Raw genomic sequence first — 45,056 nt, 5'->3', positions numbered from 1 at the left:
AAGGTGGCGCAGGTCTTCAGGTATCAGGTCAGCGTTGCGGACCCTCATTTGTGGGAGCGCACCCTGTGCGCGACGGCCACGCCGAGGTGTGCCGCTTCGTAGGTTTGTCGCGCACAGGGTGCGCTCCCACAGGGAAGGCGGGTGTCGATATTGGGCGGCGCGGCTTGCTCAACCCACAAAAAAAGCCGGAGCCCCTTGCGGAGCCCCGGCAACGTGTTGCGGGGAGGTGTTACAGGTTTGCGTGGTGCTTAGAACGTCTGGTTGTACTGCAGGTAGATGTAGCGACCCAGGTCCAGCGTCGGGTCGACCGAGCCCGAGGAGTTGTAGCCCAGCACGTAGGCGTTGACGGTGTTCGGTGCGTGCTTGTCGAAGATGTCACGCATACCGAACGCGATCGTGCCCTTCCACGGCAGGGTGTAACGGACCTGCGCATCGTTGAACACCGTGGCGCCCATGCGGTCGGCACCGGTGCCGTAGCCCCAGTTCACGCTGGTGTAGTTGGGCTTGTTGCAGTGGATGGTGTCGCTGAAGCACTGGTCGAGGAACGCGCCGTAGTAGCGGATGCCCCAGGTGGCGCCCCAGTTGCCCAGGTTCCAGTCCAGGCCCAGGTTGGCGCGCCAGTGGTTGTAGCCGTACTGGCCGGCGTAATTGATCACCGGAGCGTCGTTGGTGCTGGCCTGGTTCCAGTCGTCGAGGTAGTTCACGTTCATGTTGAACACGAACTTGCCGAACGAGAACGCGGGCAGGCGATAGTTCACGCCCATGTTGTAGCCGGTGGTTTCGATCCAGCCCAGGTTGGCGTTGCCGCGGTGCAGGTTGATCACCTGGCCGTTGGCATCACGCTGGAACGCCTGGCAGAACTCCTGCACCGAGTACTGGTAGCACTGGTCGAGCACGTAGTTGGCATCGATCGCCGTGATGACGTTGGTGATCTTGATGTCGTAGTAGTCCAGCGTCATGTCCAGGCCGTCCACGTAGTGGGGGCTGTACACGAGGCCGAGCGTACGGGTGGTGCTGTGCTCGGGCTGCAGGAACTCGTTGCCGGCGCCGGTGACGAACGGCGTGGTGCCCTGCTGGTTCGGGCCCTTAACCGCGGCGCCCGCGGTATCCAACTGGTGGAAGTTGGTCGGCGACAGGCCGGCGGCCGCGCAGTTCTTGGCCACGGTCGGGTTGCTGAGGCTGCCGAACTGGACGTCGCAGGGATCGGTGTACTGATCGAAGGTCTGCGAACCGCCGCCGAACAGGTCGCCCAGCGTCGGCGCACGGAAGCCCTTGGCGAACGTGCCGCGCACCATCAGGTCGTCGAACGGCGACCAGGTGAAGCTGTACTTGTTGTTGGTGGTGCTGCCGAAGTTGCTGTAGTGCGAGTAGCGGCTGGCGACGTCCAACGCGAGCGACTTGGCGCCCGGGAGATCCTTCAGCAGCGGCGCATTGAGCTCGAGGTAGGCTTCGTTGGTGGTGTACGAGCCCGTGGTCGGACCGGCGGCAAGGTCGGTGGTGTAACCGGCGCTGGCCATTTCATCGGGCTGGTCGTAACCGCTGACGCCGCGATGTTCGATACCGGCTGCAATGCTGAAGGTACCGGCCGGCAGCTCGAACAAACCGCCGGTGATGTTGGCGGTGAAGTCCTTGTTGATGCTCTGGTCGGTGGCGTGCTCGCGCGCCATGATGTAGTTCAGCGCTTCCTTGGTCGACGCGCTCGGGCCGCCGAGGATGTTGAACGGCGTGCACTGGTTCAGCGCGATCGGGTTGGCGGCGGTACCGCACTGCACGATGCCGCTGGCATTGAGGAACGACGGGCCCAGCGCCTGCTGCAGGTTGAGCAGGTTGATGTTGCCGGTGTTGGTGGTGTCGACGTCGTACTTGTTGTAGCCGAAGCCAGCGTCCCAGTTCCATGCGTGGCTGAGGAAGTCGAAGCTGCCTTCAAAGCCTGCATCGAAATGCAGCGACTTGGCGCTTTCGCTGCTCACGCGCGGCAGCTCGGTGATGCGGCGGGCGAACGACAGGTCGTTGCCCGGCAGCGGGTTGTAGTAGCTCTCGCCGCTCAGGTACACCGGGAAGTTCGGCTGGCTGGTGCTGGTGAGCGGATAGCCGGCGACCTGGGTCGACGAGTTGCGCTCGGCGTACATGCCGGTCGCCTTGAACGTCACGTTGTCGCTGAGGTTGTAGCTGCCTTCAGTGAAGATGGACTTCAGCTCGGTCGGCAGCTGCTCCATCATCTGGTTGGTGGCGTTGAAGTAATCGTTGTCCTGCACGCCATCGTGGTAGTTGTTGATGTTGCGCGAGTCGGCGCCCACGCCGATGTGGTTCGGATCACCCGTGTGGTTCAGCACATAGGTGTCGCCGTCATTGGGGTTGGTGAAACGACCCCACGGGCCCGTGCCGCTGTAACCGGCCGTACGATCGAAATCACCGTAGGTGTACTTGGTGAAGTCGCGATCCTTCGCCCAGATGGCGCTGGTCTTGTTGTACGTCGCGGCGAACACGATCGAGGACTTGTCCGTGGTGCTGCCCACGGTGAACGAGTAGGCCTGCTGCGTGCCGTCGTTGTTGCCACCTTCGTTCTGGCCGACCGAACCGCTCACGGCAACGCCGTTGAAGCGATCCTTGAGGATGATGTTGACCACACCGGCGATGGCGTCGGAGCCGTAGATCGAAGAGGCACCGTCCTTGAGGATTTCGATGCGGTCGATCAGCGCCACCGGGATGGTGGACACGTCGGTGTAGCCGTTGAGGCTGGTCATCCAGCGCTTGCCGTTCACCAGCACCAGGGTGCGGTTCTCGCCGAGGTTGTAGAGGTTGACGTACTGGCCGCCTTCCTCGGTGTTGCTGGTCAGCACGGCCGCCTTGGAGAAGGTCGGCTGGCCGGTGATCGTGAGGTTCTGCAGGATGTCACCGACGTTGGTCAGGCCGGTCTTCTGGATGTCGGCCTGCGAGAGGGTGATGACGGGCTGTGCGGTTTCCACGTCCACGCTGCGAATGCGCGAACCGGTGACCGTGATGGTTTCGAGCTTCTTGGCCGAATCCGGCGTGGCGTTGCTGCTGCCGGTGTCCTGCGCGAATGCGCTACCTGCGGCGGCCAGGGCACCTACGGCCAGGCCCAGCCGGATAGCGGATGCCAGCTTGCTGTTTCCAAAATGCTTCACGTTTTGACTCCCCTAACGACGTGATCAAAGAAGGTGGCAAGCCAGGCGTCGTCCTGGCTTTGCTTAGGCGTGCAGGTCCCCGCGGCACTGTCGTTACGACAGTTCCGTCAGCCTCAGAACCGAGCTCTATTCGCAGGTCCCCCCTGCCGCCCTTCATCGAACTTAGACAACTGGATCACAAAAAGTCAACGTTTTTTGTCAGCCATGTGTAGGTTTCAAGAAAAACAAATGCTTGGACAGCTGCTGTGACGGCTTGTAGCTGAACAGGAATGGGTAAATGCGGCTTTCCAGCCATTTGCTGACTGATAACTTACAAAACAGACGCTGGCGTATGGGTGTCTGGCTGGCTAGCGCATGGCGATAGCTGACGACAAGCCTTCGTTGCATGAACTTACGATGACTTGAGTGGTTACTTTTTGACCAGTGCAGGGGGCGGTGGGTTGGCGCTCCGTCGGGTGGTCGCGCACAGGGTGCGCCCCTACAAATGGCAGCGCCGTGGGCATGGCGGCGCCGTGGTCATCTGGCTCCAAGGTGTGAGCCGCGCCAGGTCCAAAGAACGGTCGTCGCGCCTCTATGCGCGGCTCGAATCCACCATCGGGCCGCGAAGGCCCGGTAGATCATCGTCGCGATGAAGTCGAGCCAACGCATGGCGCTGGCGATACCGCGCGCTGGTGATGCTAAGTTGCGCCATCTTCCATTCGCCCATCGGAGCTTTCATGTCCCGCGCCCCTTCTGCCGCGTCTGCGGCTGCTATGCGTCGCAGGTTCTCGCGGCTTGCCCTGGCCGTGGCCTGCGCGCTGGGTGCGAGCGTTGCGCTTGCCGAACAGACGCGGACCGATGACGTGCCCGCGCCGCAGGACAGCAAGTACCCAGGCACGGTGACGCTGCACGTGGATGCGAGCGACACCACGCAGGGCATCTTCCGCGTGCACGAGAGCATGCCGGTGAAGGCGGGCGCATTGACCCTGCTGTATCCGCAATGGATTCCCGGCGACCACTCGCCGACCGGTCCGATCAACATGCTCGCCGGCCTCAAGCTCAGCGCCAACGGCAAGCCGATCATGTGGAAGCGCGACAAGTACAACGTCTACGCCTTCCATCTGGACGTGCCCGAGGGCGTGTCGTCGCTGGATGTGGATTTCCAGTACCTCTCCGGCCGCACCGACAGCGAAGGCTTCGAGATCACCGACCGCATGATGGACATGGAATGGAGCAAGGTGTCGCTCTATCCGGCCGGCTATTACACGCGCGGCATCACCTATGCGCCCAGCGTGACGCTGCCGCACGAATGGCAACTGGGCACCGCGCTGGAAACCGCATCCAAATCCGGCGACACCGTCACCTTCAAGCCGGTGACCTTCAACAACCTGGTCGATTCACCGATCTATGCGGGCAAGTACTTCAAGCGCGTCGACCTCACCCAGGCCGGCGATGCGCCGGTGTATCTGGATGTGTTCGCCGATGCGCCGAAATACCTTGAGATGAGCAAGGAACAAGTGCAGGTGCACCGGGCGCTGGTCACCCAGGCGCTGAAGCTGTTTGGTTCGCATCACTACGACCACTACGACTTCCTGTTCTCGCTGTCGGACACCTTGGGCGGCAACGGCACCGAACACCACCAGTCCAGCGAGGACGGCCTGGGCGCTGACTACTTCACCGCATGGAACGACGCCGCCCCCGATCGCGACCTGCTCGCGCACGAATACGTGCATTCGTGGAACGGCAAGTTCCGCCGCCCTGACGATCTGTGGACGCCGAACTTCAACGTGCCCATGGGCGACTCGCTGCTGTGGGTTTACGAAGGCCAGACCCAATACTGGGGCTACGTGCTGACCGCGCGTTCGGGCATGTGGTCGGCGCAGCAATTCCGCGACGCGCTGGCCATGACCGCTGCCAACTACGAGCGCAACCGCGTCGGCTTCCAGTGGCGCACGCTGGAAGACACCACCAACGATCCCACCGCCGCGCGTCGCTCCGGCCTGCCGTTCCGCAGCTGGCAGATGAGCGAGGAGTACTACAGCGGCGGCCAGATGATGTGGCTGGAAGTGGACGCTAAATTGCGCGCGCTCACCCAGGACCGCAAATCGCTGGATGACTTCGCGCGCGCCTTCTTCGGCGTCGACAACGGCAGCTACGTCACCAAGACCTATACCTTTGACGACGTGGTCGCCGCGCTCAACGGCGTGGCCCCGTATGACTGGGCGACCTTCCTGCGCGCGCACGTGGACACGCTCAATCCCCCGCTGCAGGACGGCCTGGCCGCCACCGGCTGGGAGCTTGTCTACACCGACAAGGAGAGCGACTACGAGGCGCAATACAACAGCCGCTCGCAGCCCTCGCGCCACCTCTACAACTTCGCCTGGTCGATCGGCCTGACCATCAACGACAAGGGCGAGGTCAACGACGTGCGCTGGAACGGCCCCGCCTTCAAGGCCGGGATCAGCACCGGCTCCACCGTCGTCGCGGTGAACGGGCAGGACTATTCGAAGGACGGGCTGAAAGACGCCATCACCGCCGCCAAGGGCAGCAAGTCACCGATCCAACTGCTGCTGAAATACCAGGGCGGCTATCGCAACGTCTCGCTCGACTACCACGATGGCCTGCAGTACCCGCACCTCGTGCGCATCGAAGGCAAGCCTGACTATCTCAGCGAGATCATCGCGCCGCGCAAGTAGGCGTCGGCAGGGCGTCTGGACGGCCAGACGCCCTGGGCCTGTATCGAATCGCCATGAGGAGGTGCCTGTTGGCCCGCATCAAGCTTGTCTGCGAGCGTGGACGATCGATCGAACTGGATACGACGCGCACGGCGCTGGCCTGTATCGATTTCCAGGCGGATTTCGTCTTGCCCGAAGGCCGCGCAGGAGCCTTGGGCTCGCCTATCGAGCCGCTGGTGGCGGCGATACCGGCTGCGCAGCGAGCGCTCTCCGCGGCGCGTGAAGCCGGCATGCTCGTGTTCTTCACCCGCGAGTGCTACGCGCCCGACCTGTCCGACCTCAATCAGTTCCGCCGTCAAAACGACCTAGCCATCGGATCACAAGGGCCGCTAGGCCGCTTTCTGGTGAAGGGTGAGCGCGGGACGGAAATCATTTCCGATGTGTGCCCCAGGGATGGCGAGCCGGTGATCGACAAGGCAGGCTTCAGCGCCTTCCACCAGACCACGCTCGATACCGTATTGCGCGTACGCGGCATCGATACGATGCTGCTCATGGGTTACACCACCCAATGCTGCGTGGCTTCGACGCTGCGCCACGCCGTCGACCTGGGCTATGCCTGCGTTCTCCTGCAGGACGCCTGCGCGGCGTATGACCCTGCGGACCATGAGGCTACCGTGCGCGTCATGTACAGCGAGGGCGACAACTTTGGCTGGGTCAGCGATAGCGAGCGCTTGGCTGTCGCTGTGTGCTCAATCTAGTACGGCACGGGCTTTGGCTTTTGGGGTGAATATTCAGCTGTGATGGGGCGGCGAGGATAGGGGCGGTCCATGCATTCGTCTAACGACTGGAGATGGCATCATGCAGAAGCGCGTAAGAATGGCATTGAGCTTTCTGGCTGCCATCGCCATTGCCGCGGTGAGCGCAGCTGCCGGCTTCTATTTCGGTTTCTACCAAGGCATCGATATTGGCGGAAAGACGATGGGAGACATGGCGGGAATACACGAAGCTCATCGTGCGTTGTCCGAAGTCGACTCTTCCATGGCAGCGCTTGGCCAGAGCGATCTGAGCCTTTCGCAGCGTCAACTGGCACTACACATGCGAACATCTCTGACTCAATTGGGGACCTTGTCGAGAATCGGCGCATACCTTCAGTGCTCGGACAAGGACAGGCGGGCTCTCGCCGCGGCGGCCAACTACGTGGCTGCACATCCTGATCCAGCTCTGATTGGCCCCGATCCTTCCGTTGAAAAGGGCGTGAAATTCTGCGAGTCCTATCAAGGCGGCCGAGGTGTCACCATCACCTATGTGGCTACTGGCCAAGAGTAGAACGGCAGGAGCATCGCACAGACATCCGCCACATATCGCGCCCTCCTAGGCCCGTATCGGCGAGCATCTTCGACTTCATCATGCTTGATCACCAACAGGGGAACGTATGGCCAGCAGCACACAGGACTTGGAACGGTTCGTGCGGAGTTCGCTCTTGCGTGGATGCTCGCGGCAGAGCATCGACAAGGCACTCATGGATGCGGGCTGGACGTCTGAACAGGTGCGTGGCGCGATCTCTAACTTCGCAGACGTCGAATTTGCAGTGCCCGTGCCTCGGCCGCGTCCCTACCTGTCGGCCAGAGACGCGTTTGTCTATCTGGTGTTGTTCACTACGCTCTACTTGAGCGTCTATCACTTTGGAAGCCTGCTGTTCGAGTTGATCAATCGCAATTTCCCGGATGCCGCCTCGCCTTACAACAATGGTGTGGCACGAAGCATCCGCTGGTCCGTGGCCTCGATCATCATCGCCTTCCCGATTTTCCTCTGGCTCACGGCAAGGATTCGCCGGGAGGTCAGCCGGCAACCCGTGAAGCGGCAGTCGGCGGTTCGCCGTTGGCTGACCTATCTGACGCTCTTTGCCGCCGCCGTAGTACTTATCTGCGACCTGATCACCCTGGTAGATGGCGTGCTCGGGGGAGAAATCACCGTTCGATTCATGCTCAAGATCGCCGTTGCCGCCGTAATCGCCTGCACGGTCTTTGGCTACTACCTGTGGGACCTGCGCGCTGACGAGCGTGTCGCATGATGCCGCGCCATGGCGTGCGGCTGCTGGCGATCGTGGCGTCCCTGGGCATGGCTGCAGCCATTGTCGCGGGCCTGGGCGTGCTCGGTTCACCCATGCATCAACGAGCGCTGCAGCTGGACTCGCGCAGGGTGTCCGATCTCACCGTTATTTCCATGCAGGTCAGCGCGTACTGGTCCCTGCATAAGTCGCTGCCGCCCGATCTCGCATCGCTCAAGCTTGCACAATCGATGACGAGTGACCCGGTCAGTGGCGCGGCCTTCGAGTACGCCACAACCGGCAAGGAAACCTACCGGCTGTGCGCCAATTTCGATGCGGCCTCCGAGTCGGATGGGCGGTCGTACGGCGCCTTTAATGTCCGCTGGAACCACCCCGCCGGACGGTACTGTTTCGACATTGGCACGAAGTACGGTGTCGAAGTGGGGGAGCCAATGCGATAAGACGCCGCATCCAGGTTGATGTCGAGCAATAGAGGCATCCGTAACGGGGCCAGGTTCATGACATGTATCTTGGCCTCTGGTTCGGGAAGTGATCCGGGCCCCGTTATGGCCGGCGCAAGTTGATCCATCGAAAAGGAGCTACGTGTGCGACTACGGATGCTGATCGCTGCGATCGTCTTGGGGATGACGCTTCAAGGATGTGCCAGGGCGCCGACCGTCCTTGGCGCGAGTGAACAACAGTCACTGAAGTCGATGGCGCTGTTTGGTGATGATGGCAGCCCTCGCTTCGCGGCCTATATGGCCTGCACCAGTGAGGATCAAAGCTGCGCTCTGGTCGACAAGGCTTTTTCGACGTGGGCCGATGAGCGTCGCATTGCCATTCATCTGGTGGAAGACGATGACGCTGCGTTCAGGAGTGGCGTGCTTTCTTCAGGCAAGGCACCGGTATTGCCCTATCGATTGGCCTTGCAGGTCAGTCCACTTCTGGTCCCGAGCTTCTTTCAGTTTCGCGGTGGCATGCATGCCCAAGGCGGCTACAAGCCGCCGCGAGTCGGGTACAAAGCCAGAATCTACGTCTTCGATGCCAAGACGGGAGCGCTCCTCAAGGACATGCCAGTGCATCAAGAGGTCACGGCCAACCCGGATGCCACGGCAAACAGCTATATCCAGTCGGAAATGGGCATCTTGATCAGCTCAGTTGACCCGTATTACCACGTGGCGAGGAAGTGACTGAAGTGAGGTCAGAAGGCGATGCGCCGCGCCGAGAAGTCCCCGCACCTCAGTGTGAGGACACATAGTCCGTCAGCGCTTGCGCGGGAGGTATCGCAAAGTCCCTGCGCATGCGCCTCACCTCCGCCGCCGGGGGAAGGCCAAAAAGTCGCTTGAATTCGCGATTGAATTGGGACGCGCTGGCGTAGCCGACGGCATGGCTGGCTAATTCCGCGGACATGTCTTGACGCACCATCAGGAGGCGAGCCTGATGCAGTCGTGTCGATTTCAGGTATTGCATCGGCGATGTTCGAGTGACGGACCTGAAATGGCTGTGGAAGGTGGGGACGCTCATGTCGGCCTCCCTGGCCAATTGAGCCAGATGGATCGGCTGGGCATAGGCGGCGTGTATGTGACGAAGTGCTCTTCCTATCTTGCCGAACTGCCCTTGCATCCCCAGCGCAGAACGCAACGCCGCTCCCTGCGCTCCGGTGAGTACGCGGAAATAGAGTTCACGCAACAAGCCCGGCCCAAGCACCGCCGCGTCCAGCGGTTGGGTCAACGCCTCGAGAAAGCGTAGAACGGACGTGCGCAGCGCCGGATCCATGGGGCTGGACATCATGCTTAGTGGCATGTCGTGCGCAACAGGTGTGGTTCGAGAGGCGATCTGAAGCATCAGATCAGCAGCCATCTGGAAGTCCAGATGCAGATAGATGGCCAGCAGCGGTCGATCGGGCGTGCCCGTGGATTCCATCGTGAACGGGACCGGCACCGCGACCGCCAGGTAATGCTGCTCATCGTAGACATAAACCTGATCACCAAAATAGCCCCGCTTGCAGCCCTGGCAGACGATCACGATGCCAGGGTCGTACAGGACCGGCGTCCCTGACAGCTCACGATCCGAGCGCAGAATGCGCACGCCAGGCAAGGCCGTGAGGTTATAGCCCTCCTGTGGTGCCAACTGCCGGGCCAGCGCTTGCAGGCGGCGGCTTTCGCTGGTCGGCTCAAGCTTGTTCGTGGCAGCAGGGCGACTCATAGAAATAGGCAATACAGTCAGAATTTCAGGCCTTATGGGCGAGTCATCTTACGCCTATTGTGCAAGTCATCGTTACCAACCACAGGAGCAGCCGTCATGTCGGCAGCGAAAATCTTGCTTATTACCGGGGTCAGCAGCGGGTTCGGCAGAGCGCTCGCTCAGGAGGCTTTGGCCGCAGGTCATCGCGTGGTTGGCACCGTGAGAGGTGAGCAGGCGCGTGATGAATTCGAGGCGCTCGCCCCCGGCAATGCCGTGGCGCGGATGCTCGATGTCACGGACTTCGATGCGATCGATGGTGTCGTTGCCGACATCGAGGAGAAGGTCGGTCCCGTCGACGTGCTGGTCAACAACGCCGGCTATGGCCACGAAGGCATCCTGGAAGAATCGCCGCTGGCGGATATGCGGCGACAGTTCGATGTGAACGTGTTCGGTGCGGTCGCGATGATGAAGGCCGTGCTGCCTTATATGCGCGGTCGACGCAAAGGGCACATCCTCAACATCACCTCGATGGGCGGCCATATCACGCTACCGGGCATCTCCTACTACTGCGGCAGCAAGTTCGCGCTCGAAGGCATTTCCGAAACGGTCGGCAAGGAAGTGAAACCCCTCGGCATTTCGGTCACGGCCGTCGCGCCAGGCTCGTTCCGTACCGACTGGGCAGGGCGCTCGATGGTCCGATCACCCCGATCCATTCCGGATTACGACGGGCTGTTTGATCCGATTCGGGAGGCCCGTCAACAAAAGAGCGGAAGGCAGCTCGGTGATCCCGCAAAAGCAGCGAGGGCCATGCTTGAAGTGATTGCCCATGATTCGCCTCCCGCGCATCTGTTGCTCGGTAGCGATGCCATCGACCTGGTGCGCCAGAAGTTGTCGTCGCTGGCGCAAGAGATCGATCAATGGGAAGCCCTCACGCGCTCGACGGACGGATGATGCGGCGGCTTGATCTCGATCGATGTCCATCAGGGCCGGCGGCAGCTTTGCCTGGTCCCTTGGCTACTTCCTTCGCGCGTAGCCGACTGACCGTATAAGGATCAGTACAAACAACAGCGCGATGAACAAGGCGTAGGCATATTGGCTCCTCGACACGCCTGTGCCATACGGAAACCAGATGCCTGGAACGCCCAGAGCGCTGAGCTCCGTCGCGAACAGGCCTATGCCCACCAGGATCGCGGCAAGAGCTGCGAGCCAGGTCGAAGGCTTGGGCGATCGCGTCACGCCAAGGGCAATAACCCAGAGGTAAAGCGCCGCGAATACGACGCGCAGACTCTGGATGACCACGTCGCCAGATGCCTTGATGCCATGGGTAGCCTCGGGCGCAAACCAGGGGCGCCCCAGGCATGCAAAAACCACATAGATCACGGTGAGTGCGCCGACGGCGCGTCCAAGCCACGGGCGCTTGTCCAGCCGAAACCAGTCGCGCCATGCCAGCGTCCATGCGGCCAGGACGAGGGGCCTCAGTAGCACGGTGACGGCGATGTCGTAGCCGCGCAAGCTCAGATAAGGCGTCCAGAAAAACAGGACCTGGTTGACGCGAAGCAGCGCCAGCAATATCAGGGCAGCGACCAGCCAGCGATAGCTGTCGGCTGTCCCGCCAGCCGTCAACGCCACCACCATGATCGCAAGCAGCACAAATGCCAGCGGCTCGGCCGCATCGACCACGTAACCCTTGAACGTCTGCAGCCACTGCGTCTGATGCAGCTGCTGTATGGCATCGGCAGCGCCGATCACGGGCGCAACATGCATGCCTCCGCTTTCCCCGCTCGCCTCCAGCGGATCCAGCCAGACTCGAAATGCAATGACGTAGGTCTGCGTTGGAGCCGACGGTGACGTGGGCAACGCGAAAACACTCGGCTTGGCCGCGAACACCGTGGGCGGCGTCTGCGAGAAATCGCCCGGGCCGCCGACCAGTTTCCCGTCGACATAGAGCTGATACGTCGAATCAACCAAGGTCGGGCCCGCCAAGGCAAGTGCGGTAGCTTTATCGCCGTCGACGGCGATCCTGATTCGATACCAGGCATAGCCGGTGTAGTGAGCGTGGCCGCGTTGACTCCAGCCGGTGACGTAACCCGGCAGTCCGACATCGCCATCATGCGCACCGGCGGCAGGCGTGAGATCGACGGTTTCCCACGCGCTGTCGTCAAAGTCCGGCGATGACCAGCGCTGATCGTCGCCAATATGAAATCGCCATGGACCGTTCAGCGGCACTGTCGAATGCCCAAGGACGATCCTTGCATCGGGTGCCGGGTCGGCCACCGCATGTGCGCTGGGAATCACGCATGCCGCGAATAGGCAAAGCGAAACGAGGTGAGCAGACCATCGCATTGCTTCGCTCCGTGGCGATTCCTGGCGGCAGTCTAAGTGCCCCTTTGGGAAAACGCACGGGAGTGGGTCGTCTGGGGCAACGCTGGCCACTTAGGCTTGAACGAGCCGCCCACAATCTACCGATGGACGTGGGATGACGCTGCTTGGAACTTGCTTCTCGGGCCCGTCAGCTTGACGTCGCAAAATACCTGACCTAAGTTAGGTATATGGATGACGCCATCAAACGCGTTCGTCGTTTCAACCGGGCCGTGACGGCAGCGGTGGGTGCGCTGGACGAATCTTTTCTTGGGCGCGGCCGGCCGCTGGGGTCTGCCCGCGTCATCAATGCCATCGGGCACGGGCGGACAGATGTCGCGGTGCTCAGGGAATACCTGGGTGTCGAAACCAGTCTGATGAGCCGTCTGTTGCGCGGCCTTGAGGATGATGGGCTGGTCGAAACGGTGGTCAGTACGCAGGACGCGCGTCGCCGCGTCGTGCACCTGACCAAGGCCGGGGCAGCGGAATTTCGGGCGTACGAAAGGCTATCCAACACGCAGGCCAAGGCCATGCTGGCCGGCCACGCAAAGCCAGAGGAACTGCTGGCGGCGATGGACTTGGTGGCCTCCGTGCTCGGCCGCGACCGCGTCACCATCGAAGAAGCGGACCCTAGAGGGGATGCGGCCCGCTACTGCCTCGACGCCTACTATGAGGAACTCAGCCACCGCTTCGAGCATGGCTTTGACGTATCGCGTTCGCGCGATCCGGTCGCCGCGCAGATGGTTCGGCCGCGCGGCGTGTTCCTGGTCGCCCGCTCCGACGATCTGCCTGTGGGTTGCGTGGGCTTGAAGGGAGGCGGGCAGGGCGTCGCGGAGATCAAACGGCTTTGGGTGGCGCCGTCGGCGCGTGGCATTGGACTGTCCAAGCGACTGATGGCCGACGCCGAGCGAATCGCGCGGGAACTGTCCATCAAGACGCTGCGGCTGGATACCAACCGCGCCTTGCCTGAGGCAAAACAGCTCTACCTCAAGACGGGTTGGAAAGAGATTGATCGCTTCAACGACGATCCCTATGCCGACAGCTTTTTTGAGAAGCGGCTGTGACTTGGCAAGCGTGCATCACCCACCGTCGGCGTCCGGTCCTGTGCGCTCTACAGGTTCGTCGCTGAACAAGGCGAGTCGCTAGCCTGCATGGCATGAAATTCGATGGATAGGCCTAGGTCATCCTGAGTTGGAGCGAGGATGGACGCGCCAGACAGGCCGCGGTAACTCGTCAGCTTGTGTTCGTAGCCACGTTCGACCCAGCGTTGCGCGCGTTCAAGATCGGTCACGCCGAAACTCACACCGAGAATGCGCGGGCCGCCATTCGCCATGGTCTGTTGGGCTAGGCCCGCACCGTCGGGTTGCAGAGTGAGTAGAGCGGTCGGGCCGATCGGCACGCAAAAGCCTTTGGCGCCGACTGCGGCTAGCTTCACTGGCACCGCGTGGCCGTAACCCATTTTCTCCAGCTGCCGGCGATCGGCATCGGCGTCACCCGATACCAGCCAGATCGAAGAGAGCTCGCGCGCTCCGTTGGGGTGTTCGCGCGTCACGCGGTAGTCGTCGGCATTGGCGGGGTCGAATTGATCGGGCGCGTAGCCGGCTGCGTAGTCGATGAAGAAGGTGTTGCTCGACAAGGGCGCACGGTCAAACGCGAACAAGCGCCAGCCGGGCTTGGCGCTGTCGGGGCCGGAAAAGAACGGCGTGACGGCGTAGTGCAGCGCCTGCAGCGACTGATGGATGGCGTCGAGCGACGACGAGCGAAAGCCGAACGTGCGCGAACCGGGCCCGCCCTTCAAGGCCTGCTGGTCCTCTTTCATGCCGGGATCAAATGTGGGATTGGGCCGCGTAATACCCAGCAACTCGATGAAGCTTGTGTCCGAGAAGCGGATATAGCGGTTGGCTACGCCATCGGGATCGCGACCGGGGCGCACCTGAAAGCCCAGCTTGACCGCCATGACCGACGTGACCTGGTCGATCCCGCGTCCCCACAGCAGGATGTGATCGAGTCGCGTGGCGGGAGTGGACGGGGCCGGCGCGGCGGTGGCGGCTTGCGCGGCAGCGAAACACAGAAGACATGCTGAAACCAAGGGGAGCAAGCGCATGTGGTTCCTCACATGAAAGACGTTGATGGTTCGTTCGGACTAGCCGCGGTCGTCATGACGAGTGCGGTCGCGATCTCACGGCGATCTTTTATGAGTGTTCCGACCGGCACCGACAAGGACAATTTCCGGGCAAAAACGGCCAACGCGTATCGGGGTCGCGGGTAACGGCAGCCCGCTGCCTTCACACGCCAGCGCTCCGGCGCAGCGACAGCGGCGACGTGCCGAACGCGCGGACAAAGGCACGGCGCATGCGGCTTGCGTCGCCGAACCCGGTGGACGCCGCGATATGGTCGAGGGTGAGATGGCTGGTCTCGACCGCGATGCGGGCCGCCTCCAGCCGCAGACCCTCCACCACTTTTGCCGGCGTTGCGCCGATCTCGGCCGTGAAGGCGCGGGCAAAATTGCGGGGGCTCATGGCGGCGCGCTCGGCCAAGCGCTCCACCGTCATCGGTTCGGCGATGCGCGTACGCATCCAGCCGATCAGGTCGCCGAAGCGACCGGTCTTGCCGCCCTGGTCCACCAGCACGGAGTACTGCGACTGCCCGCCATGCCGGCGCTGGTGCACCACCAGCTGTTGTGCCGCGCGTCGCGCAAGGCCGGGGCCGAGGTCGTCCTCGACCAGGGCCAGCGCAAGATCGATCCCCGCCGATATGCCTGCCGAGGTCCAGACCTTGCCGTCCCGCACGAACATCCGGTCGGCATCGAGCCGCACCTGCGGATAGAGCACGCGGAAGCGTTCGGCGACGGCCCAATGGGTGGTCGCGCGTCGGCCATCGAGCAAGCCGGCCTGTGCCAGGAAGAACGCGCCGGAGCAGACTCCCGCCGCTCGCCGCCATGCATCGTCGCCGAGCCACTGCACGATGTCGCCCTGGCTCTCTTCGATCTGCGCAAGATTGCCGCCCGAGACGATCACCGTGTCATAGCGCTTCGCTTCGATCGGCGAAGCGGCCAGGCTCACACCCGAGGAGCTGCGCACGACGCCGCCGCCCGGGGCCAGCACGCTGATCGCATAGCTGTCCGGCCGAAAGCGCTCGGCCATCTCGAACACGGCAACCGGGCCGGCCGCATCCAGCAGCTGAAATCCCGGAAAAACGATGATGGCGATGTCGCGTCGCATGGTGGCAGTCGCATGACCCGGTCCAGTGCCCAGAAAGTGGCGTAACTGCAAGGCGGGCGTCAAGGCCGTAGTGCAGACCCAAGCAAGCGGTTGTGCAGGAGCCCTGGAACATGATCACGTACCATCGATGGCGCACAGAGGGCGCTGTCACTTGTTGAGTCAGGTCGGACAGAGGAAGCTGGGCGCGGGGCTGGTCCGCGTGGCGCGATCCACGTCGGCACGGGACTGTCATCTCGGCGCGGGAGGCGGCAACGGCATGAACACGGTGCGCAGCATAGGTCTCGTCGTTTTCTTCGTATGGCTGATGATCGACGTCATCGTGGTCTTCCGCCTCAAGACGGGCAGCGCGGAGAATCGCGATCAACGTTCCTTGAAGTTGCTGATGATCGGCGGGCCGGTGGTTTACGCCCTGTGCATCGCCTTGTCCTACGGAGCGATGGGCGCGATGCATTCGGCGGCACTGCCATGGCTTGGCCTGGTCATCATGGTGATCGGCATCGCGGTGCGTTCGCTCGCGATCGCCCAATTGGGCCGTTTCCACACGCCCAACGTGGCGATTCGCAGCGATCATCAACTCAAGGCAGAAGGCTTGTACGCCCATGTGCGCCACCCGAGTTATCTGGGCGCGATGATTGCGTTCCTCGGCTTTGCCATGAGCTTGGGCAACTGGCTAAGCGTGATCGTGATGATGAGCCTGACCACCTGCCTCTATCTCTATCGCATCAAGGAGGAGGAGGCAGCGCTTGCCGATGCGTTCGGCGATGCCTTTCGCCAGTACGCGGCGCGGACCAAGCGGCTGATACCATGGATCTATTGAAGGCCTGATTAGTCGGCGTAGCAATTCAGCGGACATCCTCCTGGCCGGGCCATTCTTCGAATGCTCCGACCGGCACTTCCGACGAGGCCAGGCCTTCCAGCTGCTGGTCCAGCGCCTGGTACTCCCCGGCGAAGCTGCTCTTGAAGTTCTCGAACGCAGCGGCGGATTGCCAGCGGTCGATGGTGAAGTAGCGGCCCGCCTGTTCGCGGCTACGCAACAGCCGTACTTCGAGAAAACCCGGCGCTTGTGCAAACAGCCGTGCCCAGGGGCCGTCGGGGCCATAGGCAGCTTCAAAGGCCGCCTGCTGATCTTCGGGTACCAGGAACTCCCAGATGGTGGCGTAGTTCATGCTGTATCCCTCCGTTTCCGGCGCGGCGTGACTGCCTCCTGGCGAAACTCAGACCACGCCAACGGCCAACGTGAAGCTCTGCAGGAAATGGAAATCGTCGCGACGCAGCGCGTAGTCGGCATGACTGGGGTCGCACAGGCGCATCACTTCTTCGTAGTCGTCGCTCGACAAATACGGCTGCAACCGAGTGCCCCAGGTGCCGCGAAAAATCGCCGACAGCAGATAGCTTTCGTCCTCCCGCCGCAGGGGCGCGAGGCGTTCGATCATGAAGGTGCGCACGTGGACATCCCGCAGTCCGGCCTGGCGCAGCAGGCCTGCGATGGCGCGGATGGAGGCGAGGTCGCGTTCGTCCAGCTGATAGCGGTCGCGGTAGTACTGCCGCACGGCCTCGTTGACCAGGCGCTCCAGACGGGAATCCCAGGCGAAGTACATATCGGGCAACAGCGAACTCTGGCCGAGCGCCACGCGCCCGCCATCGCGAACCAGCGCCATCAAGGTTTGCAGGCCATCGACAGGCGAGCGGAGATGGTTGATCACATTGACCGACCAGACCAGGTCGACACTGGCAGGCGCCATCGGCGGCGCGAGGATGTTCCCTTGCAGCAGCAGTGAACGACTCTCGGCAGCCGTGCCGTGTGCTGCCCTGACATGTGGTGTCGCCAGGTCCATGCCGATCACCGTGCCCGTCGGTCCGACCTCGTCGGCCAGCCATCCCAGCGCCTCGCCCGTGCCGCAGCCGGCATCGAGTACGCGCATGCCAGGCGTCAACGCCAGGCTCGCCACGGCCTGGCGTAGCTCCGGCGCGGCGAAGGCGTTGAACAGCCGGAGCTTGTCCGCGTAGTCGCGCGTCGCGGTATCGCCAAGCAATCCAAACGTGGTGGTCGGACGAGTCATGGGTTCACGCTAGCGGCAAGTCTGGCCAGGAAATACTACCGTGGCAGGTGGGCAGCCGGCGGTGGCCTCTTGAAGATGATCATGGAGAGCATCAGCGATAGGTATAAATACTTGGCAAGACGCCGTACGTTTGCTGAGGAAATGACCGGGCCGGAAAGTGCACGCTGTTACTGGTGCCTACGGAGAGTGGTCATGAAAGCTCATGTGCTGACCCTGAGTTTCGTCCTGTCCGCATTGCTGGCCGCAGCGGCCCATGGGCAGGCCAAAGCACCAGTGCCCAACGACCAGGACGTCAGCGATAGCTATATCTATCTGCTCAGCCGGCTGCTGGTGCTCAACCAGGAGCAGGCGGATTTCAGCAACGGCTTCCAGTGGAACCAGCTCGTCCACCGCAAGGTAGGAGAGGTGGACTGGCCCAACCCCAATCTCGATGTGGCCTACTCCGAAGCCTGGGTGGCGATCGACGAGAAGAGCTGCGCCCTGGTGACCGTTCCGAAGGTGAAGGATCGCTACTACACCGTGCAGTTCCTCAATGGCTGGGGCGAGACCTTGGCGAACATCAACGAGCGCGTCTATCCCAAGCGCCCCGATGGTGAGTTTGCCGTCTGCCTGAAAGGAGCCGTTGTCCAGCTGCCAGCCACGACGCAGCGTGTGGATGTGTCCGCCAAGGTGTTGCGGGTGCTCTCTCGCGTCGAGCTGGGCGCAACGCCGGACGAGGCGGTGGCGCTGCAGAAGAAATTCAGCATCCGCGCCAGCGGTCACCCTGCCGCGCCCGAGGTGCCAAAGACCGTGAGGTTCGACATCGAAAAGCTGCCGGGCGTTGAGGCGTTCGATTCGGCAACGGTGGCGCTGGATAGCGCAGCCGATATCAATCCGGGCATGGAGCGGCTACAGGCGAGTACGCGCGCCGTGGCCGAGGCGATCAAGGATGCGAGCGTGCGTCAGCATGTTGATCAGGTGATCCGCCAGCAAGCGATCCCTGCGATCTACAAAGCCTCGCCAACGCTCGGCGATGGCACGGTGAAAGACGGCTGGGCCTTGCCCACGACGATCGGTGTCTACGGCAGCAACTGGCTGCTGCGGACCTTGGTCAACCTCGGCGGCATCTGGGCCAACAGCTATCAAGAGGTGATCTACTACAAGGCCTTCATCGATCCTGCGGGCAAGCCGCTCAATGGCGATCACTCCTACGCGTTGCGCTTCGAGAAGGAGCAGCTGCCAACGCTCTATGCGACTTATTTCTGGTCGGTCATTGCGGTGGACTCGGTCCATCGCCGCGTGCTGCCCAATCCGCTGAAACGCTATCTGCTGAGTAATTTCTCCAAGCTCAGCTACGGCAAGGATGGCTCGCTGACCTTGTACTTTGGCGCCACCAAGCCAGACGGCGCTCCCGATGGCAACTGGATCCCGACACCCAAGGGAACCGGCTACAGCCTGACCTTCCGCTTCTATCGACCCAAGGGCGCTGTTGCCGACCGCAGCTATTTTCCGCCAGCCTTGAAGGAGCTGTGAGGGTGCCAGCTACGGAGCCTTCACCACGGAGGGCGGCTTCCACGTGCCATCGGTGATGGCGATATCCGGCCAATAAGCACGTATGTAGAGCGAGAAGTCATCGGCCGGGGCTGGCAGCCAGTTGCTCTCTTTGTCCTTGCCGGGGGAGGCGTGCTGGACATAGAAGGTGAGCGATCCGTCGGCATTGGTCTTGAGGTCGCGGCTCTTGGTGCCCAGCGAGTAGCGATTGAGCGCATTGGGCTCAAACAAGTGATGCTTGTTGTACATGGTCAATGACCAGAACCCTTTCACCGGCGGCGTCTGTCCTTTGGGGAACGTGATCGTATAAGCGTTGTTGCCCGCACCATTTAGCCGGACGCCTTTGGAATCGAAGTCGGTGTAGATGTATCGCGTTTCCTGCGGCGCGTTGTCATACATGTTGGACTTCGCCGTCGCGGTGCGCGACAGATAGTCCACGCCCCAGTTCGCGCCATTGGGAGGCGACGTCCAGCCGTTGCCAACCGGACGACCGTTGTTGCGGAATTCGAACAGCGGCGCAATGATTTCCTTCTCCGAAGCCACGGCGGCCTGCACCAGCGCCTGCTTGAGCTGCGGATCCTTGGCAGCGGCATCCAGCACCGATTGAATCGAGGCGTAAAGCGACTCCTCACCCGGTTGCGGCGGAATCTGCTTCATGACGACAGGCAGTTCGTCGAAAAACTTCTCCGGGACCACCCACTGGATTTCGCCTGCTCCGCTACTGGGAGGCGCGGGGTAATCGGGGGTCTTGTGCCAGTCGATGGTTTTCATCTTGCCGTCGAACTTGTCCAGCGGATACACCATGATCTGGCTCAGGGTTTTCTGTATCGCCGCCTTGTCCTCCGGCGTGTCGTCCATGAACGCGCGCGGCAGCACGACAGCCAGATCGGTGGTTGATCGGCAAACGCCGGTGATGCCCTTGGGTACCTGGCCTTTCCAGTTGGGCCCTGCCAGCAGGTAGAAGCCAGGCTTGCTGCCGTATTGCTTGCCAATCGAACAGAACGAGTCAGTTCGCGCATCGGCGATCTGATAGACATAGAAGCGGTCGCCAAAATCGGGCACTTGAACAACCACTGGCAGCGTATCGAGATGCTGATAACCGGAACCGTAGACGGTGTCCTGGTTCGGGCAGGTGATGAATTTCTGATCCGGCTTGATGTAATCGGTCAGCATGCTGATCGCGCCCGGAGGCGACACGGGGAGGATGCCTCCGTTGCGGCCGGGTCCGGGCAGCTTGGCGAGCGCGAGCGACCTGTTGTAGTTGTTCACCAACGGCCAACCCCAGATGTACGCCATGCGACCGATCGCCTGGACGTACTCCTTGGTCATCATCGTGCCGCTGGGCGTGCCTTTGAGTTCACTGGCGTGGGCCGCTGGTGGGACTTGAGGCGATCCCGCCTGGGCGTCCGTCGATGGACAGGCGCGCGCCACACCAGCCACGCCAAACTGAAGTGCCAGCGTCACCGAGAAAAGTCGAAGCACCCTGGACATGACCCTAGCTCCCATCCGGAACGATCGTGCTGCACTGCTCGAGGAGTGCGCCGTGCTGCTATCCAAGCATAGGCAGGTGGACGCCGCCTCTGTGGTACTACCGACGAGCGGTAGGTAAAAACACCTAAACGGCTGGGGTCGCCTTGGGCGCTGGAAACAGTGAGATAGACGTCCGAACTCGGTACGTCGCGCTTCAGAGGCTTCGCTGCGATTTCACGCGCAGAAGTCATCGCAAGTGACGATGCCCGTGAATCGGAATAGCGCTTGGGCCACCTAGCATCCACATTGCGTGGCGTGCAGGCAGTGAGCAACATGGCATGTTGGACCAGGATGTGGTGCTGGCGCAAATGCTATCGGACACCCGTAGTCGCGTCGCCGAGTCCGGCCTCATACTGCGAGGCATCCTTGGTATCCGTCCGGAGTTTTCATGCGTCGTCGCGACTTTCTCACGGGAGCTGTAGCTGCCACCGCTGCCGCCTCCACCGCCTTCATGCTGACCGGTCGTTCGGCGCACGCCGCGCCCGCAGCGCAAGCCTCCCCAGGCGGGCTGGCCGGGTTGACCTCCATGACCACCGGCGCCAAGCCGATTTCCGTGGAGGAGCGCCGCGCGCGTATCGCCAAGCTGCAAAAGCTGATGGTCGAGCAGAAGATCGGCGCCTTGATCCTGGAGTCGGGTTCGAGCCTGGACTACTTCACCGGCATCCAGTGGCATCGCTCGGAGCGTACGACGGCGGCGGTGATCCCGGCCCGTGGCGACATCGTCGTGGTGACCCCGGCCTTCGAAGAGCCGTCGATCCGCGAGACCCTGGCGGTGGGCGACGATGTGCGGCCATGGAATGAGCATGAAAGCCCGTTCGCCCTCCTGGTCGGCGCGCTTCGCGACCGCGGCGTAACCTCCGGCCCGATCGCCTTCGAAGCGACCACGCGCCTGTTCGTCGTCGATGGCGTGCGCGACGCCAGCGCCGGGGCTTACAGCGTGGTTTCCGGCAACGCTCTGGTGAAGGCCGTGCGCCTGATCAAATCCCCGGCCGAACTGGTGCTGATGCAGACCGCCAATGACGTCACCCTGGCCGCGCTGCGCTACGTCCACGGCCACGTCCGCGCGGGCATGCGCCCCGACGAGATCGCCACCATGATGAACGCCGCCACCGAGGCCCTGGGCGGCGCGCCGGAATTCGCCCTGGTGTTGATCAACGAAGCCAGCGCCTACCCGCACGGCTCGCGCCAACCGCAGACCCTGCACGAAGGTTCGGTCATCCTGATGGACGTGGGCTGCGCCGTGCACGGCTATCAATCGGACATCTCGCGCACCTGGGTGATGGGCAAGCCGACCGCGAAACAGCGCAAGGTCTGGGATACCGTCAAGCGTGGCCAGGAAATCGCGCTGGCCACCGCCAAGCTGGGTTCACCGGTAGGCGCCATCGACGACGCCGTGCGCGCCTACTACGAAAAGGAAGGCTGGGGCCCCGGATACAAACTTCCCGGCCTGCCCCATCGCACTGGCCATGGCATCGGTTTGGACGGCCACGAGTCGCCCTACCTCGTGCACGGCGACGCCACCCCGCTGGCGCCCGGCATGTGTTTCTCCGACGAACCGGGCCTCTACATCCCCGGCGAATTCGGCATCCGCCTGGAAGACTGCTGGCATATGACCGAGACCGGGCCGAAGCTGTTTACCGAGCTGGCCAAGTCGATTGATGATCCGATTTGATGGGTTGGACCCTGTTGGACAGCGAGTACTGGACAGCAGGGTTTGCAGCCATGATGGGTGGGTGAGAGTGGGCCTATAGTCGTGCCACTTTCGACCTGAAGCAGACATGTCTCGTCTCAGGTGAAGCCATGGATGTGAAACCTCAAACGACTAGCCAGGTCCGGGCTGCACTCAGGGAACTGGCAGCCAAGCGGCCAGCTAGCGTGGATGAATTGGCCCACGTCCAGCGGGGCTCACTCTTGCTTCGGTTGCACATCCAAAGCCACGGCCTCGGAACGGAAATGCCCGAAATCGCCTGGCACTTTCTTTCAGACGCTGATATTCGATACAGGTCGCCTGACTACGGCCTTGCTCAGACCGAAGGGCTCCTGTCTGCGCTAGATCTGTGGCAACAGCAAGAAGAACGGTAGTGCCCGCATCCGACCTAACCCGGACATCGTAGGTCCACCTCATAGGCAAATTGGAGCCGTCGATGCACCCTGGCTTGGCGCTTTTACTTCTGGCTCTTCAAGGAGTGCCTGAAGCACGTCCAGGTGGAGTGCCATTCGATATCTATTTCAAGCCAGCGTGGACATCCTCATGCTCGATCGCTGGCGGCCCTTCCGAAATTCGCTTTGAATCGGCAAGCGGCGATGCAACCAATGACGATATGCAGGTGATGGCCGCTTGGCCGGATGGGCGATCGGTCGATCTGGGGATGAAGCCTGGGCTCTTTCCCCCGACGGAGGGATCCGCCGGTCTCGATAGAGGCTGCAAGGGCATAGGCGTAACAGTCCCGAACCGGCAACTGGTTGTGCTCTGGCTAAAGCGTGACGATCGCCCTCTCAATGGGCGACTTGCTCTGGTATTGCTGGATATCAATCGTCTTCGCGTACTTGATGTCATCAACAACGTCGGCGAACTGATTGGCGATGGTCCGTGCCTGACCCATGGAGGAGCCGGCCCGTATGAGACGGTACTCTACGACGGAGGCGCGGATGACGATCCGAATCGACGCCCGCGAATCATGCGCATTGATGTGGTCGGCGAGCGGCTGAGGCTGGCCTGGGCTGGCTACGTGTCAAAGACGACCCTGCTAGGCGGCTGCTTTCATCCATAGGGCGCTGACGGCGGGACTCGCGACATGACGAAGCCCGCGACGCAAGGTCTGATTTCGACCCTAAGCGGATACTCAAGGAGTGGGCGATGACAACCTATAGGAAGAAGCTACTGGTCCCCGTCTGAACCATGTGCTTCGGCCTCGCCCTGGGCGTCGCGGGATGTGCATCACTGAACCCGTATGCAGTTGCGGGCGCTCAAATCCTCAATCCGCCAAATGCGAAATTCTGCTGGGTGCCCAAGGGTTCGCCTTTCTTTGGGCATAAGGAGAATTGTGACAACGATCAAGCGTCGCCTAGGTTGAAAAGGTGCTTGGACAAGCTAGAGCGGACTGGCCATTGGTTCAGTCCAACGGACGAGGCCGAGGGGAAAATCATGCAGTGTATGAACAGCGATGGCTGGGACCGAGCTCTTATAGAAGGGGCAATCCTTGGGTGAAATGGACTGTTTAGAGGATGTCCGCTTTCGACCCGAAGCGGATTCAAGCAAAGGAGAGAGTCGCTATGGTAGGAGTGGGTGGCACATCACCAAAATCGAGGGGCGAAAAGATCGCTTGGTGGACGGCTTTCGCTGCATTCTCTGGCTTGATCATCTACGTGCTGGTAAAGAACTTCTTTTGAGACGCGGTTGGCTAGCAATTGCGCCTAATGTCCGCTTTCGACCCAAAGCCTACGCCCTAGACCGGCATTTGCGTGCATTGCTAACATGCCCTCGGCCGCTCGGCCATGGGGATTGCAACAGGGGGAAAAATGAAGAAGTTCTGCTGTGCGGTGGCCATGGCCGCCGTTCTGAGTGGGTGTGTGTCTGCGCCAACCAAATCGATGGATTCAAGTTCGGCTTTGCAGGGCAAGCACGTTGTGGTTACGCAATATGCGAAGCCGGATTTTTCGGCAATGACGCCAGGCAAGGCCGCGTTTGGCCTGTTTGGGGCCATGGCGATGATCAGTGCAGGAAACGAACTGGTTAAGTCCGAGAATATCGAAGACCCGGCCATCGAGATCAGTGAACACCTCGCCAGCGACATGGAGGCAAAGCGGTCGGCTACCTTGCTTCCCTCCTCGCATACGATCGCTACCGACGACAATCCGGCGTCACTGGTGAAGATCTATCCGGGTGCTGATGTCATCCTTGACGTGAAGACGATCAATTGGATGTACAACTACTACCCGTCCCAATGGGGAAAGTATCATGTCAACTATGCGGCACGTGTTCGTCTGATCGACGGAAAGACCGGTGCACTGGTTGCGCAACATTTGTGCAAGATTGATCCGACCGATCCCAACGACCCGCCGACGAACGACGCACTTCGTGCAAATCATGCAGCGCTGCTGAAGGAGTTCCTTCACAAGGCTGCCAGCTCCTGCGTTAGCGATGTAGAGCAACAGGCACTGAGGGTCTAAAGCGCCTTCTTCGCTGTCTTGAACTTCCTGAGGCCGCGCCAAGCCGAACGCTACGACGCAGGAGTGTCGAACTCGTTCGGCTTGGCCATCCGGGTGGCCGCACGTTGATCAGCGACGAAGCTCTTCGGGAGACTCGCAGAAGATATCAACGGAGGATTCGGGCTGAGTTGTCCGCTTCCGACCCTAGGCAGGCCTCGGCCGCCAGCTGTCAAAAGTGCCGACGTGTCCGCAATGCTGCCGCGGCGTTGCGGGCGGCCACTGGTCGACTCATCTGATTGATTCCGTAGGTGAAGCTGGCGCATCACGTGGCCTATCGGGCCGAAGGTTTTTAGCTGCCCGGAGTCGCAGCTTTTCGCGATGGGTTGATGAACGAGGCGGCAGCAGCCGGCTAAGTTGGTACGGCCCTGACTTTCGACCCATGGCAGACGAGGCAAGGTGTGGTTAGGTCGGGGTTTGTCCAGTCCCCGGGGAACTCCTGATGCCACGCCTTCGTACGCTCGTCATAGCCACGTCCATTGCCCTGGCTGCCTGTTCGCAGCAATCGAACGAACAGGCTGCGCCGCCTGCACCCGCTCCTGCCGGCACCGCGCCAGCCAAGGCGTCCACGGCGGCGCCGGCGGCCGAGGTCAGTGCCGTCAACCCGTTCCTCTCGCCCAGCACGCTGCCGTTCGAGGCGCCGCCGTTCGACAAGATCAAGGATGGCGACTACCAGCCGGCACTGGAGGAGGGCATGAAGCAGCATCTGGAGGAGATCAACAAGATCGCCGACAACCCGGATGCGCCGACCTTCGAGAACACCTTCATCCCGATGGAGAAGTCGGGTCAGCTGCTGTCCCGCGTTCGCCGCGCCTTCTTTGCGGTGACGGGGGCCAACACCAACGACGTGCTGCAGAAAGTGCAGCAGGACGAAGCGCCCAAGTTTGCGGAGCATCAGGACGCCATCGTGCTGAACGACAAGCTCTTCAAACGCATCGAGACGATCTACAACCAGCGTGATTCGCTCAAGCTCGATCCAGAATCCAAGCGCCTGGTCGAGGTCACCTACAAGAACTTCGTGCGCGGCGGCGCAAAACTCTCCGACGCCGACAAGACCAAGCTCAAGGACCTCAACAAGGAAGAGTCCGGCCTGCGCGCCCAGTTCACCAAGAAGCTGCTGGCTGGCACCAAGGCCGGTGCGCTGGTGGTGGACGACAAGGCCAAGCTCGACGGCTTGTCCGATGGCGATATCGCCGCCGCGTCGCAGGCTGCGGCCAGTCGCAAGCTGGACGGCAAGTGGGTGATCCCGCTGCAGAACACCACGCAGCAGCCGGCGTTGCAGAACCTCAACGACCGCGCCACACGCGAGCAGCTGTTCAAGGCGTCGTGGAATCGCGCGGAAAAGGGCGACGACAACGACACGCGTGAGCTGATTTCCCGTATTGCGCAGATTCGCGCGGAGCAGGCCAAGCTGCTGGGCTTCTCCAGCTACGCCGCGTGGAAGCTGGAAGACCAGATGGCCAAGACGCCGGAAGCGGCCCTGACCTTCATGGACAAGCTGGCCCCGGCGGCCACGGCGCGCGCCGAACGCGAGGCCAAGGACATCCAGGATGTAATCGACCAGCAGAAGGGCGGCTTCAAGGTCGAGGCGTGGGACTGGAACCACTACTCCGAGCAGGTGCGCAAGGCCAAGTACGATCTGGACGAATCGCAGATCAAGCCGTACTTCGAGCTGGACAACGTGCTGCAGAACGGCGTGTTCTACGCCGCCAACCAGCTCTATGGCCTGACCTTCAGGGAGCGCAAGGACATCCCCGTCTGGCAGCCTGACGTGCGCGTGTTCGAAGTGTTCGACAAGGACGGCACCTCGATGGCGCTGTTCTACTGCGACTACTTCAAGCGCGACAACAAGCAGGGTGGCGCATGGATGAGCAACCTGGTGGCGCAATCCAAGCTGATGGGCACCAAGCCCGTGGTGTTCAACGTCGCCAACTTCACCAAGCCGGCACCGGGCCAGCCGGCGCTGCTGTCGTTCGACGACGTGATCACCATGTTCCATGAGTTTGGCCATGGTCTGCATGGCATGTTCGCCAATTCCGAGTATCCGAGTCTTTCGGGTTCGGCCACGGCGCGCGATTTCGTGGAGTTCCCGTCGCAGTTCAACGAACACTGGGCCACCGATCCGAAGATCTTCGCCAACTATGCGAAGAACTATCAGACTAAGGAGCCGATGCCGGCCGAACTGGTCGAGAAGATCAAGAAGGCCAAGACCTTCAACAAGGGCTACGACATGACCGAGTTGCTCTCGGCTGCGTTGCTCGACATGAGCTGGCATAGCCTGAGCGCCGATGCGCCCAAGCAGGATCCGGACAAGTTCGAGATGGATGCGCTGGCCAAGGCCAAGATCAGCCTGAGCTACGTGCCGCCGCGCTACCGCTCCAGCTACTTCCAGCACATCTGGGGCAATGGCTACGCCGCCGGCTACTACGCCTATCTGTGGACGGAAATGCTGGCCGACGACGCCTTCCAGGGCTTTGTCGACAAGGGTGGCCTGACCCGGGAAAACGGTGACCGCTTCCGCGCAATGATCCTCTCGCAGGGCAACACGCAGGATCTGGCCACGATGTACAAGAACTGGCGCGGCAAGGATCCGAGCATCGAGCCGATGCTGCTCAACCGTGGCCTGAAGGAAGCGCCGCAGAAGAAGTAAAGCGTTCTACCTGTTGAAACAAGAAAGGGTCGGCTACGCCGGCCCTTTTCTTTTGGACTGGACACTCTTGTCCTGGCCTTCACAGGTCAAGGACAACGATGATGAGGTAAGCGGGGGCGCTTTCGAAGGGGCGTGACGCGATCATCCGCGTTGTTGGAGACCGGCGGACATCGATCGGATGATTTGCCGGACGGTCTTGGAAAACTCATAACGAACCGCGCGAGAGGTCAGTATGGGTATCGGTACCGCACGCAACGCGATGTCGCGCATTTTCTATCAACGCTGCTTCTGGTTGTTTGTCGTGATCATCCTGCTGATCATTGCGGTGTCGTTCGCCCCGCAGAGCGATCGCGGCCGCCTGGTTGTCAATGGCATCAACATGTTCCTCCTGATCGCGACGGTCGCGGCGGTCGGACGAACGACGCTGTCCTTCGTGGCTGCCCTGTTGCTTGCCGGAACCGCCGTGTGGTTTCAGTATCTGGGCCTGTGGTACGACAGCGACCTGGAGCTGGCGCGGTCCTGGATGTTCAGCGCATCGCTCTATTTCCTCACCACGGCCTATCTGGTGCGCTACGTTTTCCAGCCCAGGATCATGACGCAGGACAAGCTGTACGGCGCTGCCGCTGCCTACCTGCTGATCGGCGTGCTCTGGGCTTATCTGTACGCGATCATCGGGTACTTTTATCCGCAGTCGTACATGGTCGTCGGGCAACCGGGTCGACTGGTCTATGCGGACGCGCTCTACTTGAGCATCACCGTGCTCACCAGCACGGGCTTTGGAGACATTTCGCCGCTCTCGCGCCAGGCGCGCGGCCTGTGCATGATCGAGCAGATTGCCGGGGTCCTGTTCGTCGCGATACTCATTGCACGCCTGGCAGGGGTATACCCTCCCAAGGAGAGTTACGTCGACGACTAGGCTATCGTCGGTCAAGGCGTGAGTGCGATATCCAAACCATGGGCACCAAGGAGCCTTCCGTGAGCAAACAAGTGTTCATCAACCTCCCGGTCGCCGACCTCGCCAAGTCGATCGCCTTTTTCGAGGCGCTCGGCTTCTCACGCCATCCCCAGTTCACTGACGGCGCTGGCGCCTGCATCGTCGTCAGCGACACGATTTCGGTGATGTTGCTGACCCATGCCAGGTTTCGCGACTTCACGCCCAAGGCCATCTGTGACACGAGCAAGGCGGTCGAGGTGCTGCTCTCCCTCAGCTGCGAGAGTCGCGAGGAAGTGGATAGTCTTGTCGCCAAAGCGATCGCTGCCGGCGGAACGACCTACGACAAGCCGGAGGATTTCGGCTTCATGTATACGCACAGTTTTGTCGATCTGGACGGTCACGGCTGGGGGCTGCTCCACATGAGTGCCATGCCTGGATAAAAGCGTGAAGCCGGACGTCCGTTTCCGATGTCTACAAGGCACAAAGAAGGCGTAGCACGGGTTCATGCGCATCGTGGCGAGCAGAAGCGCTCGCGCAAAGGGATTGCCATGCTGGTGGGCGGACTGGACTACTTTCGACGGACACATCGACGGCGATCTATCCTTGGCCTTCCAATCGCCGCGGCCTTGCTGGCCGGCTTGCATGGCATGGCCTACGCCCAATCGGTACCGACATCGGGCGCTGTTCCAACGCTGGCGCCCGTGGTGGTGACCGGCGTCGTGCCCGGGCCCGCGCTGTGGAAGGTGAGCAAGGGAGATCATGTCATGTGGGTGCTCGGCCTTACCTCGCCGGTGCCCAAGAACATGCAGTGGCAATCGGCCGATGTCGAAAGCCGGATTGCCGCATCGCAGGCGCTATTGAAATTGCCGAGTCTGGAGATCGGCGTACACACGAGTTTCTATCGAAGCTCGATGATGCCGTCAGCCCGCGAGCTTGGGCAAAATCCACATCAACAGAGCCTGCGGGACGTGCTGGCGCCAGAGGTCTATCAGCACTGGCTGGCGCTGAAGGCCAAGTATCTTGGCGACAATCACCGTGTGGAATATATGCGCCCCATCCTGGCGGGCCGCGAGCTCTATGAGGCAGCGCTCAAGCGCTACGGTCTGGTCGACGATGACGGTTTGGAGCATGTTGTTTACAAGGCCGCCAACCACCATGGTGTCGCCAGCATCAACACGTCGTATCAGTTATTGCTGAAAGATCCCGGTCAGGCCGTCCGTTCCTTGAGCGACACATCGATGAACGATCAGCCGTGCCTGGGCCAGGTGTTGGATGCGTTGGATAAGGGATTGGCGCAGACCATGGCGCGAGCGAATGCCTGGGCAACCGGGGACCTCGCCACGCTGCGGTCCATCCTGTCGCAAGCGCAGCAGGATTCCTGCCTGTCGACGCTGGACGGCTCGCAATTCGCCATGGTGCTCGGTATCGGCGATATCGAAGGCCGCGTCCGGAAAAGCTGGATCGACAGCGCCGAGCATGCGCTGGACAAGGACAGGCAGAGCTTTGCGGTACTGCCCATGCATGAGCTGCTCGCGCCGGACGGGTATCTGAGTGCACTGCAGGCGGATGGCTATAGCGTGCAGGCTCCCGACCAATGATGCGCGCGCGTAGACCATATGGCGTCGCCTGGGAATCCAGGCAAACTCTGCCCATGAAGATCACCCGTTGAGCCATCGATCCCGCATGCACGCTCCATCCCGCCCTTGGATCCAGCTGCTGCTGATTCCAGCCATGCTTGCCATGGTCCTGGGAACGATGGCTGCGCGAGCTGCGCCCGAGTCTGGCGATCCGTCGGTGGTCATCACCGATGTGACGATCGTCGATGTTGAAGCCGGCCGTACCGTGGGTCCGCGAACGGTGGTGGTCAAGGATGGCCGCATTGTCTCCATCGATGCGCCCGGCGTTGCGCACATGGGTGACTCGGCCCGGCGTATCGACGGACGTGGACGCTACTTGATGCCTGGTCTGATGGACATGCATGTCCATCTGTTCAATCTCTCCTCGCATCGTCCGCCTAACGACTGGTCGTTTGCCATGTATGTGGCCAACGGCGTTACTGGCGTGCGAGACATGCGCTCGGATGCGGCGTCGATGCTGTTGGTGAAACGTTGGCGCGCAGCGGTGGACAACGGTCAGCTTGTCGCGCCGCACATCGTGGCAGCCGGTATCGCGGTGTACGGCAAATCGCCTGAAGGCGCGGCGGCTGATGTGGATGCTGCCGCTGATGCCGGTGCCGATTTCATCAAGGTCTTCTCCGAAGTGCCTGCCACGCACTGGCGCGCCATCATGGCCGAGGCGAGGGCGCGCTCGCTGCCGGTCGTGGGGCATGTACCTGCCAGCATCACGCTGCTGGAGGCTGCCCGTGCCGGGCAGCGCACCGGTGAGCATCTGACCCAGGTCTACGAGGCCTGCTCATCCGCCGAGGCCAGGACCCTGGCCGAGCGCAAAGGCCTTGAGGGCGACGCGCTGATGTCCGGCGCCAGCGCGCAGGAAGGGGAGATTCTCGAAGCGTTTGATCAAGACGTGTGCAGACGGACGGCCAAGGCGCTCGCTGCCACCGGCCAGGTGCAGGTTCCGACACTCGTGCTTGCCGACGAAGATGCGTTCGCTCAACACAATCAGCCCGGCGATGACTCTCGCTGGCGACTTCTTCGTCCGGATGAGCAACGCCGTTGGCAGAGTTTCCTGGGGCAATACACGAAAGAGGACGCTGGCCTGGCAGCTCGGCGCTGGCCCATTGCGCGCAACATCGTGTCCATTCTGCATCAGGCTGGTGTTCCCATCATGGCGGGCACGGACTCACCCATGCCGGGCGTCTACCCGGGCTATTCCCTGCATGAGGAATTGCAGCTGCTGGTCGCTTCGGGGCTGACGCCGATCGAGGCACTGCGCACGGCCACGCTCGAGCCCGCGAGGTTCCTGCATATCGAGGGCGCGAGCGGATCGGTGGCCGTCGGCAAGCGGGCTGACCTGGTGTTGCTCGACGCCGATCCCACCAAGGACATTGGCAATACGCAGCGCATTCGCGCGGTGGTGCTCGCCGGTCGCCTGCTGGAACGCGCCGAGCTCGACGCCTTGATAAACCCTGCGGCAAAGGCCCCGCCCTAGGCAACCGAGGGAGCAGACATGCCGGTTCGGATCGCAGAAGCTTCGCCGCGTCTCAGGGCCAGGATCACCGGCCTGGTCTATCTGCTCTACTTCCTCACAGCCATCGCCGCCGAGGTGGTGGTCGGCCGGGGGCGGCAGCTTGCCTATGCTGCCGTCACGCTGCTGGCCTACGCGTTCTACGTGGCCCTGACGCTGCTCCTCTACCGCATGTTCAAGCCGGTGCATGCGAGGCTGTCCCTGCTTGCAGCGGTCTTCAGCCTGGTGGGATGTGCCATCGAGGTGCTGGGCGTGTTTCTTCCTGCCTTCCGTGGCGTCCTGCCGCTGGCATTTTTTGGTCCGTATTGTTTGCTGATCGGCTACCTCATCGTCAGGTCGAACTTCCTACCCCGATTTCTTGGCGTGCTCATGATGCTCGCCGGCCTGGGCTGGTTGATCTTTCTCACGCCGCTCGCCAGCCAGTGGTCGTCTTATCTGAAGGGGCTGGGATTTGTCGCCGAGTTGCTACTGTGCTTGTGGCTCATGGTGGTTGGCGTGCGTGTTCCCCATGGGCAGGAAAAGACGCGCGGGCACATTCTGGAATAGGGGAGTCTGAGGTCATGCACACAATTTTGGTGGTGGGTGGCGGGATCGTCCTGCTCGGCTTGTTCCTGCTGTTCGGGCATCTCTGGGGCAGCAGCCCAGCGGCCTTGCCCATGGCTGCGAAGGCCTTTGTTCCGCTCTGGCTTGTGCTGTCCGTCGTCAATCTGTGGGTGGGCGTGGCCCGGGCCGGCTATTCCCTGCGTGACGAGTTGCCGATGCTGCTGGTGGTCTTCGCACTGCCGGCCATCGTTGCCGGCGTAGTGATCTGGCGGCTGACGCGATAAGCCGCCCCAGACGGCCCCAGCCCATCGCGAAAACTTTCGGTGGAGGGCCTGAGGATGTTCGTCACGCCTGTGCTATATCTCCGCGCGGGGAGGGCACGAAGCACGGCTTGGCGCGGGCATGCATGGCGGCGCCGCCAGTCCGCTTTCGCCCGGGTCGCGCAGTCCGCTGGGGAGAGTAGATCTGGCTATGCCTGTTTCGTGGTTCGCTCATGCGCCGCTGCGCCATCGGTGCCTGATCGCGATGGTGGCCTCATCGCTGATCGCCGGCTGCGCCGTGGGGCCCGACTTCAAGCGGCCCGCCGCGCCCGAGGTGAGCGATTACACCCCCCACCCGATCACCAGCACGGTGGCGACCGAACATGTGGCTGGCGGCGAGGCGCAGCGCTTTGCGACGGGCGGCGATATCCCCGGGGATTGGTGGACGCTGTTCCACTCCAAGCCCCTCAACGAACTGATTGAGCAGTCGCTGGCCAACAACCACGACTTGAAGGCGGCGCAGGCGGCCTTGTCGGTGGCCAGGGAAAACGTGCTGGCGCAACGCGGCAGCTACTACCCCAGCGTGGCCGCGAGTTTCTCGGCCAGTCGCCAGCGCCAAGCGGGCACCATCTCGCCGACGCCCAACTCGGACACCTTCCAGTACAACCTGTTCACCCCGCAGGTCAGCGTCTCCTATGCGCCCGATATCTTCGGCCTGAATCGCCGGACGGTGGAATCGGTGCAGGCGCAGGAACAAGCCGTGCGCTTCCAGATGATCGCCACCCAGATCACCTTGAGCACCAACGTGGTGGCTGCCGCCGTGCAGCTCGCTGCGCTGCAGGCGCAGGTGGATGCGACGCGCGAGCTGGTCGACATCAATACGCATATGGTGCAGATCCTGCGCGATCAGTCGGCCAAGGGTTATGCCAGCGGCCTGGATCTGGCTGCGCAGGAATCGCAGCTGGCGCAGACCAATGCCACGCTGCCGCCGCTGCTCAAGCAACTGGCGCAGCAACGCGATCTGCTGGCCGTGCTGGTGGGGCAGTTTCCGGGTCAGGCATCGGAGCAGTCGTTCGATCTGGCCAAGCTGCAGCTACCGCAAGACATCCCGGTAAGCCTGCCGTCGACGTTGGTGGCGCAGCGCCCCGACGTGCTCCAGGCCGAGGCCAATATGCATGCGGCCAGTGCACAGATCGGCGTCGCCATCGCCAATCGCCTGCCCAACATCGTGTTGAGCGCCAACACGGGCAGCACCGCCTTGGCGATGAATCAATTGTTCAAGTCGGGCACGGGTTTCTGGGGCATTGGCGCGGATATCACGGCGCCGATCTTCCAGGGCGGCACCTTGTTGCACCAGGAGCGCGCCGCGAAGGCCGCCTACGTGCAAGCGGCCGAGCAATACCGCAGCACGGTGATGACCGCCTTCCAGAACGTCGCCGACTCGCTGGTGGCGCTGGACCAGGATGCCGCCGGACTGAAGGCCGCGGCGGCCGCCGAAGTCGCCGCCAAGCGCACGCTCGACTTGTCGCAGCGGCAATGGAAGGCCGGCTACGCGGACTATCTGTCGTTGTTGAACGCACAACAGACCTATCAGCAAGCGCGCATCAACCTGGTGCAGGCCCAGGCCAATCGCTATGCCGACACGGCGGCGTTGTTTCAGGCGCTCGGTGGCGGCTGGTGGAATCGCGCGGATCTAGCTCAGGACAAAAATGAAAAATAATGCGTGTCGGGGAACGCCATCCGGGTGGCGTGGGAAAGCGTGCGTTCGGCTGTCCATCATGCTGCTGCTCGTGGCTGGCGGGTCGGTGGCCGGCTGCTCCAGCAAGACCGATGACAGCGCCGCGGCGGCTTCCGTCACGCCCACCAATGTCACGCTGACGGCGGACCAGCGCAAGCACGTCCGCCTGGCCACGGTCGAGCGATCCCAGTACCAGCGAACGATCGACGCCACCGGCTCGGTGGACTTCAACAACGAGCAGGCCACCGCTGTGCTCGCGCCGTTCTCAGGCCCGGTCGCGCGATTGCTGGTCGATATCGGCGATCACGTCAACAAGGGTGATCCGCTCGCCCAGGTGGACTCACCGGATTTCGCCGCGGCGATCACCGCGTATCGCAAGGCGCTGACCACGGCACACACGGCGCGCCGCCTCGCCGATCTGGAAAAGGATCTGGTCGATCACCAAGGCGTCGCCAAGCGCGAAGAGGATCAGGCGCAAGCCGATGCCGCCAACGCGGACGCCGATGCCGACGCCGCCTTGAAAGCGCTGCTCGCGCTCAATGTCGACCCCAAGGTCATCAAGGCCGTCGAGCAAGGCCAGGCGATCGCACCCATCGGCGGCGTGATCCGCTCGCCGATCGCCGGCACCGTGGTCGATCGGCAGATTTCGCCCGGCCAGCTGTTGCAGGCCGGCACCACGCCGTGTTTCACGGTGGCGGATATGTCGCGTGTATGGGTGATGGCGCAGGTGGCCGACACCGACGTCGCGTCGGTGGGCGTGGGTGATACCGCCGACGTGAGCACTGGAGTCGGCGGCAAGCACCTGACCGGCACCGTGACAAAAATCTCCGCGCTGGTGAACTCAGACACGCGGCTGGTGCCGGCGCGGGTGGTGGTGGACAACCCGCAGGGCCTGTTGAAGAAGCAGGCCTATGTCGCCGTGCAGATTCACTCGCGCCAGCCGACCAACGGTTTGCTGGTGCCGGTCTCCGCACTCTTGCGCGACGAGGAGAACCTGCCGTTTGTCTACGTGGCCCAGCCTGATGGCAGTTATGCGCGGCGATCGGTGACCCTGGGGCATCGCACGGGCGACCAGTTCGATATCCCCGCCGGCCTGAAGGCGGGCGAGCAGGTCGTGGTGGATGGCGGCATCTTCGTGCAGTTCATGCAAAACCAATGAGCGATCAACTTCCTCCCGCCGTATCACCGTCGCGAACGGCGTCGATGATGAACCGGATCGTGTCCGCGTCGCTGGGCCAGCCGTTTCTCGTCATCCTGATGACGCTGCTGCTGACCGGAGCGGGCACCCATTCGCTGCGGCGCCTGCCGGTGGATGCGTATCCCGACCTCTCGCCGCCCATCGTGGAAATCATCACGCAGTGGCCCGGGCACACCGCCGAAGAAGTGGAGCGGCTGATCACCGTACCGGTCGAGCTGGGCATGAATGGCGTGCCCAAGACCACCACGATGCGCTCGATTTCGCTCTACGGCTTGTCCGACGTGATCCTCACGTACGAGACGGGCACGGACAACAACTTCGCGCGCCAGGAGGTGTTCAATCGTCTCGGCGACTTGAGCCTGCCCAGCGGCGTGACACCGTCGGTATCGCCGCTGTCGGCGCCGTCGGGCCTGATCTATCGCTACGTCCTGCAGAGTTCCGATCGCTCGCCGATGGAGCTGAAGACCATCGAGGACTGGACGGTCGAGCCGCAGTACAAGTCCGTGCCCGGCGTCGCCGATGACTCGGGCTTCGGTGGCGGCACCATGCAGTACCAGGTGCTGCTCGACCAGACCAAGATCGCCGCGGTGGGCCTCTCCGCCGTGCAGGTCGAGGCCGCGCTGACTGCCAACAACGCCAATGCCGGCGGCGGTTTCTATTCGCAGGGCGGACAGTTCTATTACGTGCGCGGCGCCGGGCGCGTGGAAACGCTGGAGGACATCGGCAACGTAGTGGTCGCGGTGCACGATGGCGTGCCGGTGCTGGTCAAGGATGTGGGGCGCGTCGTCATCGGCATCGCGCCACGCCTGGGCGAATTCGGCTACGAGAAGCAGGACGATGCCGTGGAAGGCGTGATCCTGTTGCGCACCGGCGAAAAGACCCAGGACGTGCTCAAGCGCGTCGAGGCCAAGACCAAACAGCTCAACGACGAGATCCTGCCCAAGGACGTGAAGGTCGTCCCGTTCTACGACCGCACCGACCTGATCACGCTGACCACCAAGATCGTGGAAGAGAACCTGCTGCGCGGCATGCTGCTGGTCGTCGTCATCCTGATCTTCTTTCTCTACGATTTTCGTGCAGGCCTGATCGTCGCCACCACGATTCCGCTGGCGCTCCTGTTCGCCTTCATCTGCCTGGACCTGCAGGGCGCTTCGGCGAACCTGTTGTCGATTGGTGCGGTGGATTTCGGCATCCTGGTCGATGCCGCCGTGGTGATGGTGGAAAACATCTTCCGCCAGATCGCCGAGCGTCGTGGCACGCCGCTCAACGTGAAGGAGATCATCCGCGACGCCGCCGCCGAAGTGGATCGGCCGCTGTTCTACGCTGTGGCGGTGATTGTGGTCAGCTTCCTGCCGATCTACGTGTTGTCCGGCCCGTCAGGCACGCTGTTCAAGCCGATGGCCGATACCATGATCTTCGCCCTGATCGGCTCGCTGGTGATCACGCTGACCCTGCTGCCGGTGCTGTGCGCGGTGTTCATGCGCAAGGGCGTGCAGGAGCGGCGCAATCGCGTGTTCGAAGCGATCAAGTCGGTCTACGTGAAAGGTCTCGACTTCTGCCTCGCCCGCCCATGGGGCACGGCGATCGCATCGACCATCGTGCTGGCGCTGTCGCTGCTGCTGATACCGCGCATCGGCGCGGAGTTCATGCCGCAACTGGACGAAGGCGCGCTATGGGTGCGCGCCACCATGCCTTACACCATCTCCTTCGAGGAGGCGTCGAAGATCACGCCCCAGGTGCGCCAGGTGCTGCGTTCGTTCCCCGAAGTCACCACCGTCGCTTCCGAGCTGGGGCGACCCGATGACGGCACGGACTCGACCGGCTTCTTCAACGTCGAGTTCTACGTGGGCCTGAAGCCCTACTCGCAGTGGACCGGGACTTATCGCAACAAGGCCGCCTTGATCGAGGCCATCAACAAGAAGCTGCAGGCCTTCCCCGGCATCATCTTCAACTACACGCAGCCGGCCGAGGATGCGGTGGACGAAGCGGAGACGGGCCTCAAGAGCGCGCTGGCGGTGAAGGTCTTCGGCTCCGATCTGAACACGCTCGAACAGAAGGGCAAGAGCATCAAGCAGGTGCTGGAGAAGGTCCGCGGCATTCGCGATGTCACGCTGGTGCAGGAACTGGGGCAACCCAGCCTGAGCATCAATGTCGACCGCGCCAAGATTGCCCGCTATGGCCTGAACGTGTCCGACATCAACGGTGTGATTGAAACGGCGATCGGCGGCGACGTGGCCACCCAGGTGGTACAGGGTGAACGGCAGTTCGACCTGGTGGTTCGGCTGGAAGAGCAGTACCGCAACAATCCCGAAGAGATCAAGAACATCCTCGTTACCACGCCGGCCGGGCAGCAGATTCCGCTCAAGGAGTTTGCCGATATCCGCGAAACCAATGGCGCGTCCTTCATCTATCGCGAAAACAACTCGCGCTATATCGGCGTGCAGTTCTCGGTCGAAGGGCGGGACCTGGCCGGCGCCGTGGAAGACGCCATTCAACAGGTCAACGGCAAGGTGAAATTGCCGCAGGGCTATCGGCTGGACTGGGGCGGCGAGTACACCGAGTACACCGCCTCGCGCGCCCAGTTGAATGTCATCCTGCCGCTGACGCTGGCCTTGATCTTCCTGCTGCTGTTCACGCTCTACAGCAATTTCAAGTTCCCGTTCATCACCGTGCTCGGCGTGCTGCTGTCGGCGCCGGTCGGCGGCATCGTCGCGCTGTGGATCACCGGCACGCCGTTCTCGGTGTCCTCGGGTATCGGGTTTCTCGCTTTGTTCGGCGTGTCAGTGCAGACCGCGGTGGTCTATATCTCCTACGTCAACGAACTTCGCCGCGGCGGCACCGGTCTCACCGAAGCGATACGCGAGGGCGCGATCCTGCGTCTTCGTCCGATCATGATGACGGCCCTGGTTGCGGCGCTGGGCCTGCTGCCCGCGGCGCTCGCCACCGGCGTCGGCACGGACACGCAGCGACCGTTCGCCCTGGTCATCGTCAGCGGCCTGTTCACGCGCTTGCTTATCAGCGTCTTCCTGATGCCCGTGCTGTATGCCCTGGTCGCGCGGCCGGATGACCGGCTTGAGGTATGAGATCGCGGCGACGCCGGCAAGCCATTGGATTCGCGTGACTCTGCAGAGGCACGTTCAAAGCATTGTTGATAACCCTTGATGATCGGGAGTACGCACCATGCAGACACGTATACAAGGCACGGTGATGCCGGTGCTGGAAGTCCGGCTTGAGCCGAACGACAGCATCTATGCCGAGAGCGGCGAGCTTTCCTGGATGACCTCATCGATCCAGATGACCACGCATACGCAGATGGGCGGCGGCGGTGGGCTGATGGGGATGTTCAAGCGCGTGGTCGGCGGCGGCAGCTTGTTCATGACCGAATACCGCGCCGTGCAGTCGCCGGGCGAAGTGGCTTTCGCCACCAAGGTGCCGGGGCATATCGTGCCGGTATCGGTGAGCCCGGGTAATGAATACCTGGTGCATCGCCATGGATTTCTCTGCGCCACGCCGGACGTGACCATCGGCGTGGGCTTTCAGCAGTCGCTGGGTGCGGGCATCTTCGGCGGCGACGGCTTCAGGCTGCAAAAGGTCGGCGGCTCAGGGACCGCCTGGCTTGAACTCTCGGGCGAACTCATCCGCAAGGACCTGGCCCCCGGCGAGACGCTGCGCGTTCACCCCGGCCACGTGGGTGCGTTCCAGGCCTCGGTGAGTTTTCAGATCACCACCGTGCCGGGCATCAAGAACGCCATCTTTGGCGGCGACGGCATTTTCCTGGCCGCGCTGACCGGCCCAGGTACGGTGTGGTTGCAGACGCTGCCGATTTCCCGCCTCGCACATCAGGTGGCCGAATATCTACCGAGCAATGAGGGCGGTGGCGGTCGTGCAGCGGTCGGCGGCGGATTGATCGGCGGCATCGTCGGTTCGCTGTTGAGCGGTGACGACAACTGACCGATAAGGACAGCGCTGTGGCGCTCGATGCAGGCTGCATCGAGCGCACACGTTGACTAGACCGATTTCACTTCGCCACCGTCCATGCGCAACATCGAGCCCGTCATCCATCGGGCCGCCGGCGAGACGAGAAACGCCATCAGCTCGGCAATCTCCTCCGGCGTGCCGTAGCGGGCGATGCCGGCTTCGCGCGGAAATCGCTCCATCGCTTCGGCCGCGGTCATGTTGTGCAGCGGAGCCCAGTGTTCCAGGTAGGAACGGCGACGGCCGGTCATCACCGGGCCCGGCAACACGCTGTTCACCTGCACGCCATCGGTGATGCCGCGATCGGAGAACGCCTTGGACAATGCCGCGATGGCGGCATTGATGGTGCCCACCGCTGCGTACGGCGCCTTGGGGAAGATCGCCGAGTTGCCTGAGGTAAACACCACCGCGCCGTTCGATTGCTTGAGCGCGTCCCAGGCTTCGATGGTGAGTCGTCGTGCGCCGTGCAGCTTCAACGCCATGCCGGCGTCCCATTGTTCGTCGGTCATCTCGAACAGATCGATCTGCGGCACGGCACCGGCGATATTGAGCAGGGCGTCGATGCGGCCGAACGCCGACAGCGTCTGCTCGACCACGGCTTTTGCGGACGGCTTCTCCGCGAGGTCAACATCGATGATCAAAGCTTTGGCGCCCAAGGCTTCGACCGTCGCCGCCGTTTCGGCCAGATGCTCGCGGTTCCTCGCGACCAGCACGAGGGCCTCGAAGTCCTTGGCCAGGCGAATGGCGGTGGCCTGGCCGATGCCTTGGCTGGCTCCGGTGACGAGCGCGGTTTTCAGCGACATGATGTGCTCCTGGCGTCAGTGTGCCGTGCCGTCTCAGGCGAAAAAGCGGCGGATCGCATCGGCAATCTCGCGAGCATGGGTTTCCAGCGCGAAATGGCCCGTCTCGAAAAAGTTCACCTGTGCCTGCGGGATATCGCGCTTGAACGCTTCAGCGCCGGGCGGCAGGAAGAACGGATCCTGATTGCCCCACACGGCGAGAAAGCGCGGCTGGTGCTGGCGGAAATACGCCTGGAACGTCGGGTAGAGCGCCACATTGCTCTGGTAGTCCAGGAACAGATCCAACTGCACCTCGTGCGCGCCTTCACGAGCCAGGTAGTAGTTGTCCAGCGCGATGCCATCGGGCGACACCAGCGACTCATCCGGCACGCCATGGACGTACTGCCAGCGCGTGCTCTCCGGCGCCAGGAACGCGCGCAGCGCATCGCGGTTCGCTACGGTCCGGTTTTCCCAGTAGGCGCGAATCGGATTCCAGCCTTCGCTCAGGCCTTCCACATAGGCGTTGCCGTTCTGCGAAATGATGCCGGTGATGCGTTCGGGATGCTTCACCGCGAGACGAAAACCGGTGGGCGCGCCGTAGTCGAACACATAGACAGCGTAGCGATCGAATCCGATCACTTCGGTAAAGCGGTCGATCACGTCGGCAAGGTGGTCGAACGTGTACTTGAACTGCTCGCGCGGCGGCATGTCCGAGCGGCCGAAGCCCGGCAGGTCGGGCGCGACGATATGGAAGTCGTCGCTCAGCAGGGGGATCAGATCGCGAAACATGTGGCCCGAGCTCGGGAAGCCATGCAGCAGCAGAAGCTTGGGCTTACCCGGCGTGCCTGCTTCGCGGTAGAAGATATTGAAACCATCGGCTGACGCGGTGCGGTAGTGAATGTGTGACATGGCAGTTCTCCTTCGATGGGGAAGCGGTTGCAGCGGGGGGAATCAAGGCGCCAGATGCACGGCGCGGCGGTGGAAACGCCCATGGGTGGGCAGCTCGGGGCGCAGATAGAGCAGCAGCGCCGCGCAGATCATGGCGAAGGCGATCAGCGGGGCGACCAGCGCCGCCAGCGTCGCAGCGGCAAAGATGACCAGCGTGGCCCACGAGCGGCGGCGCACCATGCGACGCATGGCGTGACACATCTGCGTGTCGCCCATCTGCTTGAGCACTTCGGCTTCGAAGGTCCGGTAAGCCGCATTCACGCCCACGAAGACCGCTGCATAGATCGCCACCGGTGCGGCGGCCAGGTGCGTGCGCGCCACCCAGGCCGTGGTGAACGGCACCAGCGACACCGCGAACAGGTGCGCAAAATTCACCCAGATCAGGCGAGGCGTCGCCCGTCGCGCGTATTGCAGAAGGTGCCGGTGATTGACCCATACGATCGCGATAAACAGGTAACTCACCGCGTAACTCATCACGGTGGGCCACAGGGGCCATAGCGCAGAAAACGTGCCGCTTTCGGGAGCCTTGAGCTCGAGCACCATGAGGGTGATCACCACGGCGATCACGCCGTCGGAGAAGGCAGCCACGCGAGCGTCGAAAGGTTTAGCAGAGCGCATGTCATGTCACCGGCATGAGAGGGTGAATGGGCGGCGGGTCAGGCGGTGTGTCGCACTGCGTCAGCGATCATCTCGGCGACCAGCGCGGGCGCCGTGACGCTGGGCAGGTGATCGACGGGTAGCGCGGTGGTGTGCGCATGCATGCGCTCGGCCATGAAGCGTTGGGTTTTTTCCGGAATCATGTGATCGCGCTGCGCCACCAGATACCAGCTCGGTACCTGCTTCCACAGCGGACGCCCCACCGGCACGGTGATCGCAGCCGGCGAGATAGGCCGCTGCGATGCGGCGAGCACCTGCTGTTGCTGCGCCGTGGCGTGTTGCGCAAACGCGGTGGCGAATGCCTCAGCCGGCAACCAGAACAGGCCGTCCTCGCCTGGCGCCAAAGCGGGCGCCTTCTCGTCGTGCGGGTAGCGGTTGAACACCTCCGCCACCGTCTCGCCCTCGTCCGGTGCCAGCCCGGCGATATAGACCAGCGCTGCCACCTTGGGGCTCTGGCTAGCGGCGATCACCGCACCTGCGTAGGCGTGCCCGACCAGCACCACTCGACCGGGGATGCGCTCCAGCACGTCGTCCATGGCCGCCACATCGCCAGCCAGGGTCAGCAGGGGCAGGCTCACCGTAACCGTCTCAATGTGCTTTGAATGGAGTAATTCCGCCACGCCCGCCCAACTGGCCGGATCCGCCCAGGCGCCGTGGACCAACACTGCCGTTGCTGTCGTCGCATTCATTTGTTGTCCACTCCTCTGGGCTTTGGTGGCGAACCGACTTCCACCGATGGCTTGAAATCTACGTAACCGCCTTGATTTCGATTTGGAGGTTACGAACGGCGATGTAACTTGTCAAGCACTTTTTAGCCGGTTACCTTTGGCCCCAGGAGAACCCCATGTCACAACCCATGCCCGCCCTCTTCCTGGCCGACTCGCTCGGACTGGATTTCCTCAACTCCGTGGCCACGCCGGTGGACACGCCCGTGGATTGGCTGGAAGACGGCGAAGGGCTGCTGCGCTGGCTGGAACAAGCGCAGCTGGTGCCCGCTGAGGTGCTGCGCTTGGCACGTGAGCGCGCCATCCCCGGGGAGATCGATCGGCTGGCCGGGCAGGCGAGGGCGCTGCGCGAGTGGTTCCGTGGCTTCGTGCGCCAACACAAGGGTCATGCACTGCAGGCCGCCGAGCTGGCGGAGCTTGAGCCGCTCAATGCCTTGCTCAAACGCGACGAACGCTATGGCGAAATCGTCGCTGAGCCGCACGGCGAGTCGACGGTGTTCACGCTGGCGCAGCGCCGTCGCTGGAATTCATCCGACGCCTTGCTGCTGCCGATTGCCGACGCGATGGCGCGCCTGGTCTGCGATGAAGACTTCGCACACGTGAAAGCTTGCGAAGGCCCCACCTGCACCTTGCTCTTTGCGGACCACACCCGCGGTCACGCCCGCCGCTGGTGCAGCATGGCGATGTGCGGCAACCGCGCGAAACAGGCGGCGCACCGGCTTCGCCAGAAGAGCTCGGCGGGTGCCGCGTAATCGCGCCAGTCGCTTTGGCATCCGCTTGAACGCAAGAATGCGAGCAGTCTCCACGCAGTCCGTTTCAATGGAAACTTTGCAGGTTTGTGAAACCGCCGCGTAGTGGTAATAAAGCCAGGCCCTTATCGCCGAGCTTGAGCATGCACGACCTGCCGCCGTTCCATCTCGCCTTTCCGGTCACCTCGCTGGCGAACGCGCGTGCGTTCTACGGCGACCTGCTCGGTTGTCCCGAAGGCCGGTCCAGCGACAGCTGGGTGGACTTTGATTTCTACGGCCATCAGATCGTGGCGCATCTGGCGCCCGACGAGACGCGCGCCGTCAGCGCACACGACGTGGACGGCGACGACGTGCCGGTGCGCCACTTTGGCGTGGTGCTGTCGATGGACGACTGGCAGGCGCTGGCAGGGCGCCTGGAGGCACGCGGCACGCGCTTCGTCGTGGCGCCGCATATCCGCTTCAAGGGCCAGCCCGGCGAGCAGGCCACCCTGTTCCTGCTCGATCCCTGCGGCAATGCGCTGGAGTTCAAAGCCTTCGCCGACCGCTCGCAGTTGTTCGCCCGATGAAGCCCGAAGACCTGCAGCGCCTGGTCACCATGAGCATGCCCTATGGCAAATACCAGGGCCGCCTCATCGCCGACCTGCCCGGCGCCTACCTCGCCTGGTATGCCCGCAAGGGCTTTCCGCCCGGCGATCTGGGCAACCTGCTGGCGCTGGCACTGGAGCTCGACCACAACGGGCTCAAGCCCTTGCTCGATCCGCTGAGGAAGCCGCGACGGGATCGCTGAGCAAGCCACGCGCTGCGCTGGGCGCCAAATGTTATTGATCCGACAACGAAATCCACACCTGAGCCACACCGAGGCTTGCGGCTGAGTTGGTGTAACCTGAACTGGTCAGGCCGCGGCGACGGAGGTCGACCCAATGACTGCAGAGACCGCCTCTGCTGCGTGGATTGCGTTCGGTACGGTCGAGATCGACACCCTGGGCCATCGCTTGTTTGTCGATGGCGAAGAGGTCGGGCTCGAGCGCAAGGCGTTCGCGGTGCTCGTGCTGTTGGCGCGAGAGCCTGGCCGTGTGCTGAGTCGGGACGAGATCCTCGATGAGGTATGGGGCCATAGCCACGTCACGCCCGGCGTACTCAGCCGCGTCATCGCGATGTTGCGTCATGCGCTCGGCGAGAGCGGCGACGAGAGCCGCTATCTGCATACCGTGCATGGCGTTGGTTTTCGCCTTGATGCCGACGTGCGATCGGCCGCGTCGCGCGAAGAATTGATGGTGAACCGGCCCCTGCCAGCCGACGCGCTGGCGTTCGTTCCGCCGCGCGCCAGCGACGCGGCTGCACCACCGATTGCAACGGATGAAAGCCCGGCAGCGCCGCCAAGGACGGGCGAGCCGCGTCGATTTGGCCGGCTGATTATTGCCGCGATCGTGGTGCTGCTTGTCGTGGCGGCCTTGCTGTTCGGCAGCCGTCAATTCGCGCGTCATCCCGCAGACGCATCGGCGGCGGTCGATCTCAAATCGGTCGCCGTGCTTCCGTTCGAGAATCTCAGCACCGATCAGGGCAACGCGTATTTCGCCAGCGGCATGCAAGACATGATCTTGACCGAGCTGGTGGGTATCGGCGGGCTCAAGGTGATCTCGCGCACCTCGACGGAAAAGTATCCGAGCCATCCGGAAGACGTGAAAACGATCGCGCGCGAACTGGGCGTGGCGACCCTGCTCGAGGGCACGGTGCAGAAGGTCGGCGACCAGGTGCTGATCAACGTGCAATTGATCGACGCCGCCAGCGGCAACCACCTCTGGGCAAAAGCTTATACGCGC

40 protein-coding genes (1 of these 40 cut by a window edge) are annotated in these 45,056 nt (G+C 62.5%); 28 read left to right on the top strand and 12 right to left on the bottom strand.

Going from position 1 to position 45,056, the window contains the following annotated elements; all coding sequences use genetic code 11:
* Positions 1-248: 248 nt before the first annotated feature.
* Positions 249-3,146, bottom strand: a complete 2,898-nt coding sequence (locus tag Y882_RS11695; RefSeq protein WP_046972087.1) for a TonB-dependent receptor plug domain-containing protein — start codon at positions 3,144-3,146, stop codon at positions 249-251.
* A gap of 752 nt (positions 3,147-3,898) precedes the next feature.
* Here Y882_RS11695 and Y882_RS11690 point away from each other — a divergent pair.
* The 6 genes from Y882_RS11690 (at position 3,899) to Y882_RS11665 (ending at position 9,037) form a co-directional block, all read left to right on the top strand.
* The gene (locus Y882_RS11690) at positions 3,899-5,821 is read left to right on the top strand and encodes a M61 family metallopeptidase (protein WP_244466329.1); all 1,923 of its coding nucleotides are present in this window, start codon (positions 3,899-3,901) and stop codon (positions 5,819-5,821) included.
* 68 nt (positions 5,822-5,889) lie between these two features.
* Positions 5,890-6,558, top strand: coding sequence for a cysteine hydrolase family protein (locus Y882_RS11685; RefSeq protein ID WP_211259169.1), 669 nt, complete (start codon positions 5,890-5,892; stop codon positions 6,556-6,558).
* 100 nt (positions 6,559-6,658) lie between these two features.
* Positions 6,659-7,126: a hypothetical protein gene (locus Y882_RS11680; RefSeq protein WP_046972085.1), complete on the top strand. Its 468-nt coding sequence runs from the start codon at positions 6,659-6,661 to the stop codon at positions 7,124-7,126.
* Between the two features lie 106 nt (positions 7,127-7,232).
* Complete coding sequence (locus Y882_RS11675; RefSeq protein ID WP_046972084.1) at positions 7,233-7,871, top strand: DUF5671 domain-containing protein; 639 nt, start codon at positions 7,233-7,235, stop codon at positions 7,869-7,871.
* Complete coding sequence (locus Y882_RS11670; RefSeq protein WP_046972083.1) at positions 7,868-8,308, top strand: hypothetical protein; 441 nt, start codon at positions 7,868-7,870, stop codon at positions 8,306-8,308. The genes Y882_RS11675 and Y882_RS11670 overlap by 4 nt, the downstream gene beginning before the upstream one ends.
* Positions 8,309-8,452: 144 nt before the next feature.
* The gene (locus Y882_RS11665; RefSeq protein ID WP_156171444.1) at positions 8,453-9,037 is read left to right on the top strand and encodes a hypothetical protein; all 585 of its coding nucleotides are present in this window, start codon (positions 8,453-8,455) and stop codon (positions 9,035-9,037) included.
* A gap of 49 nt (positions 9,038-9,086) precedes the next feature.
* Here Y882_RS11665 and Y882_RS11660 read toward each other — a convergent pair whose 3' ends face one another.
* On the bottom strand, positions 9,087-10,052 hold the full coding sequence (locus tag Y882_RS11660; RefSeq protein ID WP_046972081.1) for an AraC family transcriptional regulator: 966 nt from the start codon (positions 10,050-10,052) through the stop codon (positions 9,087-9,089).
* A gap of 96 nt (positions 10,053-10,148) precedes the next feature.
* Here Y882_RS11660 and Y882_RS11655 point away from each other — a divergent pair, with 96 nt between their 5' ends.
* Positions 10,149-10,982 carry an oxidoreductase gene (locus tag Y882_RS11655; RefSeq protein WP_046972080.1) on the top strand — a complete coding sequence of 278 codons (834 nt, stop codon included), beginning with the start codon at positions 10,149-10,151 and terminating at the stop codon, positions 10,980-10,982.
* A 63-nt stretch (positions 10,983-11,045) separates the two neighbouring features.
* Here Y882_RS11655 and Y882_RS11650 read toward each other — a convergent pair whose 3' ends face one another.
* Complete coding sequence (locus Y882_RS11650; protein WP_156171442.1) at positions 11,046-12,305, bottom strand: glycoside hydrolase; 1,260 nt, start codon at positions 12,303-12,305, stop codon at positions 11,046-11,048.
* Positions 12,306-12,580: 275 nt separating this feature from the next.
* Between Y882_RS11650 and Y882_RS11645 the strand changes: the two genes are divergently transcribed.
* Positions 12,581-13,453 carry a bifunctional helix-turn-helix transcriptional regulator/GNAT family N-acetyltransferase gene (locus Y882_RS11645; protein ID WP_046972078.1) on the top strand — a complete coding sequence of 291 codons (873 nt, stop codon included), beginning with the start codon at positions 12,581-12,583 and terminating at the stop codon, positions 13,451-13,453.
* Between the two features lie 47 nt (positions 13,454-13,500).
* Here Y882_RS11645 and Y882_RS11640 read toward each other — a convergent pair whose 3' ends face one another.
* Both Y882_RS11640 and Y882_RS11635 read right to left on the bottom strand, forming a co-directional pair.
* Complete coding sequence (locus Y882_RS11640) at positions 13,501-14,493, bottom strand: VOC family protein (RefSeq protein ID WP_046972077.1); 993 nt, start codon at positions 14,491-14,493, stop codon at positions 13,501-13,503.
* A gap of 181 nt (positions 14,494-14,674) precedes the next feature.
* Positions 14,675-15,610: a GlxA family transcriptional regulator gene (locus tag Y882_RS11635; RefSeq protein WP_046972076.1), complete on the bottom strand. Its 936-nt coding sequence runs from the start codon at positions 15,608-15,610 to the stop codon at positions 14,675-14,677.
* A 25-nt stretch (positions 15,611-15,635) separates the two neighbouring features.
* Between Y882_RS11635 and Y882_RS18940 the strand changes: the two genes are divergently transcribed.
* Complete coding sequence (locus tag Y882_RS18940) at positions 15,636-16,427, top strand: methyltransferase family protein (RefSeq protein WP_162207417.1); 792 nt, start codon at positions 15,636-15,638, stop codon at positions 16,425-16,427.
* 25 nt (positions 16,428-16,452) lie between these two features.
* Here Y882_RS18940 and Y882_RS11625 read toward each other — a convergent pair whose 3' ends face one another.
* Positions 16,453-16,776: an antibiotic biosynthesis monooxygenase family protein gene (locus tag Y882_RS11625; protein WP_046972075.1), complete on the bottom strand. Its 324-nt coding sequence runs from the start codon at positions 16,774-16,776 to the stop codon at positions 16,453-16,455.
* A 48-nt stretch (positions 16,777-16,824) separates the two neighbouring features.
* A complete protein-coding gene (locus tag Y882_RS18935) occupies positions 16,825-17,670 on the bottom strand; it encodes a class I SAM-dependent methyltransferase (RefSeq protein WP_052949942.1) in 846 nt (281 codons plus the stop codon).
* A gap of 192 nt (positions 17,671-17,862) precedes the next feature.
* On the opposite strand from Y882_RS18935, the gene Y882_RS11615 reads away from it, so the two are divergent.
* On the top strand, positions 17,863-19,182 hold the full coding sequence (locus Y882_RS11615) for a DUF1214 domain-containing protein (protein WP_046972074.1): 1,320 nt from the start codon (positions 17,863-17,865) through the stop codon (positions 19,180-19,182).
* A gap of 9 nt (positions 19,183-19,191) precedes the next feature.
* Here Y882_RS11615 and Y882_RS11610 read toward each other — a convergent pair whose 3' ends face one another.
* Entirely contained in the window at positions 19,192-20,691 is a 1,500-nt protein-coding gene (locus tag Y882_RS11610; RefSeq protein ID WP_046972073.1) for a DUF1254 domain-containing protein, read from the bottom strand.
* Positions 20,692-21,118: 427 nt separating this feature from the next.
* Between Y882_RS11610 and Y882_RS11605 the strand changes: the two genes are divergently transcribed.
* The 14 genes from Y882_RS11605 (at position 21,119) to Y882_RS11535 (ending at position 39,354) form a co-directional block, all read left to right on the top strand.
* Positions 21,119-22,402: a M24 family metallopeptidase gene (locus Y882_RS11605; RefSeq protein WP_046972072.1), complete on the top strand. Its 1,284-nt coding sequence runs from the start codon at positions 21,119-21,121 to the stop codon at positions 22,400-22,402.
* A gap of 538 nt (positions 22,403-22,940) precedes the next feature.
* Positions 22,941-23,501: a hypothetical protein gene (locus Y882_RS20065; protein WP_162207416.1), complete on the top strand. Its 561-nt coding sequence runs from the start codon at positions 22,941-22,943 to the stop codon at positions 23,499-23,501.
* A 748-nt stretch (positions 23,502-24,249) separates the two neighbouring features.
* Positions 24,250-24,900, top strand: coding sequence for a hypothetical protein (locus Y882_RS11595; RefSeq protein ID WP_156171438.1), 651 nt, complete (start codon positions 24,250-24,252; stop codon positions 24,898-24,900).
* 478 nt (positions 24,901-25,378) lie between these two features.
* On the top strand, positions 25,379-27,586 hold the full coding sequence (dcp, locus tag Y882_RS11590) for a peptidyl-dipeptidase Dcp (RefSeq protein ID WP_046972069.1): 2,208 nt from the start codon (positions 25,379-25,381) through the stop codon (positions 27,584-27,586).
* A 232-nt stretch (positions 27,587-27,818) separates the two neighbouring features.
* Entirely contained in the window at positions 27,819-28,502 is a 684-nt protein-coding gene (locus Y882_RS11585) for a potassium channel family protein (protein WP_046972068.1), read from the top strand.
* A 59-nt stretch (positions 28,503-28,561) separates the two neighbouring features.
* Positions 28,562-28,960: a VOC family protein gene (locus Y882_RS11580; RefSeq protein ID WP_046972102.1), complete on the top strand. Its 399-nt coding sequence runs from the start codon at positions 28,562-28,564 to the stop codon at positions 28,958-28,960.
* 207 nt (positions 28,961-29,167) lie between these two features.
* The gene (locus Y882_RS11575) at positions 29,168-30,118 is read left to right on the top strand and encodes a TraB/GumN family protein (protein WP_046972101.1); all 951 of its coding nucleotides are present in this window, start codon (positions 29,168-29,170) and stop codon (positions 30,116-30,118) included.
* A gap of 85 nt (positions 30,119-30,203) precedes the next feature.
* Positions 30,204-31,628: an amidohydrolase family protein gene (locus tag Y882_RS18930; RefSeq protein WP_082121085.1), complete on the top strand. Its 1,425-nt coding sequence runs from the start codon at positions 30,204-30,206 to the stop codon at positions 31,626-31,628.
* An 18-nt stretch (positions 31,629-31,646) separates the two neighbouring features.
* Positions 31,647-32,210 (top strand): DUF4386 domain-containing protein, encoded by a 564-nt coding sequence (locus tag Y882_RS18925; RefSeq protein WP_052949936.1) that lies wholly within the window; start codon positions 31,647-31,649, stop codon positions 32,208-32,210.
* A gap of 14 nt (positions 32,211-32,224) precedes the next feature.
* A complete protein-coding gene (locus Y882_RS11555; protein WP_046972065.1) occupies positions 32,225-32,491 on the top strand; it encodes a hypothetical protein in 267 nt (88 codons plus the stop codon).
* A 187-nt stretch (positions 32,492-32,678) separates the two neighbouring features.
* Positions 32,679-34,187, top strand: coding sequence for an efflux transporter outer membrane subunit (locus tag Y882_RS11550; RefSeq protein WP_082121084.1), 1,509 nt, complete (start codon positions 32,679-32,681; stop codon positions 34,185-34,187).
* A gap of 58 nt (positions 34,188-34,245) precedes the next feature.
* Entirely contained in the window at positions 34,246-35,364 is a 1,119-nt protein-coding gene (locus Y882_RS11545; RefSeq protein ID WP_156171436.1) for an efflux RND transporter periplasmic adaptor subunit, read from the top strand.
* A 44-nt stretch (positions 35,365-35,408) separates the two neighbouring features.
* Complete coding sequence (locus tag Y882_RS11540; RefSeq protein WP_244466328.1) at positions 35,409-38,486, top strand: efflux RND transporter permease subunit; 3,078 nt, start codon at positions 35,409-35,411, stop codon at positions 38,484-38,486.
* 97 nt (positions 38,487-38,583) lie between these two features.
* Positions 38,584-39,354, top strand: coding sequence for a TIGR00266 family protein (locus Y882_RS11535; RefSeq protein WP_046972062.1), 771 nt, complete (start codon positions 38,584-38,586; stop codon positions 39,352-39,354).
* Positions 39,355-39,410: 56 nt separating this feature from the next.
* Here the strand turns inward: Y882_RS11535 and Y882_RS11530 are convergent, their stop codons facing one another.
* Genes Y882_RS11530 through Y882_RS11515 form a run of 4 tightly spaced genes read right to left on the bottom strand, consistent with a single transcriptional unit; the run spans position 39,411 to position 42,451 of the window.
* Positions 39,411-40,181: an SDR family oxidoreductase gene (locus Y882_RS11530; RefSeq protein WP_046972061.1), complete on the bottom strand. Its 771-nt coding sequence runs from the start codon at positions 40,179-40,181 to the stop codon at positions 39,411-39,413.
* 33 nt (positions 40,182-40,214) lie between these two features.
* On the bottom strand, positions 40,215-41,066 hold the full coding sequence (locus Y882_RS11525) for an alpha/beta fold hydrolase (protein WP_046972060.1): 852 nt from the start codon (positions 41,064-41,066) through the stop codon (positions 40,215-40,217).
* A 42-nt stretch (positions 41,067-41,108) separates the two neighbouring features.
* A complete protein-coding gene (locus tag Y882_RS11520; protein WP_046972059.1) occupies positions 41,109-41,723 on the bottom strand; it encodes a TMEM175 family protein in 615 nt (204 codons plus the stop codon).
* A gap of 38 nt (positions 41,724-41,761) precedes the next feature.
* Positions 41,762-42,451, bottom strand: a complete 690-nt coding sequence (locus Y882_RS11515; protein WP_046972058.1) for an alpha/beta fold hydrolase — start codon at positions 42,449-42,451, stop codon at positions 41,762-41,764.
* Positions 42,452-42,606: 155 nt separating this feature from the next.
* Here Y882_RS11515 and Y882_RS11510 point away from each other — a divergent pair, with 155 nt between their 5' ends.
* From Y882_RS11510 to Y882_RS18920, 4 genes are all read left to right on the top strand, one after another.
* Positions 42,607-43,239 (top strand): CGNR zinc finger domain-containing protein, encoded by a 633-nt coding sequence (locus Y882_RS11510; RefSeq protein ID WP_046972057.1) that lies wholly within the window; start codon positions 42,607-42,609, stop codon positions 43,237-43,239.
* Positions 43,240-43,379: 140 nt separating this feature from the next.
* A complete protein-coding gene (locus Y882_RS11505) occupies positions 43,380-43,802 on the top strand; it encodes a VOC family protein (RefSeq protein WP_046972056.1) in 423 nt (140 codons plus the stop codon).
* Entirely contained in the window at positions 43,799-44,023 is a 225-nt protein-coding gene (locus tag Y882_RS11500) for a DUF3820 family protein (RefSeq protein ID WP_046972055.1), read from the top strand. The genes Y882_RS11505 and Y882_RS11500 overlap by 4 nt, the downstream gene beginning before the upstream one ends.
* Before the next feature lie 133 nt (positions 44,024-44,156).
* On the top strand, positions 44,157-45,056 hold the start of the coding sequence (locus Y882_RS18920; RefSeq protein WP_052949934.1) for a winged helix-turn-helix domain-containing protein. The gene runs 1,359 nt beyond the window's last position; 900 of the gene's 2,259 nt are visible here — the first part of the coding sequence; it begins with the start codon at positions 44,157-44,159; its stop codon lies off the right edge, out of view.

It is taken from the genome of Dyella japonica DSM 16301, assembly GCF_001010355.1.
In the GTDB taxonomy this organism is placed as follows: Bacteria; Pseudomonadota; Gammaproteobacteria; order Xanthomonadales; family Rhodanobacteraceae; genus Dyella; species Dyella japonica.
Note: the sequence above shows the minus strand (reverse complement) of the source record. Positions and strands in the feature narration are given on the sequence as shown.

What these genes read in the sequence shown, in the direction of transcription:
- Y882_RS11530 (WP_046972061.1), bottom strand. Translation starts at nt 40,181, where the DNA reads ATGTCGCTGAAAACCGCGCTCGTCACCGGAGCCAGCCAAGGCATCGGC.
- Y882_RS11605 (WP_046972072.1), top strand. Translation starts at nt 21,119, where the DNA reads ATGCGTCGTCGCGACTTTCTCACGGGAGCTGTAGCTGCCACCGCTGCC.
- dcp (WP_046972069.1), top strand. Translation starts at nt 25,379, where the DNA reads ATGCCACGCCTTCGTACGCTCGTCATAGCCACGTCCATTGCCCTGGCT.
- Y882_RS18935 (WP_052949942.1), bottom strand. Translation starts at nt 17,670, where the DNA reads ATGACTCGTCCGACCACCACGTTTGGATTGCTTGGCGATACCGCGACG.
- Y882_RS11615 (WP_046972074.1), top strand. Translation starts at nt 17,863, where the DNA reads ATGAAAGCTCATGTGCTGACCCTGAGTTTCGTCCTGTCCGCATTGCTG.
- Y882_RS11675 (WP_046972084.1), top strand. Translation starts at nt 7,233, where the DNA reads ATGGCCAGCAGCACACAGGACTTGGAACGGTTCGTGCGGAGTTCGCTC.
- Y882_RS11655 (WP_046972080.1), top strand. Translation starts at nt 10,149, where the DNA reads ATGTCGGCAGCGAAAATCTTGCTTATTACCGGGGTCAGCAGCGGGTTC.
- Y882_RS11670 (WP_046972083.1), top strand. Translation starts at nt 7,868, where the DNA reads ATGATGCCGCGCCATGGCGTGCGGCTGCTGGCGATCGTGGCGTCCCTG.
- Y882_RS18925 (WP_052949936.1), top strand. Translation starts at nt 31,647, where the DNA reads ATGCCGGTTCGGATCGCAGAAGCTTCGCCGCGTCTCAGGGCCAGGATC.
- Y882_RS11540 (WP_244466328.1), top strand. Translation starts at nt 35,409, where the DNA reads ATGATGAACCGGATCGTGTCCGCGTCGCTGGGCCAGCCGTTTCTCGTC.
- Y882_RS11645 (WP_046972078.1), top strand. Translation starts at nt 12,581, where the DNA reads ATGGATGACGCCATCAAACGCGTTCGTCGTTTCAACCGGGCCGTGACG.
- Y882_RS11595 (WP_156171438.1), top strand. Translation starts at nt 24,250, where the DNA reads ATGAAGAAGTTCTGCTGTGCGGTGGCCATGGCCGCCGTTCTGAGTGGG.
- Y882_RS11505 (WP_046972056.1), top strand. Translation starts at nt 43,380, where the DNA reads ATGCACGACCTGCCGCCGTTCCATCTCGCCTTTCCGGTCACCTCGCTG.
- Y882_RS11525 (WP_046972060.1), bottom strand. Translation starts at nt 41,066, where the DNA reads ATGTCACACATTCACTACCGCACCGCGTCAGCCGATGGTTTCAATATC.
- Y882_RS11575 (WP_046972101.1), top strand. Translation starts at nt 29,168, where the DNA reads ATGGCCTACGCCCAATCGGTACCGACATCGGGCGCTGTTCCAACGCTG.
- Y882_RS11660 (WP_046972081.1), bottom strand. Translation starts at nt 10,052, where the DNA reads ATGAGTCGCCCTGCTGCCACGAACAAGCTTGAGCCGACCAGCGAAAGC.
- Y882_RS11520 (WP_046972059.1), bottom strand. Translation starts at nt 41,723, where the DNA reads ATGCGCTCTGCTAAACCTTTCGACGCTCGCGTGGCTGCCTTCTCCGAC.
- Y882_RS11635 (WP_046972076.1), bottom strand. Translation starts at nt 15,610, where the DNA reads ATGCGACGCGACATCGCCATCATCGTTTTTCCGGGATTTCAGCTGCTG.
- Y882_RS11515 (WP_046972058.1), bottom strand. Translation starts at nt 42,451, where the DNA reads ATGAATGCGACGACAGCAACGGCAGTGTTGGTCCACGGCGCCTGGGCG.
- Y882_RS11625 (WP_046972075.1), bottom strand. Translation starts at nt 16,776, where the DNA reads ATGAACTACGCCACCATCTGGGAGTTCCTGGTACCCGAAGATCAGCAG.
- Y882_RS11510 (WP_046972057.1), top strand. Translation starts at nt 42,607, where the DNA reads ATGTCACAACCCATGCCCGCCCTCTTCCTGGCCGACTCGCTCGGACTG.
- Y882_RS11550 (WP_082121084.1), top strand. Translation starts at nt 32,679, where the DNA reads ATGCCTGTTTCGTGGTTCGCTCATGCGCCGCTGCGCCATCGGTGCCTG.
- Y882_RS18930 (WP_082121085.1), top strand. Translation starts at nt 30,204, where the DNA reads ATGCACGCTCCATCCCGCCCTTGGATCCAGCTGCTGCTGATTCCAGCC.
- Y882_RS11545 (WP_156171436.1), top strand. Translation starts at nt 34,246, where the DNA reads ATGCTGCTGCTCGTGGCTGGCGGGTCGGTGGCCGGCTGCTCCAGCAAG.
- Y882_RS11555 (WP_046972065.1), top strand. Translation starts at nt 32,225, where the DNA reads ATGCACACAATTTTGGTGGTGGGTGGCGGGATCGTCCTGCTCGGCTTG.
- Y882_RS11610 (WP_046972073.1), bottom strand. Translation starts at nt 20,691, where the DNA reads ATGTCCAGGGTGCTTCGACTTTTCTCGGTGACGCTGGCACTTCAGTTT.
- Y882_RS11640 (WP_046972077.1), bottom strand. Translation starts at nt 14,493, where the DNA reads ATGCGCTTGCTCCCCTTGGTTTCAGCATGTCTTCTGTGTTTCGCTGCC.
- Y882_RS11585 (WP_046972068.1), top strand. Translation starts at nt 27,819, where the DNA reads ATGGGTATCGGTACCGCACGCAACGCGATGTCGCGCATTTTCTATCAA.
- Y882_RS11500 (WP_046972055.1), top strand. Translation starts at nt 43,799, where the DNA reads ATGAAGCCCGAAGACCTGCAGCGCCTGGTCACCATGAGCATGCCCTAT.
- Y882_RS11690 (WP_244466329.1), top strand. Translation starts at nt 3,899, where the DNA reads ATGCGTCGCAGGTTCTCGCGGCTTGCCCTGGCCGTGGCCTGCGCGCTG.
- Y882_RS11535 (WP_046972062.1), top strand. Translation starts at nt 38,584, where the DNA reads ATGCAGACACGTATACAAGGCACGGTGATGCCGGTGCTGGAAGTCCGG.
- Y882_RS11680 (WP_046972085.1), top strand. Translation starts at nt 6,659, where the DNA reads ATGCAGAAGCGCGTAAGAATGGCATTGAGCTTTCTGGCTGCCATCGCC.